Genomic DNA, 56,651 nt, shown 5'->3' with positions numbered 1-56,651 from the left:
AGGCGGCGCAGGTCCTCTTCGATCGCACCCTGGTTCTGTGCCGTCGGCGGGACGAGGTGGGCATCCGTGACGGTGCCGTCGGCATCGAGGGTGTAGCGGTGGTAGAGCAGACCGCGCGGCGCTTCCGTCGCGCCGTGGCCGGTGGCGGCCCTGGGCGGGACATCCACGTACGGCCGGGGCGGCGGGGTGTAGGCCTCGATGAGGCGCAGCGCCTCGTCAACGGCGTAGAGCACTTCGACGGCCCGGACGATGATGCTGCGGAAGGGGTTGCGGCACACCACACCGTCGCGGGGGTCGCCGAGCCCGGCGTCCTGGGCGGCCTGTCGTGCGATCGGGGACAGCCACTGTCCGCTGATCGCGTAGCGGGCCAGTGAGCCGGTCAGATGGCGGCGCCCGTCCAGCTGTGAGTGCAGCGCGGTGGAGTGCGGCACCTGGGTCTCCACGACATGGTCGCTGAACTCCTCGACAGGGAAGGTGCGGGTGGCCAGGCCGCGGTCGGAGTCGGCCGGCAGCCCCGCGGTGCTCGGGGCCGGCATCACGGTGGGGGTGCCGGATTCGATGGCGTAGGTACCGGGTTCGGCCAGGGCGAACAGGTCGTTGTCGCATCCGGCGTCGGGGAAGTCGAACCCGGCGACCCAGCGCACCGTCTCGGCGGCGTCGTCCCGAGCCCGGCGCAGTTGTTCGGCCAGCGGCCGCAGTTCGGATGCCGCCGGGACGCGGTGGAAGCCGCCGACACGGATGTTGACCGGGTGGATGGCGCGGCCGCCGAGAAGTTCCATGACGGCGTTTCCCGCCTGTTTGAGGCGGAGACCGCGTTCGACGTCCGCTCGCCGGGTGCGGGCGAGTTCGATGAAGCTGCCGACGCCGAGGAAGTCGGGGGCATGCAGCAGGTAGACGTGCAGGGTCTGGCTTTCGATCCACTCCCCGCAGTACAGAAGCCTGCGCAGCACCGCGAGCTGTCCGTCCACGACGGTGCCGCAGGCGTCCTCGATGGCCCGGCAGGCGCTCATCTGGTAGGCGACCGGGCAGATTCCGCACACCCGTGAGGTGATGTCGGGCGGCTCGGTGTGGGAGCGGCCGCGCAAGAACGCCTCGAAGAAGCGCGGAGGCTCGTAGATCGTGAGGCTCGCCCGGTCGACCTCGTTGCCGTGCACGCTCAGTCGCAGTGCTCCCTCGCCTTCGACGCGGGTGAGGGAGCCGACGCGGAGTACCCTGGATGCGCGGTGGGTCACCCTTCCTCCTCCCTTCGTGAGGCCTCGTCGAATTCGGGGGCTGCGGTGTTGAAGGTGCGCAGCACCCGCACCACGTCCAGGGTGTCCATCCCGTCCCTGCGCAGCAGGGGGACGAAGGCGGGGAAGTTGGTGGAGTCGGAAGGGCCGAAACAGCCGTAGCAGCCGCGCCCGTACGCCGGGCACAGCGCGCCGCATCCGGCATGGGTGACCGGGCCGAGGCAGGGTGTGCCACGCGCCACCGTCACGCACACGGTGCCGCGCGTCTTGCACTCGAAGCACACACTGTGCCGGGGCACGTCGGGAGTGCGTCCGGCGAGGTAGGCGGTGATGACCTCGATCAACTGGCCGCGGTCGATCGGGCAGCCGCGCAGTTCGAAGTCGACCGGGACGTGCGCGCTGATCGGGGTGGAGGTGGCGAGCGTGTCGACGTAGTCGGGCCTGGCGTAGACCGCGGCCTGGAACTCGGCGACGTCGGCATAGTTGCGCAGCGCCTGCACACCTCCGGCCGTCGCGCACGCCCCGATGGTCACCAGACGTCGGGAGGCGGCGCGGACGTGCCGGATCCGCGCCACGTCCTGCTGGGTGGTGACCGATCCCTCTACCAACGACAGATCGTACGGGCCGGGTTCGGACGTGCTGGACCCCTCCAGGAAGTACGCGATCTCCACCTGCTCGGCGATGCCGAGCAGCTCGTCCTCACAGTCCAGCAGGGTGAGCTGGCAGCCGTCGCACGAAGCGAACTTCCATACGGCGAGCCTCGGCCGTCCGTTGCGCCGGCCGACAGGGGACGTCATGTCACAGCTCCCTCACCGCGAGCAGGGACTGGGCAAGGCTCCAGGGAACGACAGGGCCATCGCGGCAGAGCAGGAGGGGCCCGAGCTGGCAGTGGCCGCAGTGCCCGGTCCCGCAGTGCATGGTGCGTTCCAAGGAGACGCGGATCCGTTCCGGCGCGAGGCCGCGGTCGAGCAGGTCGCGGGCCGTGTGCCGGATCATCGCCTCCGGGCCGCAGACGAACGCGGCCGCCGCGTCGGGATCGAAGGCCGCACGCTCCAGCAGCGCGGTGACGACGCCGACATCGCCGTTCCACGCCCGGTCGGGCCGGTCCACCGTTGCCAGGACCCGGGCACCGGCCTCCCGCCAGGCGCTCACCTCACGCGCGTAGAGCAGGTCGCCCGGTGTCCTCGCACCGACGAGGAGACTGAGGTTCTTGAACCGCGCGGGCTCGTCCAGCGCGGCCAGGACGAGGGGGCGCAGTGGTGCCAGGCCGATGCCGCCGGCGACGATCAGCACGTCGCGCCCGGCGGCAGAGTACAGGTCCCAGCCGGTGCCGAACGGACCGCGCACCCCCACCACGGCTCCGGGCCGCACCTCGTACAGGGCGGCGGAGACCGCACCGACCGCCCGGATGGTGTGGGTGAGGCGATGCCCGTCGATGCCGCACACCGACACCGGGATGTCGCCGACGCCGAACGCGTACACCATGGCGAACTGCCCGGGCACGAACGGCGGCAGCGCCGGGCCCGTCGGCTCCAGCGCGATCGTCGCCGTGTCCGGCGTGTCGGCCGTGCGTCGCATCACGCGGTACGGCACGGGAGGCCCTGCCGCACAAGGAGCCACCGTCGCGACGGTCATCCCCTCCCGCCCCCCTCCGCCTCCGCTGCGGGGCCCGGCCGCGCGTAGACATCGAGCAACCGGATGCGGCAGGCTCGCAGGCGCCGGCCGATCGCCACGGATGCCACGCATCGGGTGATCGCCAGGCCGAACACAGAATCCTCCTCGATCGCGGCGCGCACCTGCCGTGCCTCGAACTCGTACGCTTCGACCTCACCCCGGGCGGTCGCACCCAGGTGCCAGCGGTACGGCTCGAACAGCCACGACCAGCCGAGCAGTTCGCCCTCTCCCAGGGTCTCCACCACGGCCGGATCGCGGCCGGGAACCTGGGCATCGAGGGCGACCGTGCCAGAGCGCAGGATCCAGAACCGCTCCACCACCCCGTCCTCGTCGAAGATTCGCGCACCGGCAGGGAAGGACGTCCCACACGCCATGGACAGCAGGCGCTCACGGTGAGGCGGTGACAACTCACCGAGAAAGCCATGCCCGACCGTCGTCATCGCTCCTCCCGTTGCGACGCGGCTTCGCGCTCACCGTTGAGCGCGTGCGCTTCCTCGGTGATGTCGATGCCGACCGGGCACCACACGATGCACCGGCCACAGCCGACACATCCCGAGCTGCCGAACTGGTCGTACCAGGTACCGAGCTTGTGGGTGGCCCACTGCCGGTAGCGACTCCGGGAACTGGCCCGCACCGGGCCGCCGGGCAGGTGCGTGAACTCCAGGTCGAAACAGGACTCCCAGCGTCGCCACCGCTCCGCGTGATCGCCCGTCAGGTCGGTGATGTCCTCGGCGGTGGTGCAAAAGCACGTCGGGCACACCATCGTGCAGTTCCCGCACGTCAGACAACGCCCCGCCACCTCGTCCCAACGCTCGGCCGACAAGGTCTCGCGCATCAGCACCCGCAGGTCGACCTCGGGCATGGTCCGGCCCATGCGGCCCGCCGCAGCCTCGACGCTCTCTCGTGCCGTGGTCCAGGTTGTGGCATCCGCAGGACGGTGCGGAACGTCGGCCAGGACCGACTCCCCCGCCTCGCTCCCAGCCCGCACGAGGAAACGGTGCCCGTGCTCGTCCACCACCTCGGTCAGCGCCAGATCGTACCCCTCACCGACAGCCGGCCCCGCGCCCATGGAAACGCAGAAGCAGGTCGCACCCGGCTCGGTGCACTCCGCCGCCACCACGAAGGCTCTCTCCCGTCGCCCTCGGTAGGCACGGTCGGTGTAGGGGCCGCCTGCGAGCACACGGTCCTGCACGGCGATGGCCCGCAGATCACACGGGCGCACGCCGACGAACGCATACGACGGCGGCGTGACGGCGTCCTCTGCCACCACCCACTGGCCGTCGGGCGTGCGGTCGGCGGTCCATTGCCGCTCCCGCGGCGGGTGCAAGAACCGCTTCCATCCCTGCGGGCCCGCGCTGTGCGCGAACGCGGCACCGTCCGCACGCGGCCGCAACCGGTAATGGCCGGCCTCCAGCTCGACACCCCAGCCGTAGGGCAGGTCGTCGCCCCGGGAGATCTCGGCCAGCACGATGGCCCCGTCGCGCGCGGTCGGGCCGATCACGGTGCGGCCACGCCCGGCGAGCACACCGATCAGCGCATCCAGGCCGTCCTTGCCGATCACCGCCGTGGTGCCGCCACCATCCGCTGTCTCACGCCTCACGTCCCCACTATGAGCGCGCGACCCGCCTCGGGTCTGGCCGACAGGGCTGCCATGGCCCAGGGAGGCCTCGTCGATACCTCGTCCGGCCCAACTGCGGACGAAGTCGAGCGGGAAGGGGTGTCGGCATGGACGCCCCTGCCGACCCTCCTCGGATCGCCGTCATCGGAATCGGCAACGAATTCCGGCACGACGACGGTGTCGGCCTGGCGGTCTTGGGGGTCCTGGCCGAGCGGACCGGACAGGACCTCCTTCCGGCCGGGACCGCGCTCCTGGTGTGCGACGGCGAGCCCGCGCGGCTGATCTCGCTGTGGGAGAACGCCCGCCTGGCCGTCGTGATCGATTGCGCGCGCGCCGAGCCCGCCCGTCCCGGCCGCGTCCATCGCCTCGAACTCGACGGCGACCGGCTGCTCCGGCAGAGCGGGGCCACCAGTTCGCACCGTCTCGGCCTCGGTGACGCCGTCGAGCTCGCCCGCCTGCTGGACCGGCTGCCGGACCGGCTTGTCGTCTACGCGGTCGAGGGCGCCGACTCCAGCCTGGGCACGGGCCTGTCCGCACGGGTCGCCGCCAGGGTCGGACCGCTCGCCGACCGCATCGCCGACGAGATTCACCGATACGCCCGTACCACCGCGACGCGCGGCGACGTATAGGTTTCGGTCACCACCGAAGTCCGGCCTCTCGGACGGGCGGCCTCCTTGTCAGACTGCGGAACATGGCGTGGGCCGGTTCGTCGAGCAGGACGGTCTGCGGGTGACGTATGAGGAGCACGGGCACGTCCATCCCGATCTCGTCGAAGAGGGGCCCGCGACATGCGACAGGCTTGTGGGAAACGACCCCAAGCCGTCGGGACCGGCCGCACACCTCTGCGACCAAGCCGCGACAGAGCCACCGGGCGCGCCGGGGGGGCCGGTCGGCCCCTGCCAGCGGTACGGATGGCACACCCCCTGCCACGGGTCGCCCGGTCACCATGAAGCTCAGAGCGTCAGGGAGGTGGGTCCCGTGGCGAATCTCGGGAACCAGGTGAGACCACCACATTCACAAAGGAAGGCTGAAGGCGTCATGGTCCAGACATCATGGACGACCACCGGCGTGTTCACCGGGCAGGGGGGCGTGCGTACCGACGAGGCCGGAACCGTGACCGGGGACTTGACCGTGCACACGACGTGGGACGGCAAGCAGGCCGTTGTCCAGGTCCAGTACAGCGGCACCTCCCTGTGGTTCACGCTGACCGGCAGCCCGGTCCCCTGCCCCTCTCGACAGGGCAGCCGTGACCTGCACCAAGCCGTGGTGGAAGCGGTACGGGCCGGCGGCGGCACCACCGTTCCGCAGCACGACGAGCTGTGGGCACGGCCTCTGAGCACCGGGCCGGAGAACCGGCGTTGATCCACATCCCTGAACCACGGCCAGTTCAGCCCTCGCGCCGACGAGAGCACGGGCCAGGGCCCTGTCGGCTCGTTCCCTGCTGACCTCCCGCATTCCGCAGGAACGCAGTTCCTGTTCGGTGAGGGCAAGTTGGCCGGGAGCCCGGGCCGGCCCACAGGCGGAACGGCGACTCGGGGTGGTCATCGAGGGAGAGGACCTTGACCCTGGCGCGTTGCAGCGCGTTCAGCAGAGGCAGGCGTCCGTGCGCGGTGAACACAGTCCGACCCTGCGTGCCGGGCGCGTCCGCGCCGCCGACAGCGGGGCGTGCCAAGATACCGCCGCATCCCGACACGTTCGGGTCGGCGTGCCGCGGTCTTTCCCACTCCAGGATCCGCCTGTCTCACGGGCTGTGCCGAACGGCCCTTCCGTGTGAAGCCCCACGGAGGCAGGAACGGGCCGCACGCCGACGAATTCGGAAGTGGTCCGGGATGACGGGCTCAGCGAAATGAGGATGGAGGTGCGGAGCGCATGGCGTTGCTCGCCCTGCCACGCCGTGCCCCGCCGCGGCAAGGAGGCCGCTGATGTACTTCGTTGATCACCGAGATACGGCCGACACTTGGCAGCCCGACTGAAGCACATCAAAGGTTCCGACGTCGTTGTGCTGGGGCTGCTCCGCGGAGGGGACCCGGTCGCCGCACGGGCCGCCCAGGCCCTCGGCGCATCGCTGGATGTCTCGACCTGCATGCCGGCGTCCCGCCGCACGGACAGCCGGGTCCATGGCCGATCACCCAGACCCACGGTCCGAAGGAACCCTCCCGTCGGCCCACAGCGAGACGGCGTGCGCACCTGTCAGTCGACCCCTGTTCGCCGGCGGACGGTGGCCGCGAGCCTGGGCGGGCTGTGGCCGGGCGGCCCCATCAGGGCCATTCGGCCCCTGCCGCCCAGGAGCGACCGGGTTGAGGCTGGCAGACGGGGGTTCATGCCGGCCGAAGGGCGTGGGATCGGTGATCACACGAGTGCGGATGCCGCACCGGCACCTGACGCCGCCCGCCAGGCCCGGGCCACCGCGCGAGCCGCCCAGTCCTCCGTCCCGGCAGCCTCAGCCGTTTGGCGGACGGTGGATGGTGTGGTGGATCCTGATGACGCTCGTCACAGTCCTGCTGCTCTCGCGCGCCCGCTCCGGGCCTCACACGACATCACTGACCTACAGCGACTTCGTCGGCAAGGTCGGCGCCAGCCAGGTACAGACGGTCGACATCAACGACAAAGGCACGGTCAGCGGCACCCTGAAGGACGGCACGAAGTTCACCACCCAGATCCCCACCGCGCTGGGCACCGGGGCCCAGCTCCAACAGCAGCTGACCTCGCACCACGTGCAGATCAAAGCCAGCCAGAGCAGCGGCGGCGGCTCGGCGTGGCCGTCCGTGCTGTTCTCGTTCCTGCCGTTCCTGCTGCTGATCGGCTTCTTCGTGTGGATGGGACGCCGGGCCGCAGGGTCGGTGACCGGCGGGCTCAGCGCCATCGGACGTTCCCGCGCGAAGATCATCGAGGCGGAGCGGCCCACCACCGGCTTCCACGACATCGCCGGCTACGACGGGGTCAAGCAGGAGATCAGCGAGGTCGTCGACTTCCTTCGCAACCCCGCCCGCTACACCGCCGCAGGTGCCAAGGGGCCCCGTGGCGTGATCATGGTCGGACCGCCCGGCACCGGCAAGACACTCTTCGCGCGAGCGGTCGCCGGTGAGGCGGACGTGCCGTTCCTGTCGGTCACCGGCTCCGCGTTCGTGGAGATGTTCGTCGGAGTCGGCGCCTCCCGGGTACGCGACCTGTTCGACCAGGCCCGCAAACGCGGCCCCTCGATCATCTTCATCGACGAGATCGACGCGCTCGGGTCACGTCGCGCCGGCGGGGCCCGGCTGGGGGCCAACGACGAACGCGAACAGACCCTCAACCAGCTGCTGTCCGAGATGGACGGCTTCGACCAGTCCAGCGGCATCGTCGTCCTCGCCGCCACCAACCGTCCCGACGCCCTCGACCCGGCCCTGCTGCGCCCCGGCCGTTTCGACCGGCAGGTCACCGTGCCGCTGCCCAACCAGTCCGAGCGGGCTGCGATCCTCGCCGTCCACGCCCGTGACAAGTTCCTGGCTCCGGATGTAGACCTGGATGCCGTCGCGCGTGCCACGCCCGGGTTCTCCGGCGCCGATCTCGCCAACCTCGTCAACGAGGGCGCCATCAACGCCGTACGGGAGGACCGCACCCGGATCGAACCGCATGACCTGGATGCCGCCCGCGACCGCGTGCTGCTCGGACGCCGGGAGTCCTCCAACGCGCTGCTGCCCGAGGAACGCCGCTCGGTGGCTGTCCACGAATCGGGGCACGCGCTGGTCGCGGCATTGTGCGAGCATGCCGACCCGGTGGCGAAGGTCACCATCCTGCCGGCCGGCGTCACCCTCGGCGTCACCGAACAACTCCCCGAAGCCGAACGCCACTTGTACAGCGAGAGTTACCTGACCGACCTGCTGACCGTGCGCCTGGGCGGGCGCGCGGCCGAACTCGTGGTCTTCGGCGAGGGCTCGACAGGAGCCGCCAACGACCTGGCCGGAGCCACCCAGATCGCCACCCGCATGGTCCGCGAGTTCGGCCTCTCCCCCGAACTCGGCCCCATCGGCTACGCCTCCACCCACCCACACTTCCTCGGTGAGACCACCGACGAGCCCGGCCGCCCGGCGTACTCGGAGCAGACCCAGCGCATCGTCGACGAAGAGGTCGCCCGCCTGCTGCGCCAGGCCGAACATCGCGCGATCACGCTGCTCCGCGGTCACCGGCCCGCCCTGGAACGCCTGGCCGGACGACTGGTCGCCCACGAGACCGTCGACGGCTCCGTCGTCCTCGACGTCCTGCGCCAAGAACGCCCTCCGGCCGACGGAAGAGACGACGACCACGCCGTCGACGCATCATCGTCCCCCGGACATCCGCGGCCGGGAGTTCACACGCCGCCTCGTTGAACATCAGGCGGCACGCGTCGTCATCCTCAACCGTCGACGGTGGCGTCGTGGAGTCGGGGCCGAGGCAGGTGGCCATGCCTGTGAAGCGCGATGCCGGAGTTGCGGCCTGGATCGGGTCCCGGCAGGCTGGATCTGGCAATCGACCTTGATGACGCGAAGAGGTGATCGGGTTGCTGGACCATGCGCGCCCGGTCGCCCCTGCTCGACGTTGGTGTGGGTGACGCGTGCCGCCTCACGAGCCGGCATCCCGGTCAGTCCCGTCCGGGATTCTTCAACGGCCGCCCGAGCCAAGCACCAGCCGGACGGGAATTGGCTTCGCCATCCCCGTCCCACTCTGTAGCGGCGGTCCGGAGTACTTCTTCGCGGCACACGCTGCGGACTCCCCGCTCCCGCGGTGGTGTCCGGTGGCCTGATGGTCCGCCGTGGCCCACATGGGTGACGTGTACGACCGCGGTCGCCACAGCCCGCCGTCGGCGACAAGGAGCCACAGAGCCATGGGTGGAAAGCAGAGGGCACTCGTCGTACTGGCCGTGACTGCGCTGGCAGCCGGACTCACCAGCCCCGCCTTCGGGGCCGGCGACGCTCACTCGCCGGCCCCGCCCACCACGGCCACGGGGTCAGGGGCATCGGTCGTGGAATGGAACCGCGAGCTCATCACCATCCTCGCCGATCCGAAGGCGCAGCCGGCCACCGTCCAGCCCACGCGCAGCTTCGCTCTCCTCCAGGCCGCCGAGTACGACGCGGTGGTTTCGATCACCCGCTCCGGCCCCGCCTACCTGTTCTCGACGCGGGCGCCGCAAGGCGCTCGTGCCGATGCCGCGGCCGACCAGGCGGCCCACGATGTGCTGGTAGCCCTGTACCCGGCCGAGCGCCCAGGCGTGGACCAGTTGCTGAGCGGCCAGTTGTCCGCGGTTCCGAGCGGCCCGGACAAGCAGGCGGGCATGACCGTGGGTGCCGCGGTCGCCCGCCGGCTGATCAGCATGCGGGCCCACGACGGGTCCTCGGCGAAGCCGCCGCCGTTCCGCGCCGGCGACAGTGCCGGAGACTACCGGCCCACCCCTCCCGACTTCCCGGCACCGGCGTTCACCAACTGGGGCTCGGTCCAGCCGTTCGTGCTGACGAGCGGACGCCAGTTCCGCCCGGCAGCGCCGCCGGCCGTGAGCAGCGCCGCGTACGCCACGGCCTTGAACGAGGTCAAGAGCCTGGGGAGCAAGACCAGCACCGCCCGCACCGCCGAGCAGACCGCCGCCGCAAAGTTCTGGGCGGCGGCACCCGTCTGGAACGTCTGGAACCAGATCGCGCAGAACCTTGCCACCTCCACGAACGCGAGCCTGGAGAACACGGTGAAGGTCTTCGCCCGGCTCGACCTGTCCCTCGCCGACACCGCGATCGCGCTGTACGACGCCAAGTACGCCTACCGCGTCTGGCGGCCCGTGACGGCCATTCGTCTCGGCGGTACGCACTACAGCCCGCGCATCGTCGGGGATCCCCACTGGACCCCTCTGCTGACGACCGCCCCGGATCCGTCGTATCCCAGCGCTCACGCCGCCCTCAGCCAGGCGGCGGCAACGACGCTCACCGGGTTCTACGGCGCGCGGCACCATCTCGCGGTGACGTCGAAAGGCATCACCCGAACCTATGCAGGCTTCCAGGACGCCGCCACCGAGGCATGGCTCAGCCGGATCTGGTCCGGCCAGCACACCTCGATCGACAACCACGCGGGACAGCAACTCGGCACGCGCGTCGCCGACTTCGTGGCAGGTCGCCTCTGACCGTCCGCACCGGGCGACCTGCACGACCACACACCTGCCCGACCTGAATCAGTCCGGTCGGGAAGCGGGAAAGGGAGCAGAGCCGTGCCCATCTCTCGTCGCGACGCCCTCAGGCTGGGTGGCGCGTTCGTGCTGGCCGGAGCGGGCGCCGGTGGGGTTGCAGGCTGCGACGCGCAGGTGGCGACGAGCGCGGCCGCTCTCTCGCGCAAGGCGGACCACACGCTGCGGATCGCAACCGGGCTCATCGAAATCGCCCCGGGTACGGTCGTGTCGACCACGACGTACAACGGCCAGTTTCCCGGTCCGCTGCTGCGGTTGACCGAGGGCCGTCCGGTCGTGGTCGACGTGCACAACGACACCGGCACTCCCGAACTGCTGCACTGGCACGGCCAGCGGGTTCCTGCCGAGGTGGACGGGGCCGCCGAGGAGGGCACTCCATACATTCCCGCGCATGGGATGCGGCGCCTGTCGTTCACCCCCGGACCGGCAGGATTCCGCTTCTACCACACCCATGTGACTGCACACGGTGACCTGACCCGCAGTACGTACTCCGGCCAGGCCGGCCCGGTCTACATCGAGCCGAAGACCAACCCCGGAGCCTACGACCAGGAGGTGTTCCTGACGCTGAAGGAGTTCGAGCCCTTCCTCAGCCACGGCGGGGACGTCGTCCAGACCTTCCTGGCCGGCACCCCGGTGCCGGACCTGAAGCACCGGGGCGAGAAGGCGGTGGCCGACTCACTGGCCCGCGGCATGCCACGCGGATACGAAGTCGGCTACCGCGTCTTCAGCGTCAACGGCCGCAAGCTCGGCCACGGCCCGCCGGTCAAGGTCAGGACCGGGCAACGCGTGCTGTTCCACGTCCTCAACGCCAGCGCCTCCGAGATCCGCAGCCTGGCCCTGCCCGGCCACACCTTCGAGGTCGTCGCGCTCGACGGCAATCCGGTGCCCCGCCGGGCCGAGGTGCCGGTGCTGTGGATCGGCACCGCGGAACGCGTCTCAGCCGTCGTGGAGATGAACCACCCGGGTGTCTGGCTGCTCGGAGACACGTCGGACGACGACCGCAACGCCGGCATGGGCATCGTGGTGGAGTACGCCGGCCGCAGCGGCTCCCCCCAGTGGATCGCGCCACCCGCATTCACCTGGGACTACCGCATCTTCGCCGAAGGCGGCTCCACGAATCAGCGACCCGACCGCACGATCGACCTGCTCGTGGAGAAACGCAACGCCGCAGACAAGGGATTCAACATCTGGCCCCTCAACGGCGTCCCCTTCTCACCGGAGACCAACAAGCCGGTACTGGAAGTCCAGCAAGGCAGGCGGTACCGGCTACGGCTGCGCAACGCCAGCGACGACATCCACCCTGTCCACCTGCACCGCCACACCTTCGAGGTCACCCAGATCGCCGGCACCCCCACGCACGGCCTGCGCAAAGACGTCGTCATGCTCGGCGGCTACCAGACACTCGACGTCGACTTCACCGCCGACCAGCCGGGACTGTCCCTGTTCCACTGCCACCAACAGCTGCACATGGACTACGGCTTCATGATCCTGCTGCGCTGCTCCTGACGGGCCCACCCGAGTTGCGACCGGGCTGGCAGCCCTGCTGCGTTCACAGCACGACCCGCACGGCGGGACACAGCCGTGAGGTGAGGTCGGCCAGTAGTCGATCGACGTGCGGGAGTGCGTAGGAGCCGAGAGAGGGCGACGAATGCGGCTGCGTGCCGGATCTGACGGTTCAGCGGTCCGCCGACCACCACGGTCGATCCAGAGCTGCCAACGACCAGTCCTGCGGGGCAAGCGGCAGGCGACAGCCCCCGGCGTGTTCAGGCAATGCGCGGCGTCCTGCCACAGGATCTGGGGTGGCGGGGGGATTGCCCACGGACCCGCGCGCCCAGCTAGGGAATGACGATCCCGTGTTCCCGCGCCCCGGGCCGCGGCGGGAGTCCGGGCAGGGCGACCCGTGCCGGTCCCTCCGCGAGTGCGGCTGCGCGACGGTGGAGCCCTGCGGCAGCGGCCACGTAGTCCCGGGCCGTGAGCAGCCCCACGAGTTGTCCACGCCGGTCTGTGACCGGCAGGGCGTCGGTGTCCTCCTCCGTCATGACGGCCGCCGCGTCCGACAGGGCCTCGTCGGGGTGGAGCCTCACGGTCCGGCGAGGGTGTACGAGGTCGCGCACCCTTCGCCGGGGCAGCGCGGCTCCCGCGCAGGCCACCGCAAGCTCGGCCCGGTCCAGGACACCGGCGCAGCAACCGTCCGCCCGCACCACGGGCAGCGCTCGCTGCCCCGATCGTTCCAGGACCTCCCAGGCCATCGTCAGCGTCTCGTCCTCACTGACCGAGTACGGCGCGGGGTCCATCAGGCTCCGCACCACGGGGTTCTCCACCACGGTCGCCTCCCTGCGCTGTCGTGGGGCGCTCGTCTCCGCTGCGTGCTCTTGCACACTGGCCTCTCAGGGCGGCCTTGTCACGGGGCCACATGGCCCTGAAAACAGCGATCGGACCCGCACCCGCCCAACGCCCGGCGTCCCTCGTGACACACAGCGGGACGGCGGCATGCGTCACAGCAGCCCGTCCCAGTCGCACCAGCCTCAGCTGCGTCCGGCCCACGGATCCCGGCGACGAGTTCGGAGCTGAACGCGCTGCGGCCTGCACGGGCAGACGTCGGCCTGAACAGGACACCGGGGCCACTCGGCCCGGGCGCTTGCCCTCTCAGCCCCTGTGGCCCAGGGAGCACGCGCCCGACGCTGAAGGGGGAAGCGCGGAGGGAGATCTCGCGATGACCGGCATCCAGGAAGCCCCGGCGCACGCGCTGCTGAGCGACGGCACCACCGTGCGGATACGGCAGGCGGGTCCGGCGGACCGCGAAGACGTGCTGCGGCTGTACGAGGAGATGTCGCCGGAGAACCTGCGGCTGCGGTTCTTCTCCGTCAGCCCGGCCGCCGCCCGGAAGGCCGCAGATCGGGTGGCCGAGGGAGTACGGCCCGCTTACCGCGCGCTGGCCGCCGAGTACGAGGGACGTCTGGTCGGCCTGGCCGAATACGAGGTTCTGCCAGCGGGCAGCACCGCCGAGGTCGCGCTGGCCGTCGCCGACGGCTGGCATCACCGGGGTGTGGCCACCCTGTTGCTGGAGCACCTGGCGGACGCGGCGCGTACGGCGGGTGTGACGGCGTTCACCGCGGACGCCTTGTCCGAGAACCACGAGGTGCTGAAGGTCTTCCACGATCTGGGGCTGCTCGTCACCCGTCGCTTCGACGGTCCCGAGGTGCACTGCACAGTCGAACTCGCCGAGGGCAACACGTACTTGGACGCCGTCGAGGCCCGGGGACGGGTCGCCGACGTCGTCAGCATGCAGCCGCTGCTGCGGCCGAGAGCCGCCGTGGTGATCGGCGCCGGTCGCAGGCCCGGCTCCGTGGGGCGGGCGATCCTGCGGAACCTGCGCACCGGTCACTACGCCGGGCCGGTGTTCGCCGTACACCCGGACGCCGGTGCGATCGCGGGAGTGCACGCCTACCGGTCCGTCGCCGACCTGCCACAAGTGGCCGACCTGGCCGTGATCGCCGTGCCAGCCGCAGCCGTTCCCGAGGTGGCCGAGGAGTGCGGGAAGGCGGGCGTGAGAGCTCTGCTGGTGGTGTCCGCGGGCCTGGACCGGCATCAGTCCGGTGCCCTCATCCAGGCATGCCGGCGGCACGGTATGCGGCTCGTCGGCCCGAACTGTCTGGGGCTGGCCAACACCGAGGCGGACGTCCGTCTCGACGCGATCTTCGCCGCGCGTCGCCCTGGTCCCGGCACCGCAGGGGTCGCCGTACAGTCCGGCGGTGTGGGCATCGCCCTGCTGGAGGGGCTCTCCCGGCTCGGCATCGGCGTTTCGAGTTTCGTGTCGCTCGGCGACAAGTACGACGTCAGCGGCAACGACATGCTCCAGTGGTGGGAGAGCGACGGGCGCACCGACATGGCGCTGCTGCACCTGGAGTCCTTCGGCAACCCGCGCGCCTTCTCGCGTACCGCGCGCCGGGTGGCCCGCTCCATGCCGGTGCTCACCGTCGACGCGGGCAGGTCCGAGGCCGGACGGCGCGGCGCGGCCTCGCACACCGCGGCGGCGGCCACCCCGACCATGACCCGGCAGGTCCTGTTCGCCCAGGCCGGCATCACCGCCACCCGAACCATCGGCGAACTTCTCGACACCGCCGCCCTGCTGCATGCGCAGCCCCTGCCCACGGGCACCAGGGTCGCCGTCGTGAGCAACGCCGCCGGGGTGGGCGTCCTCGCAGCCGACGCTTGCTCAGAAGCCGGACTCGACGTCCCGACGCTCGCCGCCGACCTGGTGGACGAGCTTCTCGATCTGCTGCCGGACGGCGCCACCGCCACCAACCCCGTGGACGTGACCGCGGTGGTCGGCGAGGAGCAACTGCATGCGTGCGTCGGTCTCCTGGCCAGGCATGGGGCCGTCGACGCGGTCCTCGTCACGCTGGTCCCGACGGCCCTCGCCGAAACCACCGGCGAGGACCTCGTCCACGCGCTGACGCAGAGCCCGGAGCGGCTCCCCCGCCCGGTTCTCGCGGTACGGCCCACTCAGGCGGCTCGTCGCGAGCTGCTGCCGACCGTCGGCGCGGCCACGATTCCCGCGTACTCGGACGCCGAGGATGCCGCCCGCGCCCTGGCCCACGCCGCCGCCCGCACGAAGTGGCTCTCTCGGCTGCCCAGCCCGGTCCCGGAAATGCCGGACGTGGAGACCGCTCGCGCACGTGAGATCGTCGCCGCCTGCCTGGACGACGCCCCGGAGGGGGGCTGGCTCGATCCGCAGACGACCGCGGCACTTCTCACCTGCTACAGCATCCCGCAGATCCCGTGGGCATGGGCGCGCGACGAGGACGAGGCCGTCGTCGCGGCCGGACGGCTCGCGGGTCCCGATGGGCGGGTCGTGATGAAGGCCTATTGGCCGGGCTTGCTGCACAAGAGCGAGCAGCGTGCCCTCCACCTGGACCTGCAGAGCCCCTCCCAGGTCAGGGCCGCACACAGGGATCTGGTCACTCGGTTCGGCGACCGGTTGACCGGTGTGGTCGTCCAGCCGCTCGCCGAGCGCGGCACCGAGCTGTTCGCCGGGATCGTCAGGGACGAGGTCTTCGGACCGCTCGTCGTGTTCGGGCTCGGCGGTACGGCAACGGAGTTGCTCGCCGACCACGCGGCCCGGCTGGCCCCGCTGACCGAGCTCGACGCCCACGACCTGCTGACCTCGCCTCGCTGCTCCCCACTGCTGTTCGGGTACGCCGGCAGTCCCGCCGCCGACCTCGGCGATCTGGAACAGCTGCTGCACCGTCTGTCACGGATGGCCACGGACCTGCCCCAGCTGGCGGACGCCGATCTCAACCCGGTGCTGGCCGGGCCGCACGGGATCACGACGCTCGACGCCCGCATCCGCCTCGTTCCCCGCCAGGAACACGACCCGTATCTGCGTCGGCTGCGCTGACGGGATCACAGACTTCCGGAGGAGGTCCGCCATGAAACCCACGAAGATCGGCCCCGTCATGACCGACGATGTCGTCACGGTCGGGTACGGCACTCCGTTCAAGGACGTCGTACGTCTCCTGCACGAGCACCGCATCAGCGGGCTGCCGGTGATCGACGAGGACGACAAGGTCATCGGTGTCGTCTCCGAGACCGACCTGATGCAGCGCCAGGCACACCCCTTGGAGCCGAGCGGCCGTCTCGGCGCGCGGGTGCACCGGCTGCGCCGTGGCGCCCGGAAGAACTCCGCCAGGATGCGTGCGCGTACGGCCGGGGGGCTGATGTCGGCGCCCGCCGTGACGGTGCGCGCGCAGGCGACTCTCCGAGAGGCCGCCCGGTTGATGACGCTGCACGGCATCGAGCGACTGCCCGTGGTCGACGAGGAGGACCGGCTCGTCGGCATCGTCACCCGCCGAGATCTGCTCCAGGTCTTCGTCCGCTCCGACGAAGAGATCCGGCAGGCCGTGCGGAGCGAGGTGCTGGCCGACGCGCTGTGGCTCGGCCCGGACACCGTCCAGGTCGAGGTGTACGACGGTGTGGTCACCCTCACCGGCCGGCTGGAACGCCGCACCGATGCCGGTGTGGCGGTCGCCATGAGCCGTCGGCTGGACGGGGTCGTCGACGTGGTCGACCACCTCACCTACCGCTTCGACGACCGGCATGCGCGGTCCTCCGGACCCGCCGTGCGCGGTGTGGCCGACGACTGGCTGCGCAACCCGTGAGATGCCGGAGACGGTGGACGCGACCGGGGCGACTCGGGTGTGGGCACACTGCCCGCAAGGACGGTGCCAGGCGGGCAGGGCTTCTCCGGAGCCCGCGCGCGAAGGCGGGAGAGTACGGTCCGGCCGACACCGGCCTCGTGCCGGGACGGGTCGCCGACCGCGATGACCGAGATGCGCGGGGAGACGCTCATGGTGTCTCTCCCTCCAGACGCGTGCCGGCATGGGCCGAAGGGCCCTGGGCGGATCCGAGCGGCCCGTGGTGGCGCGGGCCGGCCGGGCTCACGCTGGGAACAGAGAACCTGAAGGGAGCCGGTGTGATGACCTCCGCCACCACCATGACCGCGGCCCTGTCGGTCGAGCACCGCGACCGCCTGATGCGTCTCGCCCGCGAGGTCTCGTTCGATGCCGGTACCCGCCTGTTCGAGGAGGGCCTGCGTGCCGACCGCTTCTGGATCATCCGCACCGGCACCGTCGCCCTCGACCTGCACGTGCCCGGCCGCCGTTCCGCTGTCGTCGAGTCGCTCGGCCATGGCGAACTGGTCGGCTGGTCCTGGCACTTCCCGCCGTACTCCTGGCACCTGGGTGCCGAGGCCATGAGCCCCGTGCGGGCGTGGGAGTTCAATGCCGAGACCGTGCGAACCATATGCGCCGAGGACCCCGGATTCGGCCGGGCGATCGCGGTCTGGGTCGGACAGGCGGTCGCCCAGCGGCTGCACGCCTCCCGGATCCGGTTGCTCGATCTCTACGCCCCCTACGGCAGCGGTGACCTGACATGACCGCCCGGCCTCGTGAGGAGGACTTCACGCGGGGCAGCCCGCACCGGGTGAGTGACGTGATGACGCGTGAGGTCGTCGCGGTGGGCCGCGAGGCGCTGTTCAAGGACATCGTCGTGCGCATGGAACAGTGGCAGGTCAGTGCCCTGCCCGTCCTCGAAGGCGACGGCCGGGTGATCGGAGTGGTCTCCGAGGCCGATCTGCTGCCCAAGGAGGAGTTCCGGGACAGCGAGCCGGATCGCTCCACCCAGATGCGCCGCATGTCCGACCTGGCCAAGGCCGGAGCGGCGTCCGCAGAGGAACTGATGAGCGCGCCTGCGGTCACCGTGCACTCCGACACCACGCTCGCGGAGGCTGCGCGCATCATGGCTCTGCGACACGTGAAACGGCTGCCTGTCGTGAACGCCGTAGGTGTCCTCGAAGGCGTCGTCAGCCGCGGGGACCTGCTCAAGGTGTTCCTGCGCCCGGACGACGACCTCGCCGACGAGATCCGGCGCGAGGTTGTCGACCGCCTCTTCCCAGCTCCGGTCGAGCCGGTGCACATCATGGTCACCGACGGTTTCGCGACCCTGACCGGACGAGTTCCGGACGCCGCACGCATTCCGCTCGCCGTCCGCATGGTGCGGGGTGTCGAGGGCGTGGTGGGCGTGGACTGTCGGCTCACGGCAGCCGACGGATAGCACTGTTCACCGGTGAATCAGAACCCGCGGGGAGAAGCCGGAACCCGGACGACCGGAGTGAGCCGTCAGGGCTGCCACCGTCCCGGATGCCTACGCCGTCGTCCGAGGCCGTGGGCGACACCTCGCGGCCGTCTGTCGTGAGGACCTCCTCGGCACGATCGGCATGCGCGTGCCGGGCGATGTCGGTCAGGGCCTCGGCGAGCAACGCCGCAGGAACTCGATGCCCGGCCTGCGCGGCGTACGGCTCGGGATCGTGGTGCCCGGGCTCGTGCGGGTACAGGCGATCACCGAAGCGGTGGCCGAGCGCACACGCGCCGGGGGCTCGGCACGGGCGGAGATCGTGGTACCACACGTGGGCGCCGTCGGGGAACTCCGCCTCACCCGCGAAGAGATGACCCGGATACCCGGATCCTGGCCGAGGCCGGTGAGACGACCGGCGTAGCCCTGGCGTGAGGCCTCCTAGGAGCAGGACGTGACCGGCGTCGTATGGCGCGACGGGATCGGGGGCGGGACTGCTGAGGCGCCGGTAGCCACGGGTGACACAGGCCCTGTCGTTCATCCCCTCCGCGGTGCTCCGGCAGCAGTTGCTCTGGGCCGGAAGTCGCCTCTGCGAGCCGATCGGCCCCTGCCCGAAGGACAACTGCCGCCGGACGATGAGGGCACCACGAACCTGCTTCGTGGCACCGCGAGCGGCGCCGCCCATGGCGGGCGAGGCTCCGCTCAGAGGGTGAGGCGAGGAATCATGAACGAGACCCTGTCCCTCGGCCGGATCGGCGGAGTGCGGGTGGGACTGCACTGGAGTGTGCTGGTCATCGTCGCCCTCGTGACGGTCGCCCTGGCGCGCGGGCGGTTTCCCGTTGCCCACCCCGGCCACTCCGCCGTCGTGTACTGGGCGCTCGCTCTGTTGACCGCGGTCGTCTTCCTCGGTTCATTGCTCGCGCACGAACTGGCGCACGCGGTGGTCGCACGCCGCAACGGCGTTCAGGTCGACGGCATCACCCTGTGGATGCTGGGTGGTGCCGCCCGTCTGCTCGGTGAGGCACCGACACCGGCCGCGGAAGTGCGCATCGCCGGAGTGGGTCCGCTCACGAGCCTGCTGGCCGGAGGCGTGCTCGGCGGAGTCGCCCTGGGGCTGGACGCGCTTCATGCGTCCGGGCTCGTGGTCGAGGCATTCGTCTGGCTGGCCGCGATCAACGTTCTGCTGGCCGTGTTCAACGCACTGCCCGCCGCCCCGCTGGACGGGGGACGGCTGCTGCGCGCGTATGTGTGGCACCGCACCGGCGACCGGCTGCGAGCCACTCGCGGTGCCTCGGCGACGGGCCGGGCACTGGGCTGGCTCATGGTGGTGACCGGATTCGCGGCCGTCCTGTTCAGGCACGACTTGTCCGGCCTGTGGCCCGCCCTGATCGGCTGGTTCCTCATCGGTGCGGCCACCGCCGAGGCCCGTCAGGCCGAGATGCGCAGCGTGCTGGCCGGTGTCCCGGTCTGCCGGGTCATGACCGCGGACCCTGTCACCGTGCCGGCCACGGCGACCCTCGCCGACCTCCTCGCGGAGGGGCCCTTCGGCCCGTACCGCCACTCCGCGTTCCCCGTGCTGGCGGCGGACGGCTCGGTGACCGGTGTGCTGACCCTGCGGCGCGTCGACGCGACCCCACCCGAGGCCCGCACGAACACGAGGGTCCACGACGTGATGTGTCCCCTCGCCGACATCGTCACGGCCCAACCCGGCGAGCCCGTCCTCGACCTGCTCCCCCGCCTGCAGACAAGCCCTGTACGCCGGGCGTTGGTCCTCGACGAGGGCCGGCTGGTCGGCATCCTCACCATCGCCGACATCACCCGTGCCCTGACCTGGCCGGCCCCGTCCGCCAGAGCCCAGGACCGGTGGCCGCACGGCACCGGCAGATATTCGAAGGAGACGTGATGGCCTGCTCGGTGCCACCCACCGGTCCCACCATGCCGGTTCCCCGTGGCGGCATCGGGGTGACCGGCTGACCGGCATTGAAGCTTTGGCATCAGTCAGGCTCCGGTACGACGGCCACCGGGCACGCGGCATGGTGCAGCACCCCGTGGGCGACACGGCCGAGTTGCAGCCCGAGGTGACCGTGGCGGCGGCGTGCGCCGACCACCAACAGATCGGCCTCGCGGGAGGCGGCCACGAGGGCGTCACGGGCGTGGGCCTCGACCGTGCGTCGTTGTACCGGCAAGCCCTCCGGTAGGTCACGCAGCGCCTCTTCCAGCGCCTCCGTGGCCTGTTGCTCGTACAGGTGGGCCGGTTCGCCGCTGATCAGCGGCTGACCGGTGGTCGCGTGTACGGGCCGGCGCCAGGCCCGTACGGCCTCCAGCGGCACCCCGTGCAGCAGGGCCTCCTCGGTGGCGAACCGCACGGCGGCGGAGCCCGTCGGCTTCTCACCGACCCCCACGACGATTCGACCGCGTGCCCTCGAACGGGCCTGAGTGTCGTGGCTGCCGCGCACCACGAACACCGGGCAGTGCGCGTGCGCCGCCACCATGACGCTGACGGAGCCCAGCAGCGCCTCCGTCACGCTGCTGCGGCCACGGCAGCCCACGACCACCGCGAGGGCCGTCCGGCTCTCCCGCACGAGCGCGTACTCCGGGGCCTCAGCAGGCAGGTCGGTGGTGACCCGCACTCCCGGCTGGCGACGACGGGCCCGGCTCTCGGCGGTGGCGACGATGTCCTCCCCCGTCACATCCTCCGACGGCTTGTCCACGTCGTGTGCGAAGAGCCCGCCCTCATAGCGCTCCCACAAAGACGCGTACACCAGTCGGAGCCCCGCCCCGCGCAGGGCGGCCTCGTCGGCCGCCCGGTCCACCGCTCTCAGGCTCGGCTCAGAACCGTCGACGCCCACCACGATCGGGAGGTTCATCCTGCTCACGTGCCTTGCGGAATGCGTCAGCCGTGCGCGACGACGGCGACGGGGGCGGTGATGTGGTGCAGGGCGGCATGGGTGACATGGCCGATGTGGGCGCCGAAGGAACCGGTGCGGATACGGCGGCCGACGACGGCCAGGGAGGCGTCTCGGGCGGCGTTGACGAGGACCTGCGCGGCGCTGCCGCACCGGCTCGCCTCGATCACTTCGACGCCCTGGAACTTCTGCCGCCAGGGGCGCAGGGCGTCGGTCAGGGCTGCTGCATGCTCCCGCTCCAGCGAGTCGTAGAGCTCGGCGTCGCCCGGAAAGCGGTAGAAGGAGGTGGGCGGCTCGGGCCAGACATGCACGGCGCGTAGAGGCGCTTCCCTGCGCGCTGCGGCGTCGAAGGCGAATTCCAGCAGCGTGTCGTCCGGGTGATCGATGTCGAGGCCGAGGACGACGGGCCGGAAGGGCGTCGCAGCGGACAGCATGCCCGCAGGGTCCGTCCCGTGCTCGTCGGCGGCCTGTTCCCCGGCCCGCACCAGCACCACCGGCCGTTCCGCGCGCGCCACGACGGCCAGGCTCACCGAGCCGACCAGGAACCCGCCCATGCCGCCGAAGCCGCGCGAGCCCAGCACCAGCAGATCGGCGAAACCAGCCGCCTCGCACAGGATGTCGGCCACGGTTCCGGTGAGCTGCTCGGTGCTCACCTCGATGCCCGGGTGCTGGAGACGGACGCCTTCCGCTGCCTGGACCGGCAGCTGCTCGCTCCAGCGCCGGTGGGTCTCGGAACCCAGCGGCGGGGCCTGGGCCACGTGCCTGGGCAGCGGCTCCTGAACATGCACGATCTTCAACGGCAGGCCGCGCAGCAGCGCTTCGCGCGTCGCCCACTCGACGGCGGCCCGGCTCTCGGGCGATCCGTCGAGACCGACGGTGACGGTACGGGACATGGTCTCCACCTCCCGGCGAGGATTCGGTTCCAGCGTGACGACGTGGTCGCGGCTCGGGTCATGGGCCGGACGACCCTGAACAGGACCGATCGACCTACGGGGCGAGGAAGGCGTGGAGGCGGCGGCTTGCGAGCTCCGTGCGACGGTGGATCCTGGGAGCGAACGGCGGAGGGCGAGCGCATGACCGAGGGCCCGGGCAGACGGTTGCCGGGGAGGGCCTGCCTGATGCCCCGGCTCGGCGCGCTGTTCGTCCGCCCACGGGGCCGGCTCAGAGGCGACCTGATCGCGGGCGTGACGGTGGCCGCTTACCTCGTGCCGCAGGTCATGGCCTACGCGGGCGTCGCCGGCCTGCCGCCGGTCGCCGGGCTCTGGGCGATCCTTCCGGCGCTGGGGATGTACGCGCTGTTCGGCTCCTCGCGTCTGCTGTCCGTCGGCCCTGAGTCCACGACAGCGCTGATGACGGCCACGGTGGTCGGACCGCTCGCCGACGGCGCTCCCGGTCGCTACGCCTCGCTGGCGGCGGGCCTCGCCGTCACGGTGGGGATGTTGTGTCTGGCGGCCCGGACGGTCCGGCTGGGCTTTCTCGCGGATCTGCTCTCGCGCCCGGTCCTGATCGGCTATCTCGCGGGCGTGGCGCTGATCATGGCGGTGGACCAGTTGCCGCGGCTCACGGGCGTACGGACCAACAGCTCGGCGTTCTTTCCGCAGCTGTGGTCGTTCTTCACTCACCTGTCGCAGGTTCACCCCGCGACCCTGATTCTCTCCGCCATCGCGCTGGGGTTTCTCGTGGCCGTGGCCCGCTTCGTCCCCGGGCTTCCCGGGCCCCTGATCGCCGTGATTCTCGGTACGGCGGTCGTCGTCGCCCTCGACCTCGACCACCGGTACGGCGTCGAGGTGATCGGTACGGTGCCGTCCGGTGTTCCGTCCCTGGCCCTCCCCGACCTGACCGTGGTGCCGCGCCTGGTGCTGCCCGCCCTCGGCGTGCTGCTCGTCGCGTACACCGACTTCATCCTCACCGCCCGGGCGTTCTCGGATCCCGGCGGTGCGACGGGCACGCTCGATGCCAACCGCGAGTTCCTGGCCCTGGGCGCGGCCAACCTGGGCGCCGGCGTGCTGCACGGCTTCCCTGTCAGCAGCAGCGCCAGCCGCACCGCGCTCGCTTCTTCCGCGGGCGCTCGCAGCCAGGCGTACTCGCTGGTCGCCGGTGCGGTCGTCCTGGCGGTGCTGCTGTTCCTCAGCCCGCTGCTGACCCGCACCCCGGCGGCTGTCCTCGGGGCACTCGTCGTCTATGCCGCCGCGCGCATGATCGACCTCGTCGGCTTCCGCCGACTCGCGTCGTTGCGCCGCCGCGAGCTGCTCCTCGCCCTGGGCTGCCTCGCGGGCGTGCTGGCCCTGGACATCCTCTACGGCGTGCTCGTCGCGGTCGGCCTGTCGGTCGCCGAGTTGCTGACCCGGGTGGCCCGGCCGCACGACGCGATCGAGGGGCTGGTGCCCGGGGTGGCCGGCATGCACGACGTCGACGACTATCCGCAGGCGCGCACGATCCCCGGCCTGCTGGTGTACCGCTACGACTCGCCCCTGTTCTTCGCCAACGCGCAGGACTTCCACCGCCGGGCGCTGGCCGCCGTCGACGAACAGACCGAGCCGGTTCGCTGGTTCGTCCTGAACACCGAGGCCAATGTCGAGGTGGACATCACGGCGCTGGACGCCGTGGACGCCCTGCGCCGCGACCTCACGGGCCGCGGCATCGTGTTCGCTCTCGCCCGCGTCAAGCAGGACCTGCTGGACGACCTGGAGGCGTACGGCCTCGCGGAGTCCGTCGGCGCCGAGCGCATTTTCCCGACCATGCCGACAGCGGTGGCCGCGTACCGGACGTGGTGCCGCGACCACTGACCGCCGCCCACGTCCGGTCCGGCCGGACGTCGCACAGTCGCGGGGCTCGCCGGGGTCGGATGGCCCCTGGCCGCCGCTCCCGCACCGGCACAGGCTGGTGATGGCAGCACCGACGCAGAGTTCATGGAGAGATCATGTACGGCACCGCGCACATCGTCAGCGACGTCATGACCCAGACGGTCGCCGCCGTCGGCCGACGGGCTCTCTTCAAGGAGGTGGCGCAGCTCATGCAGGACCGGCAGGTCAGCGCTCTCCCCGTGATCGAGGGCGAGGGACGGGTGGTCGGTGTGGTGTCCGAGGCCGATCTGCTGACCAAGGAGGAACTCCGGGACGACCCCGATGCGGGCTACCTGCAGCTGCGTCAGCCCGTCGACATGGCGAAGGCCGACGCCCTGACCGCGGGCGACCTCATGTCCTCCCCCGCTGTCACGGTCCGGGCCGGCGCCACCCTCGCCGAGGCCGCGCGCACCATGGCGCGAGCGGGGGTCAAGAGGCTGCCCGTGGTGGACGAGGGAGGTCTGCTGGCGGGCGTCGTCAGCCGGGCCGACCTGCTCAAGGTGTTCCTGCGCGACGACGAGGACATCGCCGAGGAGGTCCGTCGCGAAATCGTGTCGTACCTCTTCCCCTTGTCGTCCTCGGCCGTGCAGGTGGAGGTGCACGACGGTGTCGTCCTCCTGACGGGCCGCGTCCGTGACAGCGCCCTGGTCCCGGTGGCCGCGCGTTTGGTGCGGGCCGTCGAGGGCGTCGTGGACGTTCAGTTCGACCTGGCGCGCGACGACCGTGGGGTGAGTGGGGCCGGTCGACCCTAGTGTGCGGAGCCGGCGGCTGGTGATCGTCCGCAGGCTGTACGTCCCCCCGGGACGAGGGGTCGGCATGACCGACCTACGCACCTTCGGTGAGCAGGACCCCATCCGGGCACGGAACAGACAGCGGCAGAGGTCAGGCGGCGGTAAGAAGGTTCTTCACCTCGACGACGTCGGCGATGTTCTCCACCTCCGCCACCAGCCGCGCCGAACCGGCCGGAGGCATCCGGCCCGCCAGCTCCACGATGCCGTCGTGCACGGCCACCGCCACGGCCTCCCGGTCGCCCGGCGGACAGCAGGCCTCGATCCTGGCCTCGACCTCCGCGCGGATTCCAGCGTCGTCCCTGATGAGGGCCTGCAGCAGCGCATTACGGCGCACGACCCCGACCAGACGCCCCTCGCGGTCGGTGACCGGAAGCCTCTTCAGCCGGGACAGTGCGGCAAGCCAGGCGGCCTCGGCGACGGTCGCACCGGGAAGCACCGTGATCGCGGGGCTCGTCATCAGGTCGGCCGCCGTCTCGCCGCGGGCCTTGCCTTCCAGCCGTCGCTCACGCAGCCTGCCGATACGTCCGACCCGGTGGCCGGAGGCCTCGAAGGCGACCTTCGCGAGCAGATCGGACTCCGAGACGACGCCGACCACATGGTCCCCGGCGTCCACGACGGGGGCGGCCCCGACCTGCTCGCGAGCCAGCAGGCGGGCGACCTCGCGGTACGGCAGGTCGTCGGGCACGGAGGCGGCGGGCACGTCCATCACGTCCCGCACCAAGGGGATCCCTGCTTCGGGCGGCGGTTGCGGGGGCGGTCCGGCCGCCGGCGCCGGGCGGGCGGCAGCTTCTGCCGGGGCCTGCCCCTCGGCGCGTGCTTGTGCGGCCGCGGCTGCGGCCACGGCGCCCAGGTAGCGGATCAGCATGTCCTGCCGCGCCGTCTCGCCGGGGCTCCAGCGGCGGGAGGGCAGGGCTCGTCGGGCCGCTGCCTCCGCGGCGAAGTTCTCGTGCTTGTTCACGGCGGCCTCCCGGCTCCGTCGCATCGCCTACCGTCCCAGTCTTGCTCTCCTGCCACCCCTGCCAAGAGCCGAACGGCCCTGGTGGCACGGCGTGACGGCCCCATCCGGTGCGAAGGGGGGCGGAAACGGCGAAACTGAAGGAGCAGCCGACCGCGGGAGGCCGCCGATGAGCCTGCGGGACTTCTTGGAGCGGTTCCGTCCGGTGGGGACACCAGGTGCGTCCGCCACCGGCGTACCCGCCGACCGTACGGCGGAACGCGCCGCCGAACTGGAGCCCGCCCTCGCGCAGCTGACGGACGCGCAGCGGGAGGCGGCACGGATCCGGGCCGCGGCGGACGAGGCGGCCGAGACCGTGCGGCAGGATGCCGCACGCGAGGCGGCACGCATCGTCGCGGCCGCTCAGGAAGGTGCTCCCGAGGTCCGCCGCCGGGCCGCGGAACCCGGCCTCCGCGAAGCCCGGACGGAAGCAGACGCCGTACGCGCCGCCGGAGAACGGGCCGCTGCGGCGGTCAGGGCACGAGCCGGGCAGCGGATGCCGGATCTGGTGGACCGTGCGGTAGCCGACGCGCTGCGCCTGGCCGGCGGCCGGGGCGCGGATGAGGCGCCGTGAGCGCCGGGTGGGTCGCCGGGGCGGTGCGGGCCAAGGCTCTCGTCGGCCGGTACCCCGGCGCAGCCGGAGCACGGGAGATCGCGGCTTGTCACACGCTCGACGACGCTCTGCGAAGCCTGGCGGCGACGCCCTACGCGCGGTACTCACGGACGGCGGTCGGCCTGCCCGAGGCCCAGCACACGGTGACCGCCACGCTGCTGTGGCATCTGCGGGTGCTGGCCGGCTGGCTGCCCCGGGGCGGTGCCCGCCTGCTCGTTCCGCTGGCCGCCGGATTCGAGATCGCCAACGTGTCCTCCCAGCTGCCCGCGCTGAACGGCTACCGCGCGGAGGCCCCGGAGCCGTACCGGCTCGGGGCGCTGGAGACTGCCTGGCGGATTCTGGAGCGCGCCGGGACACCAGCGGAACTGAGGGCCGCGCTCGCCTCCTCGCCCTGGGGCGATCCGGGTGGTGACACGTCCTGGGCCTTGGTCACGGGCATGCGCATGGCCGCCGCGAGGCGCACCGCCGTCGCCGTACCGCCCGCACGCCGCTGGGCCCAGGGGCGCGCGGCGTTGCTGACGGCCCGTGAACTGTTCGTACATCAGCGCTCCCTGCCGGGACCCGCGCGGCGTGACGCGGCACGGCTCCTCGGGGCGCGGGCGGCGACCGCCGCCTCGTATCAGCAGTTCCGTGAGCGTCTCCCCGCCGCGGCCGGTTGGGTCCTGGCGGACGTGCCGGAGCCGGCCGCGCTGTGGAAGGCCGAGGCCCGCTGGTGGCGGACCATGGGCGCCGACGGCGCGGCCATGCTGCGCGACGGCCGGTACGGACCCCGAGTGGTCGTCGGCGCGGTCGCGGTGCTCTCCGTGGACGCGTGGCTGGTGCGGGCGGCTCTGGAGTCGGCGGTCCGGGGAGGACGGCTCGGGGAGGCGTTCGATGCCCTGGTCTGAGGCGATGACGCCGGTCCGGATGCGTCGGGTGGCGGTGATCGTGCCACAGGAGGCTCTGCGTGCCGCCCTGGTGCGGATCGCCGAGACCGGTTGCGTGGAACTGGACCGCGTCGAGGAGGCGGTTCCGGGGGCGGCGGCGGTGCGCCTGCGGCGGCTGCGCGGACGGGCCACGACGGGCGGGGCCGAACCCGCCGCTTCGGCCGCACTGACCGCCACCGCACCGGACCTCGACCTGCTCGAAGAGCGTCGCGATGTCGAACTGCTGGCCGGGGAGGCCCAGTTGGAGGAGCGCGCGGAAGGCGCGGTACGGCGCGGAGAGGTGGCCGCGCTGGCCGGGTGGTGTCCGGCCGCCGAAGTACCCCGCGTCGCCGGCCGGCTGGCCGCCGCGGGTGGCGCGCTGCTGCCGCTGCCGCTCCCTCGCGGCACCGATCCGCCGACGCTGCTGCGGCCGGGCAGGTCCGTCTCCTTGACCCCGTTGGTGACGACGTACGGCACACCGGCATACGCGGACCTGGACCCCACGTGGCCGGCGGGGCTCGCCTATGTCGCGATGTTCGGGATCATGTTCGGCGACGTGGGGCACGGGGCGCTGCTGGTGGTCGGCGCGCTCGGGCTCCGCCTCGGGTGGCCCCGTCGGGCGGCCCGGCTGAGGCGGCTGTGGCCGTTCCTGGCGGGCGCGGGCATCGCGTCCATGCTCGCGGGCGCCGCCTATGGAGAGTTCTTCGGCCCGACCGGGCTGCTGCCGGTGCTGTGGCTGAGCCCGCTGACCGACCCGGCCCGCCTGCTGGCCGCCGCCGTGGTCCTCGGGGCCGCACTGCTCGCTGGCGCGCATGCGGCCGGCGCGGCCAACCGTGTCCGTGAGAGCGGCTGGGGGGCAGCACTGTTCGCCGCCTCGGGCTGCGCTGGCCTGCTGTTCTACCTGGGGCTCGCCTCGGTCGCGGCCGGCCTGCTCCTGCACCGGCCGTCTGCAGCCCTCGCCGGGGCCACTGTCGCCCTGGCCGGGCTGACACTGGTGGCCCTCGGGCTGTTCAGGGCCACGGCGGGCGGCGGCGCGGGATGGGCCGAGACGGCGGTCCAGCTGTTCGACGTCGTCGTACGCACAGGTACCAACACACTCTCGTTCGCCCGGCTCGCGGCCTTCGGCCTCACCCACGCGGCGCTCGCTGATCTCGTGTGGCGCGGCACCACAGGCCTGGCCGGGCGCGGCGCCGCGGCAACCGCCGGTGCCGTGCTGCTGTTCACGGTGGGTACGGCCGTCTCGTTCGGCCTGGAGGCCCTCGTGGCCGGTGTGCAGGCCCTGCGGCTTGAGTTCTACGAGCTCTTCTCCCGGGTCTTCGGCACCGAGGGCCGTCCCTTCCGTCCCTGGCACGTTCCTCCGGCGGAGCCTGCCGACCACGCTGCGAAGGTGATCCCATGCTCACCTGGCTGATCGTCCTGCCGGTCCTGGTCGCGGTGCTCGGCTCCGTCCGGCTCCTGCGGTGGCGCCGGGCCAGACATGCCTTCCGCTGGCTCCTGGCGACGAACCTGGCCCTGCTGGGCGGCGCCGGTGTCCTCCTGGCCACGGCGCTGGCGAGCCCCGCGCGGGCGTCGGCGCAGGCCGCCACGTCCGGCGGGGTCAACGGGTCCGCGCTGATCGGGGCGGCCATCGCGGTGGCCGGGGCCTCGATCGGGGCCGCCATCGCCGTGGCCTACACGGGTGCCGCGGCACTGGCGGCGCTCAGCGAACGACCCGAGATGTTCGGTCGTGCGATGGTCATCGTCGGTCTGGCGGAGGGCATCGCCGTGTATGGGCTGGTGGTCGCGATCCTGCTGATCGGAAAGGCCTGACGATGGGCACCGTGGCCGCCATCGGGGCATGGACCAGCGTGTGCGGGCTGGCCCTGGCAGGAGTCGACGTCCTCGTCGCGGAGGATGCGGAGGCCGTCCGACAGGCTTGGCGAGGGCTTCCCAGCACGGCCGGCCTCGTGATTCTGACGGCGGAGGCCGCCGAAGCGCTGGGGGCCGAGACCATCGGCCCTGCCCCGTCACGGCCACTGACGGTGGTGATGCCCTGATGACCGCGCCGGTGGACGCGTTGGACCCCGTGCGCGCACAGTTGCTGCGCGCCGCACGAGCCTCGGCCGACGCCGTCCGGGATCGTGCGCGGGCCGAAGCGGACGAGACCCTGCGCACCGCCCGCGCGACGGCTGAGCAGGTGCTGGCACGGGCGCGGGAACTCGGCGAGGGCGACGGCGCCGCCGCAGCGGAGCGGGAACGGGTCCGAGCGGTGCGGGAGGCCTGGGCGGTGGAACTCGCGTCGCGAGCCGAGGTCTACGCGGAGCTGAGGGCCTCGGTCCGTGCCGGCGTGCGTCGGGCGCTGGCGGAGGACGCCGTACCTCAGGCCCGGCTCGCCGAGACGGCACGAGCCGTAGTGGGCCCGCACGCACAGGTCTCGGTTGCCGCGGGGGGCGGGGTGACCGCCGAAGTGCCCGGCCGCCGGGTCGATCTTTCGGCGGACGCCCTCGCCGACCGCGCCCTGGACCGGCTGGGTGCGCGAGCCGAGTCGCTGTGGGCGCCGCCGTGACCACACGCCGCGGCCACGGGGCAGACGCACGGCCCCCGGGCACGGGACCGGCGCCCTCGCGGAGAGACGACGCATCGCACGCACGAGTCCTTCGGGTCGCCGGCCCGCTTGTGGAGATCGTCTGCCCCGCCTCGGTCGCCATGCACGAGCTGGTCACGCTCGGCTCCGCCGAAGTGCCGGGCGAAGTGGTCGCCATTCAGGGCGACACAGCTACCGTCCAGGCGTACGAGTACACCGGCGGACTGGCCCCCGGACATCCCGTGCAGCCCCAGAGACGACCGCTGTCGGTACGGCTGGCCCCGGATCTGCTCGGCGGCGTGTTCGACGGTCTGCTGCGCCCCCTGGCCGGCGCCGGTGACTTCCTGATGAGCGGGCCGAACACCGCGCCGGACGGGCGCACTTGGCCGTTCACTCCCCGAGTGGCCGAGGGGGCACAGGTCTCGGCCGGGGACATACTCGGGGAGATCGGGGCGAGTGTGCCTCTGCGTCTCCTGGTACCTCCCGACCTCTCGGGCACGGTGAACAGGATCACGGCAGCGGGCGATCACCGCCCGGAGACCGTACTCGCCGTGGTGGACGGACACGAGGTGGGGATGGTGCGGTTCTGGCCGGTGCGCAGGCCGCGGCCGGTGGCGGCACGGTTGGCCGCGGAGCTGCCGTTGCACACGGGGCAGCGCGCCGTCGACCTCCTCTTCCCGGTGGCCCACGGCAGTACGGTCGCCGTGCCGGGCGGCTTCGGCACCGGGAAGACCATGCTGTTGCAGCAGATCGCCAAGTGGTGCGACGCCGACGTGATCGTCTACGTCGGCTGCGGCGAGCGCGGCAACGAAATGGCGGACGTCATAGCGGAGTTGGCGGAACTGACCGACCCCCGCACAGGAGGACGGCTGGCCGATCGCACGGTGACCATCGCGAACACCTCGAACATGCCGATGATGGCCCGCGAAGCGAGCGTGCACACGGGCGCGACGGTCGCCGAGTACTTCCGCGACATGGGCCTGGACGTCGTCCTGATCGCCGATTCGACCTCCCGCTGGGCGGAGGCACTGCGCGAGTTCGCCTCCAGGATGGGCGAACTCCCTGCCGAGGAGGGCTATCCGGCGGGGCTCGCCTCCCAACTGGCCGCGTTCTACGAGCGGGCCGCCACTGTGCGCACCCTGGGCGGTGCGACCGGCTCCGTCACCGTGATCGGTGCCGTGTCCCCGCCGGGTGGCGACCGCACCGAGCCGGTCACCGCGCACACCGAACGCTTCGTACGGTGCCTGTGGAGCCTGGACCGCGACCTCGCCTACGCACGGCACTACCCCGCCGTCTCCTGGGCGGACTCCTTCTCCCGGGATGCGGCCACGCTCACCGCCTCGCAGGCCCGGGCCGGGGATCCTGAATGGGCCGAGCGGCGCGGGCGGGTGGCGCACCTGTTGGCGGAGGCGGACCGGCTGGCCGGCCTGGTGGAACTGGTGGGCATCACGGCGCTGCCGCCCCGGGAACGGATCAGCGTGCTCGCGGGTCGGCTGCTGCGCGAGGCCGTGATCCAGCAGAACGCACTGTCACCTGCCGACGCCTACAGCACCCCCGAGAAGACCGCCGCGCTCGTGGAAGCCGCGCTGACGGTGATCGACCGCTGTGTGGAACTGGTGGGCTCCGGTGTCCCGGCGGACGCGGTCGAGGCGGTGGACTTCACCCCGCTCCAGCGTGCCCGCGAGGTCGCGGGCCCCGCCGAGACGGCACCGGTGGCGGCCGCACGGGACACCGTGCTGGACAGGCTCAAGGGGGTGACATGAGCGGCACGGACAACGCGGTCGGCGTCGAGTACACGGGTGTGCGGGAACTGCGCGGGCCGCTCGTGGTCGTTGAAGGCGTGCGGGGGGTGGGCTGGGACGAGTTCGCGGCGATCGTGCTCGACTCCGGTGAACGACGGCACGGGCTGGTCCTCGAAGTGGACCGGGACCTCGCCGTGGTGCAGGTGCTGGAGGACACGGCCGGCATGGACCGGGCCGGCACGCGGATCGCCTTCGCCGGGACGCCGCTGCGCGTACCGGTGGGCACCGGGTGGCTGGGACGGGTGTGCAACGGGCGCGGCGAACCGGCCGACGGCGGGCCGCCGGTGCTGGGCGACGTCTACGCGCCGGTCGGCGGCGCGCCGATCAACCCGGTGCGCCGGGAACCGCCGAACGAGCCGGTGCTGACCGGAGTCGGTGTCGTGGACGTGCTCACCACGTTGGTACGGGGCCAGAAACTGCCGGTGTTCTCGGCGGCCGGTCTGCCGCATCTGGAGCTGGCGGTGCAGATCGCGGCCCAGGCGACGTGCGGCGGTGAGCCGTTCGCCGTCGTGTTCGCCGGCATGGGACTCACGCACGCCGACGCGGCGTTCGTGCAGGACGGGCTGGCCGCCCGCTCCGCCGCACGAGAACTGGCCCTCCTCGTCAACACGGCCGACGACCCGGTGATCGAGCGGTTGCTCACCCCACGGCTCGCGCTGACCATCGCGGAGCAACTCGCCTTCGCGGAGGGCCGCCACGTCCTGGTCGTGATGACCGACATGACGGCCTACGCGGAGGCGCTGCGCGAAGTGTCCGCAGCGCGCGGCGAGATACCAGCGCGCCGGGCGTACCCCGGCTACCTGTACAGCGACCTCGCGTCCCTCTACGAACGCTGCGGCAGGATCAGGGGCCGCCCCGGATCGGTGACTGTCCTGCCCGTACTCACCATGCCCGCGGGCGACATCACGCACCCCGTGCCGGACCTCACGGGCTACATCACAGAGGGGCAGATCGTGCTCTCCGCCGAGGTCCACGCCTCCGGCACGTATCCCCCCGTCGACCCGCTGGCCTCTCTGTCCCGGCTGATGCGCAACGGAACGGGGCCGGAGCGCACCCGTGCGGATCACCCTTCCGTCGCCGCGCAGTTGATCGCCGCCCTGGCCTGCTCCCGGCAGGTGCGGGAGCTCGCCGACCTGATCGGACAGCCCGCGCTCAGTCCGACCGACCTGCGCTTTCTGGACCTGGAGGACGGGTTCCGGCACCGGTTCCTCGCCCAGGGCCCGGACGAGAACCGGTCGCTGGACGAGTCCCTGGACCTGGCGTGGGAGGTGCTGTCGACCCTTCCTGCCGGCCAGCTCGGCATGATCCCCGCCGAGCTGATCGACGCCCATGTGCCGCCGCGCCACAAGGAGCCGACGTGAGCGAGCGGGGACGCCGGGCGCCGGCGGGACGCGCCGGCCGACTGCGGCTTCGCCGCAGCCTCGCCACCGCGCTGCGCGGAGCGGATCTACTGGAACGCGAGCTCCGGCTGCTCCTGGACCGGGAACGCGTGGAGCGTCGGGCGGCGCAGGAAGCCGGCCGCGCATGGCGGGAACGGCTGGCCGAGGCCGATGTGTGGCTGGTGCGTGGGGTGCTGCTCGGCGGTGAGCGAGCGCTGGCCGAGGCGGTTCCCGAAGACCGGGCCTCCGTCGAGGTCCGCTGGGACGCACTGATGGGTGTGCGCCATCCCGCGGCCATGGCCTGGTCCGCCCCCGTTCGCTCCGCCGCGGAGCCGACACCTGCCAACACGGCGCTGGCGCACGCCGAGGACGCCTACCGTGCTGCGGTCGGCGCCGCCGCGGAGCACGCCGCGCACGAGGCGGCCGCCGAACTGCTCGCCGCCGAAGCGGCACGGACCCGGCAGCGGGTCCGCGCCCTGCGCCGCCACTGGATCCCCCGGCTGGAGAGCGAGCTGTCGTCGGTGGAACTCGCCTTGGAAGAAGCCGAACACGAGGAAGCGGTGCGACGGCGCTGGGCCGCCACACACGGAGGCGGGTGACGGCCGCCGAGCGCACGCCGACGGCGGGCCCGTGACCGGGCCCGCCGTGCCCAGCCGGCTCCGGTCAGCCGCTGTGCTTGATCTCGACGTGCTTGGCCGACGGCTTCTCGGCGCCCATGCCCACGCTGACCGTGAGCATGCCGTCGGCGTAGTCGGCCGTGACGTCGTCCTCGTCGGCACCGGGCGGCAGCGTCACGCTGCGGCTCATCACGCCGTACCGGATCTCGCTGTGGTTCTTCGCCACGTCCTTCTCGGTGCGTTCGGCCTGGACCGTGAGCACCCCGTCGCTGATGAAGACGTCGATGTTCTCGGGCGACATGCCCGGAAGCTCCGCCCGCATCACGTAACGGTCGCCCTCCGTGTAATCCTCGACGCGAACGGTGTACAGCTCGCCCATGGTGGGCATCGCGAACCGGGCGGGGAGGTTCTCGAACCAGTCCGGGATGTCCGGGAACGGGAACCTCTGCGCGCGTTTCAGTGTGGCCATCGCGGTACCTCCTCGGTGTGGTCGCCGTGCCGACACCTCCAGTCCAGCGCGCCCGCGTCCCGGTTGCTGAGGCCGAACGGCCCATGCCTGGGTCCCTCCAGTCCCTTTCGCCCGGTCCGCCCGTGGTGAGACTGGTGACCGAGGGACGACCACGCGCGGCGACGATCGTCATGTCCGACGCCACGACCACCGATCTCCGCGAAGTGACCATGCCCCGCGCTGGGCCCGGTCGTGGGCATCGCCCTGCCGGGCAGGCGCTGGAGCGGGTGCTGCTCCGGGCCGCCACGGACGGGCTGGTCGCCGCGACGATCTCCCAGCCGCTGGAATAGGCGAACGTGCGGTGGGCGGCACGACCGGTCGACGGCGTGCTGGACCTCGTCCGAGACCGTCCGTCGGGTCGCTGGCGTAGCCGGGCGGTCCGGGCCCGGCCACGAGGAGGAGTCGCATGAAGGTCTCCGAGGTGATGACCACCCCGCCGGTGTGCGTCACGCCGCACGTCTCCTTGCTGGAAGTGACCGGGCGGATGGCCGACCGCGCCGTCGGCTCCGTCCTCGTCGTGGAGGACGACTCATTGCGCGGCATCGTCACCGACCGTGACCTCGCCCTGCGCGGCATGGGTGGCGGCCTGGCCCCGGAAACACACGTGGACGCGGTGATGTCGACCGAGGTCATCACAGTCAATGCCGACGACGACCTCCAGGTGGCCTACCGGGCGTTCCGCAGCACCGGGGTGCGCCGCCTCCCGGTTCTCGACGGGCGCCGGGTGGTCGGCGTGCTGACGATCGACGACCTCTTCCTGGACGTCTTCCGGCGGCTGGGTGACCTCCTGGGAGCGGTCGCCTGGAGCGTGCTGCAAGAGCCACCCGGGCCGTCATCGGCGTCCGGAGGTCCGCATGTGCCCTGATCCGGCCCGCCGGACCACGGCCACGCTGCGCGAGAGCCGCCCACCGACACACGCCGCGGTCCCGGCAGCCAGGTCGCTGCGGGACCCGTCGGGTGCCCCCGCTGTGACCGTCCCCTCGCTGCCCGTACCAGAAGTCTTCACCGCTCTGGACAGTTGCCCGCGTGGTCTCACCCCGGCCGAAGCCGCCGCACGGCAAGCCCGATACGGCCCCGACGAACTGCCCGACGCAAGCCGCGGGCACGGATGGCGGCGGCTGGTCACCCACTCAGCGCCGGCATCCGTTTCGCCCAGAAGTACTCCGCCGAGCGTACGGCCGAGTCCCTGCAGGCGACGGTGCCGCACACTTACCGGGTGCTCCTCGGTGATCTCGTGCTCCTGGAGGCCGGAGACGCGGTATCTGCCGACTGGTCGTGGCACATGAGGTCGCCGTCATCGACGCGGCGCTCACGGGCGAGAGCGATGCCGTCGCGCCGGGTGGCCGGACCGGTGCCGACGGGACCATCGCTTCAGGCGCGCAACTTCGTGTTCATGGGCACGGACGTGGTGGCGGGCACGGGCAAGGCCGTCGTATGTGTCACCAGGACGGCCACCGAGTTCGGGCGGATCTTCCGGCTCACCGCCGCGGCACCCCGGCAGAAGACCCCGCTGCAACGTCAGGCCGCGGTCATGGCCCGCCGGGTGGCGGGCGTCGCGCTCGCCACCGAGGCCGCCCTGTTCGCGGTGCGCCTGCCGAGCGGGCAGCCGCTCGCGGACACGTTCGTCTTCTCGCTCGGTGCCATGGTGGCGCTCGTGCGCGAAGACCTGCCGGTCACGCTCTCCGTCTCCCTGGCCATCGCCGTCCGCCGCATGGCCCGCCGGCACCCGCTCGTCAAACAACTGTGGGCGAACGGTATGCCGCACGCCGCGTCCGGGGGGTACGCGCCCGTCGGGAAGGTCGCCGACGCCGGACCGGTGCGGGAACTACTGCGGACGGCGGCTCTGTGCAGCAACGCCCGGCCGGTGCCCCCCGGCCGGCCTGTACGGGTGGCGGCTGCTCGGCGACACCACCGAGGGCGCCCTGCTGGTGGCCGCCGTGAAGGCGGGCCTGGATCCGGCGGTCGAGGAGGCCCGTACGCCATGGGACGGGATGGCCGGGCAGGGCCTGCGCGTGCTGGCGGTCGGCCGGCGGCGGGTCGCCGGTCCGCTCTCGGCATGTGCGCCCGGGAGGCGATCACCATGCTTCAGGCCGGGATCGTCGTCAGCCCCCGCTGATCTCCCCGATCGAGGAGGCCCCTGGTGCCACGGACACGGTGGCGCTCCCGCGCCTGGGCAAGGCGGGTGTCGAGGTCATCGAGACCGCGATCACCGAGGGCTCCCGGGCGGCGGGCCGCACGCCGGGCGAGATCACACTGCCGGTCGGCACCGTCGTGCGCGCCGGACGTCCCGCGGTGCCGAGTCCCGACGTGAGGCTCGTGCCGGGCGACGAACTCCTGCCCGTCTCGCACGAGGCCACCGAGCAGGAGATCCACGCTGCCTTCCAGTGATTCCGCCGGGCTCGCTCGGGCCTCGGGGGAAGGCTCAGGACGGCTCGGCGCGCACGATCACCACCGGACAGTTCGCATGCTGCGACACATGCTGGCTGACCGAACCGAGCAGGGCCCGCGCGAACCCGCCTCTGCCCCGGCTGCCGACCACCAGGACCTCGGCGCCCTCGGAGGCCCGCAACAGGACGTCGGCGGCGTTGCCGTGCACCACATGCGTCCGTACGGTGTCCGCCGCGTGCTCACCGAGCACGTCGGCCAGTTCCTGCCTCATCTTCTGCCTGGTCTCGTCTTCGTCGACTTCCATGTCCACGGCGGGCGCCGACCAGCCGTACAGGCCCGGCAGCTCCCACACGGCGACCGCGTCCACCGCGCCGCCGACGAGGCCCGCGTAGCGCACGGCCCAGCGCAGCGCCGCGTACGAGGACGGCGATCCGTCGACACCGACCACGACCTTCGGTCCGGAGACGTCCTTGTCCATCTGTTTCACCTCTCCCACGGCTCTCACGCCGCTCGGGCGGTTCGCGCCTTCGTCTCCACGCTGCGCGAGGCGCGGCAGCAGCACCAGACTCACGCCTCTGGGCGCACGACGCACGGAGCCGCGCTCAGCTTCGACGACGCGTCGTCCAGTCGGGCTCGACGCGTTCCCATTCGCGGGTCCACAGGGCCGCGCGGCGGCGTGCGAAGCACCGTCCGACGGCCCACCGCGTACCGCACGCGCCGGCGACGACCGCGAGCGCGGTCCCACAGCCCACCGCCACGCCGGCGGTCGCCGCGAGATCCCGCCCCTCCGGCGGAGCGGCGATGACGCCGCGAGCGTCCAGCCACACGGCCGCGGTGGCTCCCCGGTGGCTCCAGGGCCGCACCGGCGCCACTCCCGTGTGTGCGCCGTTGTGGTCGCTCCATCGCACGAGCGCGTGGAAGCCCGACTGCGCGCCGGGACGGTCGCTGTCCGACCGCGCGTCCGTCAGCAGGCGCGCGGTGACGGGATGCAGCCGGGCCAGCTGTGTCCGTCGTACATGCATGTGGTGGCTGTAAGTCGCCTGTCCGGCGCCCCACACCGCGGGCGGCAGGGCCAGCAGGGCGAGCGCCGTCAGGAAGACGCGAAGCCCGCGTTCCAGTCTGTCCACCGGCCGTTCAAGGGGGTTCCGGCCACCGTCACGCCCATGCGGGGCTCCCTGGCCGGGCGACCCGAAGGAGGGCTGGTGGCCGGGGAGTTCCGGTGTCGACATAGCACGGCCCTCCGCTCTTGATTCGTCGGTTCCGTACGTCTTTCACCGTCCCGCGCCGCAGATCAGCCCGGTAGGGCCCCACGGTCCTCGTGAGTGGCGTTCGGCCCCAGGAGACGGGTGGTACGGGGCACCGTCCAGCGGGTGTGCCGGCGGCTGCCTCGACCCGTGCCTCTCGTTCTCAGCCGCACCGACTCCGCACGCGGATCGCTACGACGCGCCGCTGGCAGCCGACCACCGCAGTTGCCCCCCGGCCTCCGCACCCCGCTGCGCTGCGCTGCGCCACCATACGGGCGTAGTTCTGGCCGCCGTGGCAGATCGTCCCTTCGGTGTCGGCCCCTGGAAAAGCCGCTCCGGTGGGCTCGGTGGCCGGCCGTGCACAGCGGGTACCGACGCGACGGCCCGGCTCGCCCGCCGCCACTCGTGCGAGCCGTCGCCCGTCGGGAACGCGCCCCCCGTCCTCGTCTCAGCCGCGCGATGGCCCCGGACCTGAGCCGTCCGGCCAGGCGCGAAGGCCGTTCGACCCAGTGTGGCCGGCGCGGCCGGGACGGAGGCTCGAAGAAGACCCGAGGGAAGGAGGGTCCGGCATGCCGTGGGAGACCATCCAGAAGGACACCCCTCCTCCGATCGCCCCCAATCTGGGCGACTACGACAAGGAGTGCGCGGGCTTCTCGTGGTCCGACGCACGGGCCGGACTGCAGGGACTGCCGGGCGAGCGCGGACTGAACATCGCGCACGAGGCCGTGGACCGGCACGCGGCATCGGCCCGCGCGACGGCGGTCGCGCTGCGGTGTGTCGGGCGGAGCGGCTCGGTCACGTCGGTGACGTACGAGGAGCTGGCCCGTTCCACGGCACGGTTCGCCAACGTGCTCCGTGGCCTCGGGATCGGTCATGGCGACCGGGTGGTGACGCTGCTGGGCCGGTGTCCGGAGCTGTACACCGTGGTCCTGGGCACTCTGAAGAACACCAGCGTCCTGTGCCCGCTGTTCTCCGCCTTCGGACCTGATCCGGTCTTCCAGCGTGTCACTTTGAGCGACGCGCAGGTCATGGTCACCACGGCTGATCTGTACCTCAAGAAGGTCGCCGGGCGACGAGGCGCACTCGCCGGTCTGCGCCACGTGCTGATCGTCGGCGAGGGCGCGGACGAGCTGCCCGGCACCGTGTCGTTCACCGCGCTGATGGCCGACGCGGCCGACACCTTCACCATTGCGCCGACCTCGCCGCACGACATGGCCCTGCTGCACTTCACGAGCGGCACGACAGGCATCCCCAAGGGCGCGGTGCACGTGCACGAGGCCGCCGTGGCGCTCTACACGTCCGCGCTGTACGCCCTCGACCTCCACCAGGACGACGTGTTCTGGTGCACCGCCGATCCGGGCTGGGTCACCGGCATGTCCTACGGGATCGTCGCGCCGCTCATGCACGGCGTGACGGTCGTGGTGGACGAGGGTGACTACGACGCCCGGCGCTGGTACCGGATCCTCGCCGAACAGCGGGTGAGCGTCTGGTACACGGCGCCGACGGCTCTGCGCATGCTGATGCGGACGACACCGCGGACCGGGCCGTACGACCTGCCCCGCTCCTTCGACCTGAGCGCACTGCGGTTCATCGCGTCGGTCGGTGAGCCGCTCAATCCGGAGGCCGTGGTGTGGGGCCGGGACGTGCTCGGGCTTCCCGTGCACGACAACTGGTGGCAGACCGAGACCGGCACCATCATGATCGCCAACTTCGCCGCCTGCGAGATCCGCCCCGGCTCGATGGGCCGGCCGCTGCCCGGTGTCGAAGCGGCGGTGCTGCGGCGCGGGGAGGACGGGCGGGCCCAGATCGCCGGCGGTCGGGTCACCGTGCTGGAGGAGCCCGGTGTGGAGGGTGAGCTGGCGCTCCGGCCCGGCTGGCCGTCCATGTTCCGCGGCTACCTCCACGACGAGCCACGTTCGGCAGCGGCCTTCGCGGACGGCTGGTACCTCACCGGCGACCTGGTGCGGCGCGACGCTGACGGCTGGTACTGGTTCGTCGGGCGCGCCGACGACGTCATCAAGTCGGCGGGACACCTCATCGGGCCGTTCGAGGTCGAGAGTGCCCTGATCGAGCATCCGGCGGTCGCCGAGTCCGGGGTCATCGGCCGGCCCGATCCGGTCGCCGGGAACATCGTCAAGGCGTTCGTCACGCTGCGGCCGGGCTTCGAGGCCACCCCCGAGACCAGGCGGGAACTGCTGGCTTTCGCACGGCGTCGGCTGGGGCCTGCCGTGGCACCCCGTGAGATCGACTTCGACCGGCATCTGCCGCACACCCGCAGCGGCAAGGTCATGCGTCGCCTGCTGCGGGCCCGTGAACTCGGTCTGCCCGAGGGCGACATCTCCACTCTGGAGGACTCCGCCCCAGAGGTCTCCTCGGCGCGGAGGACGGAGCAGTCCGCATGAGCACCACCCGCGCCCCGCGGACGTCGCGGCCCGCCACCCGGCCGAACCGCCAAGCCGCGCACCGTCTGGCCCTGCTGGAGTCGATGCTGCGCGTCCGGCGGTTCGAGGAACGCTGCGTGGAGCTGTACAGCGCCGCCCGCATCCGGGGCTTCATGCACCTGTACATCGGCGAGGAGGCCGTCGCCGTCGGCGTCAACGAGGCCCTCACGGACGACGACGCGGTCGTGTCGACGTACCGCGAACACGGGCACGCGCTCGCCCGCGGTGTTCCCGCCGAGGCGATCATGGCGGAGATGTTCGGCAAGGTCACCGGGTGCAGCCGGGGCCGTGGCGGCTCCATGCACCTCTTCGATGCCGGCCGTCGCTTCTACGGCGGCAACGCGATCGTCGGCGGCGGGCTGCCGCTCGCGGCCGGCCTCGCGCTCGCCGACCGCATGGCCGACCGCAACCGCCTCACCTGCTGTTTCTTCGGCGACGGCGCCTTCGCCGAGGGTGAGTTCCATGAGACGGCCAACCTGGCCGCGCTCTGGGGACTGCCCCTGCTGCTCGTCTGCGAGAACAACCTGTACGCGATGGGTACGGCTCTGGCCCGGCACCAGGCTCAGACCGACCTCGCGCTGCGTGCCGCCGGGTACGGCATGGTCTCCTGGGCCGTCGACGGCATGGACGTACTCGCCGTCGAGGCCGCCGCCCGCCGGGCCGCCGAAGGGGTACGTGCCGGTGGCGGGCCGCACTTCCTGGAGATGCGCACGTACCGGTTCCGCGCCCATTCCATGTACGACTCCGACCGTTACCGCGACAAGGGGGAGATCGAGCACTGGAAGGAGCGGGACCCGGTCGAGGGGCTCGCCCTGCGGCTGCGGGAGGCCAGGGAGCTGACCGACAGAGCCCGCACGGCTTTGGAGGACCGCTTGGCCGCCGAGATCGACGCTGCCGTCGAAGCCGCAGAGCAGGCTGCGGAAGAGCCCGTCGGGGATCTGCTGAAGTACGTCACCAGCCCGGTGGAGGCGAGCCCGCCATGACCGCGACCCACACTCGTTCCGCCGGGCCGCCGGCCCCCTCCGAGCGGAAGACGACGTACCGGGAGGCGATGCGCGAGGCCCTTCGTGAGGCCCTGCGCACCGACGAGCGGGTGTTTCTGATGGGTGAGGATGTGGGCCGGTACGGCGGCTGCTTCGGCGTCAGCCTCGGTCTGCTGGAGGAGTTCGGGCCCGAACGGATCCGGGACGCCCCGCTGTCGGAATCCGCGTTCGTCGGCGCCGGCATCGGTGCGGCCCTGGCGGGCATGCGGCCGATCGTCGAGATCATGACGGTCAACTTCAGCCTGCTGGCCCTGGACCAGATCCTCAACAACGCGGCCACCCTCCTGCACATGTCGGGCGGCCAACTGCCCGTACCGATCGTGATCCGCATGACCACCGGGGCGGGACGCCAGCTCGCGGCTCAGCATTCGCACAGTCTGGAGGGCTGGTACGCACACATCCCGGGCCTGCGGGTCCTGGCCCCGGCGACCCTCACCGACGCCCGTTACATGCTGGCGCCCGCGCTCGCCGACCCCGACCCCGTACTGATCTTCGAGCACGGCAGCCTGTACAACGCGTCCGGCGAGCTGCCGGCCGGCGCCGGGCCGGTCGACATCGACCACGCGGCCGTCCGCCGCCCCGGCACGGACGTCTCCCTGATCACCTACGGCGGCTCTCTCCCCAAGACGCTGGCCGCCGCCGACGACCTCGCGAGCGACGGCATCAGCGCCGAGGTCGTCGATCTGCGCACCCTTCGTCCCCTGGACGACATCACTATCGGCGGCTCGGTCGTGCGTACGCATCGCGCGGTCGTCGTGGACGAGGGCTGGCGCACCGGCAGTCTCGCCGCGGAGATCTCCGCGCGCCTCACCGAACGGCACTTCTACGACCTCGACGCCCCTGTCGAGCGGGTGTGCAGCGCCGAGGTGCCCATACCGTACGCACGCAGGCTGGAGGAGGCCGCGCTGCCCCAGGCCGCCGGAATCGTGGCTGCCGCACGCCGGGCAGTCGGCGAGCCCGTGCCCGCCGGAGCCGATGCGGCGGTCCCGCAGCCGGTCACCGGGAGGGCGGGCTGAGATGGCCGAGTTCACGATGCCCTCGCTGGGAGCGGACATGGACCAGGGTGTACTCCAGGAGTGGCTCGTGGGCCCAGGGGACCGTGTGCACAAGGGCGATGTCGTGGCCGTCGTGGAGACCGACAAGGCGGCCATCGAGGTCGAGTGCTTCGAGTCGGGCACCGTGGGACGGCTGCTCGTGTCACCGGGGACCCGGGTACCCGTGGGCGCGCCGCTGGCGGTGATCGAGGGCCGGAGGGCGAACGGCACGCCCACACGCACGAAGGCCGGTCAGAAACCGGCCGAGCGGCACGAACGCCCGAATCGTCGGGGGAAGGCGGTCGGAGGACCCGAGTCCGTCCCGGAGACGATACGCGCGGAAGCGAAGAGGACGCCGGACGGGCCGCGGGTACACGCGTCAGCCCGTCCCGGCGACTCCCCGATGAATGTCCCGGCCGCGACCGACGCGGCGCTCGGGGTCGGACCGCTCGTGCGGCACCTCGCGGTGCTGCGGGACGTCGACCTGACGGCGCTGCACGGCACCGGGCGAGGAGGACGGATCACGCGCGCCGATGTGGAGAACGCCCGGCCGGAACCGGCCCCCAGGGTGCGGGCCACTCCCTACGCCCGGCGGCTCGCCCTCGACCTGGGCATCGACCTGACGGCGGTACGCGGAACGGGGGACGGCGGAGCCGTGCGGGCGGCGGACGTGCGCGCGGCTGTTCCGGCGCGCTCCGGGCCGCATGGACTCGGGCATCCTGCTCCACGGCGACGGGACGTGGAAGCACGCTCCCGCGTGGCAGGAGCGAGCGACAGCCGGACGGATCAACGTACGGACGCCATGCGCCGTGCCGTCGCCGACCTGGTGAGCCGCTCCGTGCGGGAGATCCCGCACTACTACCTGTCCACCGCCATCGACCTCATGGCGGCCGTGGACTGGCTGCGCCGGCTCAACCGTGGCCGTCCGCCCACGGACCGCCTTGTGCCGGCCGCTCTGCTGCTGAAGGCCGCCGCCATGGCGGCGAGGGAGGTACCGAGTCTCAACGGCTACTGGCAGAACGGCGGATTCGTCCCCGGCCCGGCGATCAACCTGGGCGTCGCCGTGTCGCTCCGACAGGGCGGACTGCTCGCGCCCGTGATCGCCCACACGGACGCCCTGTCGCCCGACGCTCTCATGGCCCGTCTCAAGGACCTGGTGCAGCGGGCGCGCCGAGGACGGCTGCGCGGCAGCGAGCTGTCCGGCGCCACGCTGACCGTCACCAACCTGGGCGATCAGGGCGTGGAGACCGTGTTCGGCGTCATCCATCCGCCCCAGGTGGCCCTGGTCGGCTTCGGCACGGTCGTCGAACGGCCCTGGGCTGCCGACGGCATGCTCGGCGTGCGTCCCGTGGTGACCGCGACCCTGGCCGCCGACCACCGCGCCACGGACGGCGCCGTCGGCGCCCGTTACCTCACGGCGGTCGACCGGCTGCTGCAGAAACCGGAGGAGTTGTGAGTGGGATGAAGCCCTTGGACGATGCGGAAGCTCTGTCCGTGATCAAGGAGTCGATCACGGTGATCGTCCCCGATGCGGACTTCGCTCGGGTCGAGCCGGACGACAGGTTCCGTGACGTACTCGAACTCGATTCGCTCGATTTCCTCAGCCTGGTGGAGCAGTTGCACGAACGCACGGGGGTCCGGATCGACGAAGAGGACTACCCGGAGCTGACCACGCTGTCCGACGCCACGCGGTTCCTGGTCGGCAGATCGAAGGCGAGCGCCGACCCGGCGACGTGAGGGGGCGCGGAGGGGAGCCGTATCGAAGAGGAGGAGTGGCCATGTCACTGTCCCAGGTCGCCGGCACCGTGAAATCCGAGAGCATTTTCGACCGCCAGTCAGACTGGGACGCACTCGTCGCCTCCGTCGTCTTCGACGCGCAGGGGATGACACAGGCCGAATCGCCGAGCCGCCTCAGCGATGTGCACGCCCGGTTCACCGGAGCTCTCCCGCTGCGCACGTGGCACGGCTGGGATGATGCCGTCGACGCCCCGTGGGCGCTGGGTGGCACGCGAAGCGTGCCGGTCGTCCGCGACGACTCCCCCGAACTCGTACGGCGGAGCCCGTCGTTGCCCTCCGTCCTGCACCGCGTCTGTCGGCGAAGGCATGAAGCGGGTCTGCCCCACCGCGCACGCCTGCTGCTGAGCGGCAGTTGCCTGCCCATGACGCGGTGTCTGTTCAGCGCGTTCTCACCATCGCTCGGACTGGCCGGTGTCCATCTCCCGGTCCGCACTTTCGACTTCGGGCAGGCGGCACGGTTCCGGGGCGTCCGTGTCCCTGCCGTCGCCTCCGGCTGCGCACCCCGGGGCCAGGTCGCCGACTGCCTCGGCACCCCGCTGACGGACACCGCACGCTCGTTGGCACTGCTGCGGGACGTGGGCCTGCCGCACGGCGAGCCTGACGCGTTCCGGCCCAGCCTGATCCGGCTGCGGGTCTGCGAGCCGCTGCTCACCTTCGAGCACGCGGCAGTACGCCCGCACCGGGCCGAGTGGGACCAGCGGGCCACGGCGGACGTCTGGAAGACGATCCGCCACCTGCGACGGATCCGCCGCTACCTGCTCTCCTTGCCCGCCGACCGCGGTGAGGACGTGACGCACGCCGTGCTGTACGGAGTTCGGTAAGGGGGCGCGGGGCGCCTTGAGGCAGCCACGATCGCGGACCAATCGGCCCCTCACAGGTGACGAGCCGTCGCACGGTCAGGTTCCCGCGGCTCGGAGGGCCGCCGTGACACGGGGCGCCGTAGCCGGGCCGGGTTGGCTCTGGTGGCTGTGCACCGGGCTCATCCTGGTGGCCGCGGGTTTGGTCGCGCTCTCCCGGCGTCACGAGCTGGTGGAGGCGTACCACCTGATCACCCGGGTACGCCTGCCGGGCGTGGTGGTCGCCGCGGTGTTCGAAGCGATGTCCGTCCTGTGCTTCGCCGCCGTGCCCCGCTGGCTGCTGCGGACGGGAGGCTCGCAGTGGAGCATGGGCAGGACGGCGTGCACCACGATGGCCGGCAATGCGGTGGCGGGCGCGCTGCCGGGTGGTGCGGCGTTCTCGGCCGCCTGGATGTTCCGGTACTTGTCCCGCCGAGGCGCCGGACAGGCGCTCGCGGCGGCCGTCCTGGTGACCGCGGGCGCGTTGTCGGCCCTGAGCCTGTTCCTGTTGCTGGTGACGGGTGTGCTCGTGGCAGGCTCGAGCGGTCCCGACGCTTTCGTCCGACGCGTGGTCGGTGCGCTGATGGTGGCTCTTGCGGGCGGGCTGGTGATCCTCGGTCTGTACCGCTTCACCGGCTTCCGCCGTGTGCTGAGACGTGTTTGGGCCCGCACTGGTCGGCAGTCCAGGCGAGTGGTGAACGCCGAGGACGCCCTGATCCAGCTGGCGGAACAAGTCCGGGAGGTACAGCCCCGGTTGCTTCCCTGGCTGCGGCCGTTCGCCTTCGCCGTTCTCAACTGGATGCTCGACGCAGCATGCCTGACCACCGGAATGTGGGCGCTGGGCGTCGACGTACCCTGGCACGGACTGCTCTTCGTCTACGCGCTGACACAGATCGCGAGCACCTTGCGCCTGACCCCTGGAAACCTGGTCATCGCCGAAGTGACTCTGTCGGCATTGCTCGTCGTGTACGGCATGCAGCCCGGACAGGCGATCGCCGTCACGTTCTTCTACCGCGTCGTCAGCTTCTGGGCCCTGCAGCCCATCGGCTGGGCCTGCTTGATCGGCCTCACGTTTGAATCTGCCCTTGAGAGCCGGAAGGGCAGGCCGCGGGCGCGGTGGCTTCGCTGAGGGTCTGCTGGGTTCGCTCGCCGCGCAGAACGACTTTCAGGGCTCCCGAGACGGTTCCGCCCGCGAAGACCTCGTAGGCGTCTTCCATACGGTCGAGCCCGAAGGTGTGGGTGACCAGCCCAGAGACGGGCAGACGTCCGCACTCCATGAGTTCCAGCAGCCACGGAGTGGACGACGTGTCCACCTGACCCGTGCTGATCGTCACGTTCTTGCGCCACAGGGATTCGAGATGCAGCGTCGCCGGTCCGCTGTGCGCACCGATGTTGGCGATGTGCCCTCCCGCGCGGACGGCACGGGTGCAGAGCACGAAGCCCTCCGGATCGCCCGAGGCCTCGATGGCCACGTCGGCGCCCGGCCCCTCGGCCAGCTCGGCGATCATTGTCCCCGGGGATTCGGCGGCCTCGGCTCCCACACGGAGCGCGGTCTCCAGCCGGGCTCGGGCCAGATCCACGACGATGATGCGGCGGGGCGAGTACAGGCGCGCGACGATCGCCGTGGCAAGACCGACAGGTCCCGCACCCACCACGACGACGGTGTCTCCGGGGCACACGTGTCCGTTGCGCACTCCGACTTCGTAGGCGGTCGGGAGCAACTCGGCGAGCAGCACCACGTCGTTGAGCGACAGAGCGAAGGGGCGTCGGGTGGTGGAGTGGTCCGCGAAGGGCACCCGCACGTATTCGGCCTGCGTCCCGTCGATCAGGCTCCCCAGAATCCATCCGCCGCCCCCTCGGCACTGTCCGAACCTCGCATCACGGCACTCCGGGCAGCGGTCGCACGAAGAGACGGACGACACGATCACCTGGTCCCCGGGGCGCAGACGGCGCACTTCGTCACCGACCTCGACGACCTCACCGACGGCCTCGTGGCCGAGGACGGCCCCCGGCTTCACCTCCGGCAGCTCTCCCCGCAGGATGCGCAGATCGCTGCCGCAGATGGTCGTGGCATCGACACGTACGACGGCGTCGGTGGCCTCCTCGATCCCGGGGTCCGGGACCGTGTCCCAGGAAATCTGTGCCGGTCCGTGATAGACGAGCGCTCGCACGGTACTCACTTCCTCGCCCCCCACCTTCACGGTCACCCCCGCACGGAGACCGGGCAAGCCGCCGGGTCGGCGTAGGCCGGTCTTTCGGGCATGCCCTCGATGCGCGCGGGAGGGCTCGCTGCATGGCGGCGGTCTCCGTCCCGTACGAAGCTGGAAACGACCGCGCACAGGTCCGACGAGCACGTAGGACCGAGCGCCGGTCCGGGCCTCGTCTGCGTCCCGGGCGCGTTGCGGTCTCTCCCTCGGGGATGGTCCTGCTCCCGCCGCGGCGCACAGGGATCTGTGGCGGAGGAGCCGGAGGACTGAATCCCGGGCGAGAGGAGACGGGCGCGGTGACGATACCCCTGGTGGTCGGCGTCGACGGCTCCGAGGCGAGTCTCGAAGCGGTCGGCTGGGCCGCTGACGAGGCGGTCCGGCACGGCGTGCCGCTCCACCTCCTGCACGCGGCAGGCGGGGCGCGTGACGCGTCCCAGGTGATCAGCGCCGCCACCGCACGTGCCGAGGAGAGATCACCCACGGTACGGCTGTCCAGCGAGGTGTCGTACGAGGACGCGGCCACGGCGCTGGTCGGCGTCGGGCGCAACGCCTTCGCGCTGGTGCTGGGATCCCGCGGGCTCGGGGACCTCACCGGCCTGCTCCTCGGCTCGGTGAGTCTTGCGGTCGCGGCACGGGCCGACTGTCCGGTCTTCGTGGTCCGCGGCACGGTCGAGCACCGCGAGGCCCGGTTCGGGTGCATCGTCGTGGGTGTCAAGGACGAGAAGACCAGCGGCACCGCCGTGGACGTCGCGTTCCGCGAGGCCCGGGCGCGGCGGTGCCGGCTCGTGGCGGTACACGCCTGGAGCGCACCGTCCGGCGCGTGTACGACGGCTCGGGCCCCGTCGTGGCCGCTGGAGGCCCACCGGCGCCCGCCCGCACAGGTGCTCGACGACGCGCTGCGCGGGCCGGCCGGACAGTACGCCGACACCCTGGTGAGCCGGCAGCTGATCGAGGGCCCGGCTCGCCGGGCCCTGCTGGACGCCGCGTCCGGGGCGGATCTCCTGATCGTGGGCGGCCGTCGTCGGCTCGGGCATCCCGGCCTGCAACTGGGCTTGATCAATCATGCCGTACTGCATCACGCGCCGTGTCCGGTCGTGGTCGTGCCCCAGTTGTGACGGCCACGGGCAGGAAGCACCTGGCGCGCCGGCGCCTCGGGCAGGGCACGGCGCGCGGCGCGTACGGGTGAGTCTTCAGCTCTTCGAGGACGAGCATCCGGCGGACACGAAATGCCGGAGATCGGCGGCGAACCGGCGACAGGCCGGGCCATGGAGACCTCGTCCGGCACCTCAGGTGTCACCGGCGGAACTCCGCGCGTCGTCCGTGCGACAGGCGATGCGGCCGCCGACAGAGACAACGCCGTCGACGCCGCGGCACAGCTGTTCGATGACGGGAATCAGGCTCTTGTACTCCACGGTGCCGCCGAGGGTGACCCGTCCGTCACGCACCTCGACCGACACCTCCCTTGGATCGAGTCCCATGGTCCGGCGCAGGAGATCGCCGGTGATCTCCTCACGGATGGCATCATCACGACGCAGGAAGATCCGCAGGAGATCACCCCGGCTGACGATTCCCAGGAGCCGGTCCGCCTCGTCGACCACGGGCAACCGTTTGACGTGCTGGGTCTCCATGAGACGCGCGGCCTCGACCACACTCCACTGCGCACGCGCGCACACCGCGGGAGCCGACATCAGCTCCTCCGCGCGGGAGCCCTCGGCCTTGGCCCGCTCCCACGCCTCCAGATTCGGCACGGGAGTCCTGCCCGACGGGTCTGCCTGATCGGCGCTCTTGCGCAACAGGTCGGCCTCGGACACCACCCCCACGGGGCGGTCCAGGTCGTCCACCACGGGCAGGGCGGAGACGTCGTTGTCCGCCAGGAGTCTGACGAGTTCCTTGAACGGCGTGTCGCGCCGGGCTCGGACGACGTCCCGGGACATGAGCTCCTCGACCGTTCGGTGGTGCATGGTGCCTCCCGGATACGGGCCGCCCGCCTCGCGGACACGGGGCTCGCGGCCCCCGTGCGACGGTGTGTCCCGCGTGGCAGGTTGGATACAGCACCATTCTGAGCAGAGGGCGGCGATCATGCGAGCTCACCTCGGCGACCAACTCGTCATCGACAGTACGAAGACCGGCGCCGCCAGGCGCGACGGCGAGATCGTCGGCCTCCACCACGAGGACGGAACACCCCCCTACGATGTGCGCTGGTCGGACACCGACGAGGTGACCCTCGTGTTCCCCGGGCCCGACGCACACATCCACCACCTTGAGTCCGCCGAGCCCCGGACCACGAGCGTGCCACAGCCGGACGCGGGTGAGGCGCGGGGCGCGTCCGCGGTTGCCCCGCCGACCGGGGCGGCAGGCCCCGGCGACATCGGCCGGCGCGTGGCCGTCGAGCGCCGCAGGCAGGGGCTCAGCCGGGAGGAGACAGCCGGCCGCGCCCGGATGTCCCCCGACTACCTCGCATACCTGGAGGAACGTCCCGCAGATCCGACCTTCGCGACTCTCATCAGGCTGGCCGACGCGCTGGGCACCTCCGTCGCCGCTCTGCGCGGCGGCGGCATGGATCTCCCACCAGGCCAGGGACACGCGCTCTTGCACCCTCGGCTGCGGGATCTCAGCCCGGAGGAATGCCGCACCCTGCTCTCGACGCACGGCGTGGGGCGCATCGCGGTGCCGGCATCCGACGGCCGTCCTGCCGTCGTCCCGGTCAACTACGAGATCGTCGACGACGCCATCGCCTTCCGGACCGCGCCCGGCTCCCTGACCGCGGCGGCCGCAGGCAGGGAGGTGGCCTTCGAAGTCGACCATGTGGACGAGGACATGAGCCAGGGCTGGAGCGTACTCGCCGTCGGCCCCGCGAACGTCGTGACGGAACCCGAGGCCGTACGCAGGCTCACTCACCATGCCCACACCAGGCCGTGGGCGGGCGGCGAGCGCGAGATGTGGGTGTCCATCCGCCCTGCGACCCTCACGGGCCGTCGGATCACACCGGCCGATCGGTAGCCCACCCCCGGCCATGGGGCACCGGCCGCGCCGGCCGCGCCGACAGCCGGTTGGCGTGTCGCAGGGGTGCGCGGACCGTGCGACGGTATTCACAGGTGGTCTCCCTGCAGCCCGACGGAGGAGGCGGTGGCGGCGATGGAACTCCCGCTGGTCGTGGGCGTCGACGGATCGGACTCCAGTCTGCTGGCCGTCGACTGGGCGGTGGACGAGGCGGCACGCCATGGGCTGCCGCTGCGTCTGGTCCACGCCTCCTTGTGGGAGCGCTACGAGGCGGTCCGGCCCTCCTTCGGCACCGGCCGTCCCGCCGAGGAGGTCATGGCGCAGCACATCATCGCTTCCTGCCTGGACCGTGCCCGGCTCCGCGACCCCGAGGTCAAGGTGTCGGGCGAGGTGCTGGCCGATGACGCCGTCGCGGTGCTGCTGCGGGCGGGCCCCGAGGCGTCCGCCGTGATCACCGGCGTACGTGGGCGCGGCCAGATCGCCGGAATGCTGCTGGGTTCGGTCAGCCTCGCGGTCGCGGCCCGCGCCGTGTGCCCGGTCGTCGTGGTCCGTGGCGCGGAGCGCAACCGCGAGGGGCTCCTCGGCCGGGTCGTGGTGGGGGTCGGGGACCCGACAGGCAGCGCGGGTGCCGTGCGGTTCGCCCTCCGCGAGGCCGCGGCACGCCGCTGTGGCCTGACCGCCGTACGGTCCTGGCGCACCCCTGCCGCCGAGCCCGTGGACCACATGCTGATCGCCGACGACGCCGCACGGCTGCGCGAGGAGCGGGCCTCGGCCGGCCTTGAGGAGGCATTGCGCGCAGCCGTACGGGAAGACTCTCAGGTCGTCATCCGTCGCCAGGCGGTCGAGGGCCCAGCCCACCGTGTGCTGCTGGACGCGACAGCCGAGGCCGACCTCATCGTCGTCGGCGCAGTTCGCCGACACGGTCGCTTCGGTCTGCAGCTCGGCAGAGTCGCCCACACCCTGCTTCACCACTCGCAGTGCCCGGTCGCCATCGTGCCCCAGCCGGTCTGAGGCCGACCGCGCGAGGCTGAACCTCCACGTCCTCTCCGGAGGAGAGGGAAGGGTGGCGGATGTCAGAGTCGGAGTGGACATGGGAGTGGACGGGCTACAGCCCCTCCGGCGAACAACTGCGCGAATCGCTCTGCACGCTCGGCAACGGTTACTTCGCCACACGAGGCGCGCTGCCCGAGTGCCGGGCGGGCCTGGTGCACTACCCGGGAACGTATGCGGCCGGGTGCTACAACCGCCTGGAGTCGACCGTCGCGGGACGGCACGTGGTGAGCGAGGATCTGGTCAACCTCCCCAACTGGCTGCTCCTGCGATTCCGGCTACGCCGTGCCGAGGAGGACTGGGGCCCATGGCTCTCCCCCCACACGCACGCCCTGCTGGACCACCGCCACACCCTGGATCTGCGCCGCGCCACGCTCACCCGGGCCTCCCGTCACCGCACCGACGGGACGGGCGTGCTCGGCGTCGAGCAGATCCGCCTGGTGCACATGCTGGATCCCCACCTGGCCGCGCTGCGGACGCTCTTCACCGCTGAGAACTGGTCGGGAGAGATCGAGATCGAGAGCTGCCTCGACGGGGAAGTGATCAACGGCAACGTGCACCGCTACCGCACCCTCGACCGCCGCCATGTGACTCATGTGCGGACCGGCACACATGAGCCACAGACGGTCTGGCTCAGCTGCCGCACCAGCACATCCGACATCGCCGTCGCCCTGGCCGCGCGGACGAGGGTGGTCACCGACGGGGTTCCGACCTCCTCGGAGCTTCGTCCGGCTCGTCGCCGTGCCGTCCACCGCTTGGTCGTCCCGATCTCGCCGGACCGCCCGGTCGCCATGGAGAAGATCGTGGCACTGCACACCTCGCGGGACACGGCGATCAGTGACCCACTCGGCGAGGCGATCGACCGCGTGACCACGGCGGGGGACTTCCCGGCCCTGCTGGAGTCCCACACCGCCGCGTGGGAACGTCTGTGGCGGCGCACGGACATGCAGGTGCCCGGCGAGGCCGGCCGCATCCTGCGCTTCCACCTCTTCCACGTCCTGCAGACACTCTCACCGCACACCGCACACCGCACACCGCGGACCTGGACGTGGGAGTGCCCGCACGAGGGCTGCACTGCGAGGCGTACCGGGGTCACGTCTTCTGGGACGAGCTCTTCGTCCTGCCGTATCTCAGTCTCCACTTCCCGGACGTCTCCCGGGCGCTGCTCAATTACCGCTACCGGCGCCTCCCGCGTGCTCACAGAGCGGCGAGAGCAAACGGCCGGACCGGGGCCATGTATCCGTGGCAGAGCGGCAGCGACGGCCGCGAGGAGTCCCAGGAGTGGCATCTCAATCCCGCCTCGGGCCGCTGGCTGCCGGATCACTCCCGCCTCCAGCACCACGTGGGCTCGGCGATCGCCTACAACGTGTGGCAGTACTGCGAAGCCACCGGCGACACGGAGTACCTGCACACCAGGGGCGCGGAGATGCTGCTCCAGATCTCCCGCTTCTGGGCGGACCTCGCCGACTTCGACCCCGGCCTCGGCCGCTACCGGATCCGCGGTGTGGTGGGTCCCGACGAATACCACGACAGCTACCCCGGCGGCGAACAGCCCGGGCTGGACGACAACGCGTACACGAACGTCACCGCCGCCTGGGTCCTTGCCCGCACCCTGGAACTCCTGCGGCGCCTTCCTGTCTGGCGCCGCGAAGAACTCCTCCGACGAACCGGCCTGGACGCCGATGAACTGCCCGAGTGGGAGGAGGTCTCCCGCCGCTTGCGGGTCCCCTTCCACCAGGGCGTCATCAGCCAGTTCGCGGGCTACGACGACCTGACCGAACTCGACTGGGACACCTATCGAAAGCGCTACGGCACCATCCGCCGCCTGGACCGGATCCTTGAGGCCGAGGGCGACACGGTCAACCGCTACAAGGCATCCAAGCAGGCCGATGTCCTGATGCTCGGCTACCTGTTCTCCCCCGCCGAGCTGCGGGCTCTGTTCCGGCGTCTCGGGTACGGCCTGGACGACGACGTGTGGCGCAGGACCGTGGACTACTACCTGCGGCGTACCAGCCACGGCTCCACCCTCAGCGAGCTCGTGCACGGCCTGGTCCTCGCCAGAGCCAGACGCGCGGACGCATGGCAGTACGTTCATGAGGCTCTGGAGGCCGACATCGCCGACATCCAGGGCGGCACGACCGGCGAGGGCATCCACCTGGGGGCCATGGCCGGAACCCTCGACCTCGTCCAGCGCGGACTGACGGGACTGGAGACACGCGAGGACGCCCTGTGGCTGGACCCGGTCCCTCTTCCGGCGCTCTCCGAGTACGGCTTCACACTGCGCTATCGCGGTCACTGGGGCGTCGGCGTACGACGCCGGAGCGGACATCTGGAAATCGCCGTACCCGATTCGGAGGAGTCACCGATACGCGTCGTGCTGGCCGACCGCGCGGTGACCATCGCCCCAGGAGAGACGTGCACGCTCGTCCTACCGGAGACCTGACACGACGACGAGCGTCCCGTCTGCCCCCTGACGGGCCCAACGGACCTGTTCCTTGGCCCTGTCGGCCCAAGACGGGCACCATGGAGCGGGGGACAGTCAGAGACGGTCAGGAAAGCCCGAGCGCGCCCGATGGTCCCGCCTCTGGCGCGTCGAGGAAGTGAGCCGTCGTGATGTTCTGGTATGACCACGATCCCGGCTGGTGGGGATGGCTCGGTACGTCCATCGGCGTGATCGTCTTGTTGGCTCTGCTCATCACCTTGGGAGTCCTCCTTCACCGCTCCCTGGCACGGCTGAGGGGAGATCGACGCGGCGGGGTTTCAGTACCGCACGGCACTTCCCGCAGAAGGCACCGGTGAGCACCTCGCCCCCGGCGCGTACGCCCCCGTCTCGACGCCGTAAGCGACGCTTCGTCAGGTCTGTGCCCGGCCCTGCAAGAGACCGTCATTTCCGGTGACGGTCCTGGCCATGCAGATCGACGCAACGTTCCGGGAAGTGCTCGTGTTTGACGGGATTGACGACGGAGATGTGGAAACGGTGACCGCCGCCTTCGGCACAGTCGACGTCACGGTCAGAGGTCGGGTATCTGGTGGCACATGTCCGGACTGCAGGGGTTCATCGGACCGGGTGCACGACTCCTACCAGCGCAGGCTGAAGGATCTGCCGCTCGCTGGACAGAGCGTCGTGATCCATCTGACGGTCCGGCGTTTTCTGTGCGGCACGGCCGACTGCCCGCGCCGCACATTCGCCGAGCCGTTCGCGCAGCTGACTGACCCGTACGCGTGTTGCACCTCACGGCTCGGCCACATTTTGGAGCGCGTCGGGCTCGCGCTCGCCGGATGGGCCGGCGCCCGGCCGACCGCCCAACTGGGCTTCCGCGTCGGACGGATGACCTTGCTGCGCAGGGTCATGGCTCTGCCCGACCCGCAGCCCGGGACGCCACGTGTACTGGGCGTGGACGACTTCGCGACTCGTCGCGGGCAGACCTACTCCACCGTCTTGACCTGCGGGGGGACCCACCGTGTGGTCGACGTACTCCCGACGCGCGAGTCCGGGCCGCTGGCCGCGTGGCTGACCACCCACCCGGGCGTGGAGATCATCTGCCGGGACCGGGCGGGCGCCTATGCCGAGGGCGCGCGGCTCGGAGCGCCCACTACGATCCAGGTCGCGGACAGGTTTCACCCGTGTCAGGGCATCGGCCGGGCCGTGAAGACCTGCGTCGCCGCCCACCGCGAGTGCCTGAATGCGCCAACTTCGCCTGAAAAAGCGGATATTAAGGCGCGGAGCCACGACTCGGCGCGCGTCGGACCGGCTCCCGACGGCCGACGTGCCCAGCGCAAGAAGGCCGCACACGCCCTGATACACGAACTACTCGCCCAGGGTCGCTCGCGCCGGGCGATCGCCCGCCATCTGGGCTGGGGGCTCAACACCATACTGCGCTATGCACGTGCCGCCACCTGGGAGGACACTCTCCGGAACAACCGGCCCCGGCCCAGCCTACTAGACCCCTACAAGCCCTATCTGGAGCGGCGGTTCGCCGCAGGACATACGAACGTCACCCGCCTGCACCATGAACTGCCCACCAACCGTGCGACAGGTCACCGGCTGGCTCACGCGTCACCCCTTGAGCAAGGACGAGCGCGCCGCACTGAAGGACGTCCAGGCCCCGCTGTCCCGAACTGGATGCCGCCGCCGAACACGTCCGCGACTTCGGCGAGATTCTCACCCAGCGCCTCGGCGTCACGCTCCCCACCTGGATTGACGCCGTCGACGCCAGCCAACTGCCCGGCCTCACCGACTTCGCCCTCCACATGCTCCGCGATCTCGACGCGGTGACCGCCGGCCTCACCTTGCACTGGAACTCCGGAGGCACGGAAGGCGCCGTGAACCGCATCAAGAAGATCAAGCGGCAACTCTACGGCCGAGCCGGATTCGAACTACTCCGCAAGATGGTCCTGCTCCAATAGCACCCCGAAACGCTACCCAAGATCCGCGCAAGGACTTGAGTAGCAGGAACGCTGGCTGCGGCGGGTGTGCGGATCGAGGCCCAGGTAGGTGCCCAGCCGTGGCAGGATGGCCTCATGTTGATCCGAAAGGGCGATGCCGCGTAGGCGTCCCAAGGCCGTCCGCGCAGAGCAGTGCCGGCCACGATGGCAGTGTCCGGTCCTGAAGGTCCACGGTGTCTCCGCGCGGACTCGTGCAGCGATCCGCCGGGTCGAAGACCAGGAGATGTGGCCCAACGCGGTCGCTAACGCGCTCTCTCGTATCGAGTGGGTCTTCGAGCAGCCTGGCCGGTACCTGGATGCCTCCGCGTTCTGCTCGCCCGGGATAAACGATGCCCGTGATGACCTGGAGTGGGCGATGCGGCACCTTCCTTCGGGAGCCAAACGGGACTTGGGCCGACTGATCACGCGCATCGATGAGGAACTCGAGCGCCGTACTTTGCCTGAACCCAACTACATCGAGTTGGCGACGTTCGGCTGGTGGTGGACCAGAATGCGTGAACGCTGACGGGCCTCGACCTCGTGTGCCTCCCCTCCAATCGAACGCACCGTTACTCTCCGCGACCGCTCCCCAAGATCTGTGCCAGAACCCATTTCTCATCGACATTCACGATCCGAGTGATCACCGACTGACTCCGGAGCACGTCGACAAACGCTGTTCCTCCAGATCGACGAAGCCATGTGGGTTGACTCCGCCTACGCCGGCAAGCTCGTCGACTGGGCCAAGCAGCACCTCAACCTGACGATCAAGCCGGTCAGCCGTCCCAAGGACGCCTCCGGCTTCGTCGTGCTACCTCGTCGTTGGGTCGTCGAACGCAGTCTGTGCGCCACGAGGCGCTCTGTTTGTATCCCCGGTTCAGCCGGGAGGAACTCGGAAGGAGGTTCCTGGGCCCGATGACTTACCTGGATCCGAAAG

At 71.5% G+C, this 56,651-nt stretch carries 53 protein-coding genes and 3 pseudogenes (1 of these 56 running past the window's edge); 42 read left to right on the top strand and 14 right to left on the bottom strand.

What is annotated here, in order from left to right:
- The 5 genes in view from ACFC8N_RS39255 to ACFC8N_RS39235 are tightly spaced (at most 53 nt apart) and all read right to left on the bottom strand, a layout consistent with a single transcriptional unit that may run on beyond the window.
- Nucleotides 1–1,232, bottom strand: the 5' portion of a protein-coding gene (locus ACFC8N_RS39255) for a Ni/Fe hydrogenase subunit alpha (RefSeq protein ID WP_376293910.1). 136 nt of this gene lie to the left of the window's left edge; only the first 1,232 of its 1,368 coding nucleotides appear in the window; its start codon is at nt 1,230–1,232; its stop codon lies beyond the left edge, outside the window.
- Nucleotides 1,229–2,026, bottom strand: coding sequence for an oxidoreductase (locus ACFC8N_RS39250; protein ID WP_376293907.1), 798 nt, complete (start codon nt 2,024–2,026; stop codon nt 1,229–1,231). The genes ACFC8N_RS39255 and ACFC8N_RS39250 overlap by 4 nt, the downstream gene beginning before the upstream one ends.
- Before the next feature lies 1 nt (nt 2,027).
- Entirely contained in the window at nt 2,028–2,807 is a 780-nt protein-coding gene (locus tag ACFC8N_RS39245; protein ID WP_376293905.1) for an FAD/NAD(P)-binding protein, read from the bottom strand.
- Between the two features lie 53 nt (nt 2,808–2,860).
- Nucleotides 2,861–3,343 carry a cyclic nucleotide-binding domain-containing protein gene (locus ACFC8N_RS39240; protein WP_376293903.1) on the bottom strand — a complete coding sequence of 161 codons (483 nt, stop codon included), beginning with the start codon at nt 3,341–3,343 and terminating at the stop codon, nt 2,861–2,863.
- A complete protein-coding gene (locus ACFC8N_RS39235) occupies nt 3,340–4,461 on the bottom strand; it encodes a 4Fe-4S dicluster domain-containing protein (protein WP_376294023.1) in 1,122 nt (373 codons plus the stop codon). Before ACFC8N_RS39235 ends, ACFC8N_RS39240 begins: the two co-directional genes overlap by 4 nt.
- 167 nt (nt 4,462–4,628) lie before the next feature.
- Between ACFC8N_RS39235 and ACFC8N_RS39230 the strand changes: the two genes are divergently transcribed.
- The 5 genes from ACFC8N_RS39230 (at nt 4,629) to ACFC8N_RS39210 (ending at nt 12,205) form a co-directional block, all read left to right on the top strand.
- Entirely contained in the window at nt 4,629–5,150 is a 522-nt protein-coding gene (locus ACFC8N_RS39230) for a hydrogenase maturation protease (RefSeq protein WP_376293901.1), read from the top strand.
- A gap of 409 nt (nt 5,151–5,559) precedes the next feature.
- Nucleotides 5,560–5,883 (top strand): hypothetical protein, encoded by a 324-nt coding sequence (locus tag ACFC8N_RS39225; protein WP_356028783.1) that lies wholly within the window; start codon nt 5,560–5,562, stop codon nt 5,881–5,883.
- A 1,001-nt stretch (nt 5,884–6,884) separates the two neighbouring features.
- On the top strand, nt 6,885–8,867 hold the full coding sequence (ftsH, locus tag ACFC8N_RS39220) for an ATP-dependent zinc metalloprotease FtsH (RefSeq protein WP_356028865.1): 1,983 nt from the start codon (nt 6,885–6,887) through the stop codon (nt 8,865–8,867).
- Nucleotides 8,868–9,361: 494 nt separating this feature from the next.
- Nucleotides 9,362–10,639: a vanadium-dependent haloperoxidase gene (locus tag ACFC8N_RS39215; protein WP_376293899.1), complete on the top strand. Its 1,278-nt coding sequence runs from the start codon at nt 9,362–9,364 to the stop codon at nt 10,637–10,639.
- Between the two features lie 84 nt (nt 10,640–10,723).
- The gene (locus ACFC8N_RS39210; protein ID WP_376293897.1) at nt 10,724–12,205 is read left to right on the top strand and encodes a multicopper oxidase family protein; all 1,482 of its coding nucleotides are present in this window, start codon (nt 10,724–10,726) and stop codon (nt 12,203–12,205) included.
- Nucleotides 12,206–12,534: 329 nt separating this feature from the next.
- On the opposite strand, the gene ACFC8N_RS39205 is transcribed toward ACFC8N_RS39210, so the two are convergent.
- A complete protein-coding gene (locus ACFC8N_RS39205) occupies nt 12,535–13,023 on the bottom strand; it encodes an HPP family protein (RefSeq protein ID WP_376293895.1) in 489 nt (162 codons plus the stop codon).
- Nucleotides 13,024–13,412: 389 nt separating this feature from the next.
- Here ACFC8N_RS39205 and ACFC8N_RS39200 point away from each other — a divergent pair, with 389 nt between their 5' ends.
- From ACFC8N_RS39200 to ACFC8N_RS39175, 6 genes and pseudogenes are all read left to right on the top strand, one after another.
- On the top strand, nt 13,413–16,100 hold the full coding sequence (locus ACFC8N_RS39200; RefSeq protein WP_376293893.1) for a GNAT family N-acetyltransferase: 2,688 nt from the start codon (nt 13,413–13,415) through the stop codon (nt 16,098–16,100).
- 31 nt (nt 16,101–16,131) lie between these two features.
- Nucleotides 16,132–16,860 carry a CBS domain-containing protein gene (locus tag ACFC8N_RS39195; RefSeq protein ID WP_376293890.1) on the top strand — a complete coding sequence of 243 codons (729 nt, stop codon included), beginning with the start codon at nt 16,132–16,134 and terminating at the stop codon, nt 16,858–16,860.
- Between the two features lie 317 nt (nt 16,861–17,177).
- Nucleotides 17,178–17,636 carry a cyclic nucleotide-binding domain-containing protein gene (locus ACFC8N_RS39190; RefSeq protein WP_356028798.1) on the top strand — a complete coding sequence of 153 codons (459 nt, stop codon included), beginning with the start codon at nt 17,178–17,180 and terminating at the stop codon, nt 17,634–17,636.
- Entirely contained in the window at nt 17,633–18,313 is a 681-nt protein-coding gene (locus ACFC8N_RS39185; protein WP_356028801.1) for a CBS domain-containing protein, read from the top strand. The genes ACFC8N_RS39190 and ACFC8N_RS39185 overlap by 4 nt, the downstream gene beginning before the upstream one ends.
- Nucleotides 18,314–18,527: 214 nt before the next feature.
- A pseudogene (locus tag ACFC8N_RS39180) lies at nt 18,528–18,716 on the top strand (hypothetical protein); the annotation flags it as partial.
- Nucleotides 18,717–19,055: 339 nt separating this feature from the next.
- Nucleotides 19,056–20,234 (top strand): site-2 protease family protein, encoded by a 1,179-nt coding sequence (locus ACFC8N_RS39175; protein ID WP_356028806.1) that lies wholly within the window; start codon nt 19,056–19,058, stop codon nt 20,232–20,234.
- A 91-nt stretch (nt 20,235–20,325) separates the two neighbouring features.
- Here ACFC8N_RS39175 and ACFC8N_RS39170 read toward each other — a convergent pair whose 3' ends face one another.
- Nucleotides 20,326–21,198 carry a universal stress protein gene (locus tag ACFC8N_RS39170; RefSeq protein ID WP_362821101.1) on the bottom strand — a complete coding sequence of 291 codons (873 nt, stop codon included), beginning with the start codon at nt 21,196–21,198 and terminating at the stop codon, nt 20,326–20,328.
- A 26-nt stretch (nt 21,199–21,224) separates the two neighbouring features.
- Complete coding sequence (locus tag ACFC8N_RS39165) at nt 21,225–22,130, bottom strand: universal stress protein (protein ID WP_356028809.1); 906 nt, start codon at nt 22,128–22,130, stop codon at nt 21,225–21,227.
- A gap of 180 nt (nt 22,131–22,310) precedes the next feature.
- Between ACFC8N_RS39165 and ACFC8N_RS39160 the strand changes: the two genes are divergently transcribed.
- Nucleotides 22,311–24,023 (top strand): SulP family inorganic anion transporter, encoded by a 1,713-nt coding sequence (locus ACFC8N_RS39160; protein WP_376293887.1) that lies wholly within the window; start codon nt 22,311–22,313, stop codon nt 24,021–24,023.
- Nucleotides 24,024–24,157: 134 nt separating this feature from the next.
- The gene (locus tag ACFC8N_RS39155) at nt 24,158–24,832 is read left to right on the top strand and encodes a CBS domain-containing protein (protein WP_376293885.1); all 675 of its coding nucleotides are present in this window, start codon (nt 24,158–24,160) and stop codon (nt 24,830–24,832) included.
- 130 nt (nt 24,833–24,962) lie between these two features.
- On the opposite strand, the gene ACFC8N_RS39150 is transcribed toward ACFC8N_RS39155, so the two are convergent.
- Nucleotides 24,963–25,829, bottom strand: coding sequence for a CBS domain-containing protein (locus ACFC8N_RS39150; protein ID WP_376293884.1), 867 nt, complete (start codon nt 25,827–25,829; stop codon nt 24,963–24,965).
- Between the two features lie 166 nt (nt 25,830–25,995).
- Here ACFC8N_RS39150 and ACFC8N_RS39145 point away from each other — a divergent pair, with 166 nt between their 5' ends.
- Genes ACFC8N_RS39145 through ACFC8N_RS39105 form a run of 9 tightly spaced genes read left to right on the top strand, consistent with a single transcriptional unit; the run spans nt 25,996 to nt 33,726 of the window.
- On the top strand, nt 25,996–26,439 hold the full coding sequence (locus ACFC8N_RS39145; RefSeq protein ID WP_376293882.1) for a hypothetical protein: 444 nt from the start codon (nt 25,996–25,998) through the stop codon (nt 26,437–26,439).
- Nucleotides 26,436–27,365, top strand: a complete 930-nt coding sequence (locus ACFC8N_RS39140; RefSeq protein WP_376293879.1) for a hypothetical protein — start codon at nt 26,436–26,438, stop codon at nt 27,363–27,365. The genes ACFC8N_RS39145 and ACFC8N_RS39140 overlap by 4 nt, the downstream gene beginning before the upstream one ends.
- Nucleotides 27,352–28,794, top strand: a complete 1,443-nt coding sequence (locus tag ACFC8N_RS39135; protein ID WP_376293876.1) for a V-type ATPase 116kDa subunit family protein — start codon at nt 27,352–27,354, stop codon at nt 28,792–28,794. Before ACFC8N_RS39140 ends, ACFC8N_RS39135 begins: the two co-directional genes overlap by 14 nt.
- Nucleotides 28,779–29,192: an ATP synthase subunit C gene (locus tag ACFC8N_RS39130; protein WP_356028823.1), complete on the top strand. Its 414-nt coding sequence runs from the start codon at nt 28,779–28,781 to the stop codon at nt 29,190–29,192. The genes ACFC8N_RS39135 and ACFC8N_RS39130 overlap by 16 nt, the downstream gene beginning before the upstream one ends.
- Nucleotides 29,193–29,194: 2 nt before the next feature.
- Complete coding sequence (locus ACFC8N_RS39125; RefSeq protein ID WP_362820989.1) at nt 29,195–29,419, top strand: hypothetical protein; 225 nt, start codon at nt 29,195–29,197, stop codon at nt 29,417–29,419.
- Complete coding sequence (locus tag ACFC8N_RS39120; RefSeq protein ID WP_376293873.1) at nt 29,419–29,928, top strand: hypothetical protein; 510 nt, start codon at nt 29,419–29,421, stop codon at nt 29,926–29,928. The genes ACFC8N_RS39125 and ACFC8N_RS39120 overlap by 1 nt, the downstream gene beginning before the upstream one ends.
- A complete protein-coding gene (locus ACFC8N_RS39115) occupies nt 29,913–31,709 on the top strand; it encodes a V-type ATP synthase subunit A (protein WP_376293871.1) in 1,797 nt (598 codons plus the stop codon). Before ACFC8N_RS39120 ends, ACFC8N_RS39115 begins: the two co-directional genes overlap by 16 nt.
- On the top strand, nt 31,706–33,109 hold the full coding sequence (locus ACFC8N_RS39110) for a V-type ATP synthase subunit B (protein ID WP_376293868.1): 1,404 nt from the start codon (nt 31,706–31,708) through the stop codon (nt 33,107–33,109). The genes ACFC8N_RS39115 and ACFC8N_RS39110 overlap by 4 nt, the downstream gene beginning before the upstream one ends.
- Entirely contained in the window at nt 33,106–33,726 is a 621-nt protein-coding gene (locus ACFC8N_RS39105) for a V-type ATP synthase subunit D (protein ID WP_376293865.1), read from the top strand. The genes ACFC8N_RS39110 and ACFC8N_RS39105 overlap by 4 nt, the downstream gene beginning before the upstream one ends.
- Before the next feature lie 64 nt (nt 33,727–33,790).
- Here the strand turns inward: ACFC8N_RS39105 and ACFC8N_RS39100 are convergent, their stop codons facing one another.
- Nucleotides 33,791–34,213 (bottom strand): Hsp20/alpha crystallin family protein, encoded by a 423-nt coding sequence (locus ACFC8N_RS39100; RefSeq protein ID WP_356037513.1) that lies wholly within the window; start codon nt 34,211–34,213, stop codon nt 33,791–33,793.
- Between the two features lie 134 nt (nt 34,214–34,347).
- Here ACFC8N_RS39100 and ACFC8N_RS39095 point away from each other — a divergent pair, with 134 nt between their 5' ends.
- The 5 genes from ACFC8N_RS39095 to ACFC8N_RS39075 all read left to right on the top strand — a co-directional run bounded on the left by ACFC8N_RS39095 (nt 34,348) and on the right by ACFC8N_RS39075 (nt 36,640).
- A complete protein-coding gene (locus tag ACFC8N_RS39095) occupies nt 34,348–34,542 on the top strand; it encodes a hypothetical protein (protein WP_376293863.1) in 195 nt (64 codons plus the stop codon).
- A gap of 116 nt (nt 34,543–34,658) precedes the next feature.
- Nucleotides 34,659–35,117: a CBS domain-containing protein gene (locus ACFC8N_RS39090; RefSeq protein ID WP_356037508.1), complete on the top strand. Its 459-nt coding sequence runs from the start codon at nt 34,659–34,661 to the stop codon at nt 35,115–35,117.
- Complete coding sequence (locus ACFC8N_RS39085; RefSeq protein WP_376293861.1) at nt 35,107–35,538, top strand: cation-transporting P-type ATPase; 432 nt, start codon at nt 35,107–35,109, stop codon at nt 35,536–35,538. The genes ACFC8N_RS39090 and ACFC8N_RS39085 overlap by 11 nt, the downstream gene beginning before the upstream one ends.
- Before the next feature lie 107 nt (nt 35,539–35,645).
- Nucleotides 35,646–36,368 (top strand): hypothetical protein, encoded by a 723-nt coding sequence (locus ACFC8N_RS39080; protein WP_376293859.1) that lies wholly within the window; start codon nt 35,646–35,648, stop codon nt 36,366–36,368.
- Nucleotides 36,369–36,406: 38 nt separating this feature from the next.
- On the top strand, nt 36,407–36,640 hold the full coding sequence (locus tag ACFC8N_RS39075) for a hypothetical protein (protein ID WP_376293857.1): 234 nt from the start codon (nt 36,407–36,409) through the stop codon (nt 36,638–36,640).
- 34 nt (nt 36,641–36,674) lie between these two features.
- Here ACFC8N_RS39075 and ACFC8N_RS39070 read toward each other — a convergent pair whose 3' ends face one another.
- Together ACFC8N_RS39070 and ACFC8N_RS39065 are read right to left on the bottom strand one after the other, a co-directional pair.
- On the bottom strand, nt 36,675–37,118 hold the full coding sequence (locus tag ACFC8N_RS39070; protein ID WP_376293855.1) for a universal stress protein: 444 nt from the start codon (nt 37,116–37,118) through the stop codon (nt 36,675–36,677).
- A gap of 124 nt (nt 37,119–37,242) precedes the next feature.
- A complete protein-coding gene (locus ACFC8N_RS39065; protein WP_362820982.1) occupies nt 37,243–37,767 on the bottom strand; it encodes a hypothetical protein in 525 nt (174 codons plus the stop codon).
- 686 nt (nt 37,768–38,453) lie between these two features.
- On the opposite strand from ACFC8N_RS39065, the gene acsA reads away from it, so the two are divergent.
- The 7 genes from acsA to ACFC8N_RS39030 all read left to right on the top strand — a co-directional run bounded on the left by acsA (nt 38,454) and on the right by ACFC8N_RS39030 (nt 46,164).
- A complete protein-coding gene (gene acsA / locus ACFC8N_RS39060; protein ID WP_376293852.1) occupies nt 38,454–40,286 on the top strand; it encodes an acetate--CoA ligase in 1,833 nt (610 codons plus the stop codon).
- Nucleotides 40,283–41,308 carry a pyruvate dehydrogenase (acetyl-transferring) E1 component subunit alpha gene (gene pdhA / locus ACFC8N_RS39055; RefSeq protein ID WP_362820980.1) on the top strand — a complete coding sequence of 342 codons (1,026 nt, stop codon included), beginning with the start codon at nt 40,283–40,285 and terminating at the stop codon, nt 41,306–41,308. Before acsA ends, pdhA begins: the two co-directional genes overlap by 4 nt.
- Nucleotides 41,305–42,384 (top strand): alpha-ketoacid dehydrogenase subunit beta, encoded by a 1,080-nt coding sequence (locus ACFC8N_RS39050; protein WP_376293850.1) that lies wholly within the window; start codon nt 41,305–41,307, stop codon nt 42,382–42,384. The genes pdhA and ACFC8N_RS39050 overlap by 4 nt, the downstream gene beginning before the upstream one ends.
- 1 nt (nt 42,385) lies before the next feature.
- Nucleotides 42,386–43,858 carry a 2-oxo acid dehydrogenase subunit E2 gene (locus ACFC8N_RS39045; RefSeq protein WP_376293848.1) on the top strand — a complete coding sequence of 491 codons (1,473 nt, stop codon included), beginning with the start codon at nt 42,386–42,388 and terminating at the stop codon, nt 43,856–43,858.
- A gap of 5 nt (nt 43,859–43,863) precedes the next feature.
- Complete coding sequence (locus ACFC8N_RS39040; protein ID WP_356037489.1) at nt 43,864–44,139, top strand: acyl carrier protein; 276 nt, start codon at nt 43,864–43,866, stop codon at nt 44,137–44,139.
- A gap of 41 nt (nt 44,140–44,180) precedes the next feature.
- Entirely contained in the window at nt 44,181–45,020 is an 840-nt protein-coding gene (locus ACFC8N_RS39035) for a hypothetical protein (RefSeq protein WP_376293846.1), read from the top strand.
- 103 nt (nt 45,021–45,123) lie between these two features.
- Nucleotides 45,124–46,164 (top strand): YbhN family protein, encoded by a 1,041-nt coding sequence (locus ACFC8N_RS39030; protein ID WP_376293844.1) that lies wholly within the window; start codon nt 45,124–45,126, stop codon nt 46,162–46,164.
- Here ACFC8N_RS39030 and ACFC8N_RS39025 read toward each other — a convergent pair.
- Nucleotides 46,103–47,206: an alcohol dehydrogenase catalytic domain-containing protein gene (locus ACFC8N_RS39025; RefSeq protein WP_376294019.1), complete on the bottom strand. Its 1,104-nt coding sequence runs from the start codon at nt 47,204–47,206 to the stop codon at nt 46,103–46,105. The two genes, ACFC8N_RS39030 and ACFC8N_RS39025, sit on opposite strands and share 62 nt — an antisense overlap.
- A gap of 332 nt (nt 47,207–47,538) precedes the next feature.
- On the opposite strand from ACFC8N_RS39025, the gene ACFC8N_RS39020 reads away from it, so the two are divergent.
- Nucleotides 47,539–48,357, top strand: a complete 819-nt coding sequence (locus ACFC8N_RS39020; RefSeq protein ID WP_376293842.1) for a universal stress protein — start codon at nt 47,539–47,541, stop codon at nt 48,355–48,357.
- 171 nt (nt 48,358–48,528) lie between these two features.
- Here ACFC8N_RS39020 and ACFC8N_RS39015 read toward each other — a convergent pair whose 3' ends face one another.
- Nucleotides 48,529–49,203: a CBS domain-containing protein gene (locus tag ACFC8N_RS39015; protein ID WP_376293840.1), complete on the bottom strand. Its 675-nt coding sequence runs from the start codon at nt 49,201–49,203 to the stop codon at nt 48,529–48,531.
- 118 nt (nt 49,204–49,321) lie between these two features.
- Between ACFC8N_RS39015 and ACFC8N_RS39010 the strand changes: the two genes are divergently transcribed.
- The 7 genes and pseudogenes from ACFC8N_RS39010 to ACFC8N_RS38980 all read left to right on the top strand — a co-directional run.
- Entirely contained in the window at nt 49,322–50,242 is a 921-nt protein-coding gene (locus tag ACFC8N_RS39010; protein WP_376293837.1) for a DUF1918 domain-containing protein, read from the top strand.
- A gap of 135 nt (nt 50,243–50,377) precedes the next feature.
- Nucleotides 50,378–51,253, top strand: coding sequence for a universal stress protein (locus ACFC8N_RS39005; protein ID WP_376293835.1), 876 nt, complete (start codon nt 50,378–50,380; stop codon nt 51,251–51,253).
- Nucleotides 51,254–51,312: 59 nt separating this feature from the next.
- Nucleotides 51,313–53,735 (top strand): annotated as a pseudogene (locus ACFC8N_RS39000) (glycoside hydrolase family 65 protein).
- A gap of 465 nt (nt 53,736–54,200) precedes the next feature.
- Nucleotides 54,201–55,568, top strand: coding sequence for an ISL3 family transposase (locus tag ACFC8N_RS38995; RefSeq protein WP_376293834.1), 1,368 nt, complete (start codon nt 54,201–54,203; stop codon nt 55,566–55,568).
- Nucleotides 55,451–55,699, top strand: a complete 249-nt coding sequence (locus tag ACFC8N_RS38990) for a transposase (protein WP_356037521.1) — start codon at nt 55,451–55,453, stop codon at nt 55,697–55,699. The genes ACFC8N_RS38995 and ACFC8N_RS38990 overlap by 118 nt, the downstream gene beginning before the upstream one ends.
- Nucleotides 55,700–55,961: 262 nt before the next feature.
- Entirely contained in the window at nt 55,962–56,243 is a 282-nt protein-coding gene (locus ACFC8N_RS38985) for a hypothetical protein (protein WP_356037467.1), read from the top strand.
- A gap of 174 nt (nt 56,244–56,417) precedes the next feature.
- Nucleotides 56,418–56,558 (top strand): annotated as a pseudogene (locus ACFC8N_RS38980) (IS5/IS1182 family transposase); the annotation flags it as partial.
- Nucleotides 56,559–56,651 lie beyond the last annotated feature (93 nt).

The organism is Streptomyces sp. NPDC055966, assembly GCF_042269865.1.
GTDB lineage: Bacteria > Actinomycetota > Actinomycetes > Streptomycetales > Streptomycetaceae > Streptomyces.
This window is presented reverse-complemented; position numbering and strand designations above follow the sequence as displayed.

Coding starts and splice junctions, on each gene's coding strand:
- ACFC8N_RS39035 (WP_376293846.1), top strand. CDS start 44,181: ATGTCACTGTCCCAGGTCGCCGGCACCGTGAAATCCGAGAGCATTTTC.
- ACFC8N_RS39230 (WP_376293901.1), top strand. CDS start 4,629: ATGGACGCCCCTGCCGACCCTCCTCGGATCGCCGTCATCGGAATCGGC.
- pdhA (WP_362820980.1), top strand. CDS start 40,283: ATGAGCACCACCCGCGCCCCGCGGACGTCGCGGCCCGCCACCCGGCCG.
- ACFC8N_RS39160 (WP_376293887.1), top strand. CDS start 22,311: ATGACCGAGGGCCCGGGCAGACGGTTGCCGGGGAGGGCCTGCCTGATG.
- ACFC8N_RS39005 (WP_376293835.1), top strand. CDS start 50,378: ATGGAACTCCCGCTGGTCGTGGGCGTCGACGGATCGGACTCCAGTCTG.
- ACFC8N_RS39085 (WP_376293861.1), top strand. CDS start 35,107: ATGTGCCCTGATCCGGCCCGCCGGACCACGGCCACGCTGCGCGAGAGC.
- ACFC8N_RS39175 (WP_356028806.1), top strand. CDS start 19,056: ATGAACGAGACCCTGTCCCTCGGCCGGATCGGCGGAGTGCGGGTGGGA.
- ACFC8N_RS39080 (WP_376293859.1), top strand. CDS start 35,646: ATGGGCACGGACGTGGTGGCGGGCACGGGCAAGGCCGTCGTATGTGTC.
- ACFC8N_RS39195 (WP_376293890.1), top strand. CDS start 16,132: ATGAAACCCACGAAGATCGGCCCCGTCATGACCGACGATGTCGTCACG.
- ACFC8N_RS39250 (WP_376293907.1), bottom strand. CDS start 2,026: ATGACGTCCCCTGTCGGCCGGCGCAACGGACGGCCGAGGCTCGCCGTA.
- acsA (WP_376293852.1), top strand. CDS start 38,454: ATGCCGTGGGAGACCATCCAGAAGGACACCCCTCCTCCGATCGCCCCC.
- ACFC8N_RS39240 (WP_376293903.1), bottom strand. CDS start 3,343: ATGACGACGGTCGGGCATGGCTTTCTCGGTGAGTTGTCACCGCCTCAC.
- ACFC8N_RS39225 (WP_356028783.1), top strand. CDS start 5,560: ATGGTCCAGACATCATGGACGACCACCGGCGTGTTCACCGGGCAGGGG.
- ACFC8N_RS39190 (WP_356028798.1), top strand. CDS start 17,178: ATGACCTCCGCCACCACCATGACCGCGGCCCTGTCGGTCGAGCACCGC.
- ACFC8N_RS39070 (WP_376293855.1), bottom strand. CDS start 37,118: ATGGACAAGGACGTCTCCGGACCGAAGGTCGTGGTCGGTGTCGACGGA.
- ACFC8N_RS39010 (WP_376293837.1), top strand. CDS start 49,322: ATGCGAGCTCACCTCGGCGACCAACTCGTCATCGACAGTACGAAGACC.
- ACFC8N_RS39040 (WP_356037489.1), top strand. CDS start 43,864: ATGAAGCCCTTGGACGATGCGGAAGCTCTGTCCGTGATCAAGGAGTCG.
- ACFC8N_RS38995 (WP_376293834.1), top strand. CDS start 54,201: ATGCAGATCGACGCAACGTTCCGGGAAGTGCTCGTGTTTGACGGGATT.
- ACFC8N_RS39015 (WP_376293840.1), bottom strand. CDS start 49,203: ATGCACCACCGAACGGTCGAGGAGCTCATGTCCCGGGACGTCGTCCGA.
- ACFC8N_RS39170 (WP_362821101.1), bottom strand. CDS start 21,198: ATGAACCTCCCGATCGTGGTGGGCGTCGACGGTTCTGAGCCGAGCCTG.
- ACFC8N_RS39215 (WP_376293899.1), top strand. CDS start 9,362: ATGGGTGGAAAGCAGAGGGCACTCGTCGTACTGGCCGTGACTGCGCTG.
- ACFC8N_RS39185 (WP_356028801.1), top strand. CDS start 17,633: ATGACCGCCCGGCCTCGTGAGGAGGACTTCACGCGGGGCAGCCCGCAC.
- ACFC8N_RS39200 (WP_376293893.1), top strand. CDS start 13,413: ATGACCGGCATCCAGGAAGCCCCGGCGCACGCGCTGCTGAGCGACGGC.
- ACFC8N_RS38985 (WP_356037467.1), top strand. CDS start 55,962: ATGTGGCCCAACGCGGTCGCTAACGCGCTCTCTCGTATCGAGTGGGTC.
- ACFC8N_RS39135 (WP_376293876.1), top strand. CDS start 27,352: ATGCCCTGGTCTGAGGCGATGACGCCGGTCCGGATGCGTCGGGTGGCG.
- ACFC8N_RS39045 (WP_376293848.1), top strand. CDS start 42,386: ATGGCCGAGTTCACGATGCCCTCGCTGGGAGCGGACATGGACCAGGGT.
- ACFC8N_RS39165 (WP_356028809.1), bottom strand. CDS start 22,130: ATGTCCCGTACCGTCACCGTCGGTCTCGACGGATCGCCCGAGAGCCGG.
- ftsH (WP_356028865.1), top strand. CDS start 6,885: ATGCCGCACCGGCACCTGACGCCGCCCGCCAGGCCCGGGCCACCGCGC.
- ACFC8N_RS39130 (WP_356028823.1), top strand. CDS start 28,779: ATGCTCACCTGGCTGATCGTCCTGCCGGTCCTGGTCGCGGTGCTCGGC.
- ACFC8N_RS39125 (WP_362820989.1), top strand. CDS start 29,195: ATGGGCACCGTGGCCGCCATCGGGGCATGGACCAGCGTGTGCGGGCTG.
- ACFC8N_RS39100 (WP_356037513.1), bottom strand. CDS start 34,213: ATGGCCACACTGAAACGCGCGCAGAGGTTCCCGTTCCCGGACATCCCG.
- ACFC8N_RS39120 (WP_376293873.1), top strand. CDS start 29,419: ATGACCGCGCCGGTGGACGCGTTGGACCCCGTGCGCGCACAGTTGCTG.
- ACFC8N_RS39110 (WP_376293868.1), top strand. CDS start 31,706: ATGAGCGGCACGGACAACGCGGTCGGCGTCGAGTACACGGGTGTGCGG.
- ACFC8N_RS39090 (WP_356037508.1), top strand. CDS start 34,659: ATGAAGGTCTCCGAGGTGATGACCACCCCGCCGGTGTGCGTCACGCCG.
- ACFC8N_RS39155 (WP_376293885.1), top strand. CDS start 24,158: ATGTACGGCACCGCGCACATCGTCAGCGACGTCATGACCCAGACGGTC.
- ACFC8N_RS39245 (WP_376293905.1), bottom strand. CDS start 2,807: ATGCGACGCACGGCCGACACGCCGGACACGGCGACGATCGCGCTGGAG.
- ACFC8N_RS39050 (WP_376293850.1), top strand. CDS start 41,305: ATGACCGCGACCCACACTCGTTCCGCCGGGCCGCCGGCCCCCTCCGAG.
- ACFC8N_RS39145 (WP_376293882.1), top strand. CDS start 25,996: ATGAGCCTGCGGGACTTCTTGGAGCGGTTCCGTCCGGTGGGGACACCA.